67 protein-coding genes (2 of these 67 cut by a window edge) are annotated in these 55397 nt (G+C 40.3%); 51 read left to right on the top strand and 16 right to left on the bottom strand.

From position 1 onward, the window contains the following. From ACXYMT_RS14895 to ACXYMT_RS14880, 4 genes are all read left to right on the top strand, one after another. On the top strand, nt 1-653 hold the 3' portion of the coding sequence (locus ACXYMT_RS14895) for a YjjG family noncanonical pyrimidine nucleotidase (protein ID WP_459059874.1). 37 nt of this gene lie to the left of the window's left edge; 653 of the gene's 690 nt are visible here — the last part of the coding sequence; its start codon lies off the left edge, out of view; the stop codon is at nt 651-653. 77 nt (nt 654-730) lie between these two features. Continuing rightward, the gene (locus ACXYMT_RS14890; protein WP_459059873.1) at nt 731-1237 is read left to right on the top strand and encodes a hypothetical protein; all 507 of its coding nucleotides are present in this window, start codon (nt 731-733) and stop codon (nt 1235-1237) included. 2 nt (nt 1238-1239) lie between these two features. Further along, nucleotides 1240-2637 carry a DUF5723 family protein gene (locus tag ACXYMT_RS14885; RefSeq protein ID WP_459059872.1) on the top strand — a complete coding sequence of 466 codons (1398 nt, stop codon included), beginning with the start codon at nt 1240-1242 and terminating at the stop codon, nt 2635-2637. A gap of 107 nt (nt 2638-2744) precedes the next feature. Then, the gene (locus ACXYMT_RS14880; protein WP_459059871.1) at nt 2745-3482 is read left to right on the top strand and encodes a hypothetical protein; all 738 of its coding nucleotides are present in this window, start codon (nt 2745-2747) and stop codon (nt 3480-3482) included. On the opposite strand, the gene ACXYMT_RS14875 is transcribed toward ACXYMT_RS14880, so the two are convergent. Continuing rightward, nucleotides 3479-4756, bottom strand: a complete 1278-nt coding sequence (locus ACXYMT_RS14875; protein ID WP_459059870.1) for a replication-associated recombination protein A — start codon at nt 4754-4756, stop codon at nt 3479-3481. The two genes, ACXYMT_RS14880 and ACXYMT_RS14875, sit on opposite strands and share 4 nt — an antisense overlap. A gap of 165 nt (nt 4757-4921) precedes the next feature. On the opposite strand from ACXYMT_RS14875, the gene ACXYMT_RS14870 reads away from it, so the two are divergent. Further along, the gene (locus ACXYMT_RS14870; RefSeq protein WP_459059869.1) at nt 4922-5674 is read left to right on the top strand and encodes a rhomboid family intramembrane serine protease; all 753 of its coding nucleotides are present in this window, start codon (nt 4922-4924) and stop codon (nt 5672-5674) included. Nucleotides 5675-5690: 16 nt separating this feature from the next. Here ACXYMT_RS14870 and rlmB read toward each other — a convergent pair whose 3' ends face one another. From rlmB to ACXYMT_RS14850, 4 genes are all read right to left on the bottom strand, one after another. Further along, a complete protein-coding gene (gene rlmB, locus ACXYMT_RS14865) occupies nt 5691-6428 on the bottom strand; it encodes a 23S rRNA (guanosine(2251)-2'-O)-methyltransferase RlmB (protein WP_459059868.1) in 738 nt (245 codons plus the stop codon). Between the two features lie 68 nt (nt 6429-6496). Beyond that, nucleotides 6497-7177 carry a hypothetical protein gene (locus ACXYMT_RS14860; protein WP_459059867.1) on the bottom strand — a complete coding sequence of 227 codons (681 nt, stop codon included), beginning with the start codon at nt 7175-7177 and terminating at the stop codon, nt 6497-6499. A 145-nt stretch (nt 7178-7322) separates the two neighbouring features. Beyond that, on the bottom strand, nt 7323-8753 hold the full coding sequence (locus ACXYMT_RS14855; protein ID WP_459059866.1) for a SusD/RagB family nutrient-binding outer membrane lipoprotein: 1431 nt from the start codon (nt 8751-8753) through the stop codon (nt 7323-7325). Between the two features lie 12 nt (nt 8754-8765). After that, nucleotides 8766-12020, bottom strand: coding sequence for a SusC/RagA family TonB-linked outer membrane protein (locus tag ACXYMT_RS14850; RefSeq protein ID WP_459059865.1), 3255 nt, complete (start codon nt 12018-12020; stop codon nt 8766-8768). Between the two features lie 427 nt (nt 12021-12447). Between ACXYMT_RS14850 and rpsL the strand changes: the two genes are divergently transcribed. The 37 genes from rpsL (at nt 12448) to ctlX (ending at nt 35892) form a co-directional block, all read left to right on the top strand. Continuing rightward, nucleotides 12448-12822 carry a 30S ribosomal protein S12 gene (gene rpsL / locus ACXYMT_RS14845; RefSeq protein ID WP_029037125.1) on the top strand — a complete coding sequence of 125 codons (375 nt, stop codon included), beginning with the start codon at nt 12448-12450 and terminating at the stop codon, nt 12820-12822. 45 nt (nt 12823-12867) lie between these two features. Continuing rightward, nucleotides 12868-13344 carry a 30S ribosomal protein S7 gene (gene rpsG / locus ACXYMT_RS14840; RefSeq protein ID WP_265162643.1) on the top strand — a complete coding sequence of 159 codons (477 nt, stop codon included), beginning with the start codon at nt 12868-12870 and terminating at the stop codon, nt 13342-13344. Between the two features lie 3 nt (nt 13345-13347). Beyond that, on the top strand, nt 13348-15459 hold the full coding sequence (fusA, locus tag ACXYMT_RS14835; RefSeq protein ID WP_459059864.1) for an elongation factor G: 2112 nt from the start codon (nt 13348-13350) through the stop codon (nt 15457-15459). Nucleotides 15460-15470: 11 nt separating this feature from the next. Continuing rightward, complete coding sequence (gene rpsJ, locus ACXYMT_RS14830) at nt 15471-15776, top strand: 30S ribosomal protein S10 (RefSeq protein WP_010181931.1); 306 nt, start codon at nt 15471-15473, stop codon at nt 15774-15776. A 150-nt stretch (nt 15777-15926) separates the two neighbouring features. Next, complete coding sequence (gene rplC / locus ACXYMT_RS14825) at nt 15927-16538, top strand: 50S ribosomal protein L3 (protein WP_459059863.1); 612 nt, start codon at nt 15927-15929, stop codon at nt 16536-16538. Beyond that, a complete protein-coding gene (gene rplD, locus ACXYMT_RS14820) occupies nt 16538-17167 on the top strand; it encodes a 50S ribosomal protein L4 (RefSeq protein ID WP_459059862.1) in 630 nt (209 codons plus the stop codon). Before rplC ends, rplD begins: the two co-directional genes overlap by 1 nt. A gap of 5 nt (nt 17168-17172) precedes the next feature. Continuing rightward, the gene (rplW, locus tag ACXYMT_RS14815; protein WP_029037130.1) at nt 17173-17463 is read left to right on the top strand and encodes a 50S ribosomal protein L23; all 291 of its coding nucleotides are present in this window, start codon (nt 17173-17175) and stop codon (nt 17461-17463) included. Between the two features lie 9 nt (nt 17464-17472). Next, nucleotides 17473-18300, top strand: a complete 828-nt coding sequence (gene rplB, locus ACXYMT_RS14810) for a 50S ribosomal protein L2 (RefSeq protein ID WP_459059861.1) — start codon at nt 17473-17475, stop codon at nt 18298-18300. Between the two features lie 6 nt (nt 18301-18306). Continuing rightward, complete coding sequence (rpsS, locus tag ACXYMT_RS14805) at nt 18307-18585, top strand: 30S ribosomal protein S19 (RefSeq protein ID WP_029037132.1); 279 nt, start codon at nt 18307-18309, stop codon at nt 18583-18585. Nucleotides 18586-18593: 8 nt separating this feature from the next. Beyond that, nucleotides 18594-19001, top strand: coding sequence for a 50S ribosomal protein L22 (gene rplV, locus ACXYMT_RS14800; protein ID WP_324720672.1), 408 nt, complete (start codon nt 18594-18596; stop codon nt 18999-19001). An 8-nt stretch (nt 19002-19009) separates the two neighbouring features. Next, complete coding sequence (rpsC, locus tag ACXYMT_RS14795) at nt 19010-19732, top strand: 30S ribosomal protein S3 (RefSeq protein ID WP_459059860.1); 723 nt, start codon at nt 19010-19012, stop codon at nt 19730-19732. A gap of 19 nt (nt 19733-19751) precedes the next feature. Further along, nucleotides 19752-20171, top strand: a complete 420-nt coding sequence (rplP, locus tag ACXYMT_RS14790) for a 50S ribosomal protein L16 (RefSeq protein WP_029035471.1) — start codon at nt 19752-19754, stop codon at nt 20169-20171. 11 nt (nt 20172-20182) lie between these two features. Then, nucleotides 20183-20374: a 50S ribosomal protein L29 gene (gene rpmC / locus ACXYMT_RS14785; protein WP_097056535.1), complete on the top strand. Its 192-nt coding sequence runs from the start codon at nt 20183-20185 to the stop codon at nt 20372-20374. A 17-nt stretch (nt 20375-20391) separates the two neighbouring features. Continuing rightward, on the top strand, nt 20392-20649 hold the full coding sequence (gene rpsQ, locus ACXYMT_RS14780) for a 30S ribosomal protein S17 (RefSeq protein ID WP_093113468.1): 258 nt from the start codon (nt 20392-20394) through the stop codon (nt 20647-20649). 2 nt (nt 20650-20651) lie between these two features. Next, nucleotides 20652-21020, top strand: coding sequence for a 50S ribosomal protein L14 (rplN, locus tag ACXYMT_RS14775; protein ID WP_029037137.1), 369 nt, complete (start codon nt 20652-20654; stop codon nt 21018-21020). Between the two features lie 12 nt (nt 21021-21032). Then, nucleotides 21033-21344, top strand: coding sequence for a 50S ribosomal protein L24 (gene rplX / locus ACXYMT_RS14770; RefSeq protein ID WP_459059859.1), 312 nt, complete (start codon nt 21033-21035; stop codon nt 21342-21344). Between the two features lie 2 nt (nt 21345-21346). Beyond that, complete coding sequence (gene rplE, locus ACXYMT_RS14765) at nt 21347-21898, top strand: 50S ribosomal protein L5 (RefSeq protein ID WP_459059858.1); 552 nt, start codon at nt 21347-21349, stop codon at nt 21896-21898. Between the two features lie 2 nt (nt 21899-21900). Continuing rightward, nucleotides 21901-22170, top strand: coding sequence for a 30S ribosomal protein S14 (rpsN, locus tag ACXYMT_RS14760; protein WP_324720667.1), 270 nt, complete (start codon nt 21901-21903; stop codon nt 22168-22170). A gap of 67 nt (nt 22171-22237) precedes the next feature. Then, nucleotides 22238-22636: a 30S ribosomal protein S8 gene (gene rpsH / locus ACXYMT_RS14755; RefSeq protein WP_459059857.1), complete on the top strand. Its 399-nt coding sequence runs from the start codon at nt 22238-22240 to the stop codon at nt 22634-22636. Nucleotides 22637-22655: 19 nt separating this feature from the next. Further along, on the top strand, nt 22656-23198 hold the full coding sequence (rplF, locus tag ACXYMT_RS14750; RefSeq protein WP_459059856.1) for a 50S ribosomal protein L6: 543 nt from the start codon (nt 22656-22658) through the stop codon (nt 23196-23198). An 11-nt stretch (nt 23199-23209) separates the two neighbouring features. After that, nucleotides 23210-23569 (top strand): 50S ribosomal protein L18, encoded by a 360-nt coding sequence (gene rplR, locus ACXYMT_RS14745; protein ID WP_228915676.1) that lies wholly within the window; start codon nt 23210-23212, stop codon nt 23567-23569. Nucleotides 23570-23573: 4 nt separating this feature from the next. Continuing rightward, nucleotides 23574-24098, top strand: a complete 525-nt coding sequence (gene rpsE / locus ACXYMT_RS14740) for a 30S ribosomal protein S5 (protein ID WP_029037144.1) — start codon at nt 23574-23576, stop codon at nt 24096-24098. An 11-nt stretch (nt 24099-24109) separates the two neighbouring features. Beyond that, nucleotides 24110-24292 carry a 50S ribosomal protein L30 gene (gene rpmD, locus ACXYMT_RS14735; protein ID WP_029037145.1) on the top strand — a complete coding sequence of 61 codons (183 nt, stop codon included), beginning with the start codon at nt 24110-24112 and terminating at the stop codon, nt 24290-24292. Between the two features lie 9 nt (nt 24293-24301). Continuing rightward, nucleotides 24302-24754: a 50S ribosomal protein L15 gene (gene rplO, locus ACXYMT_RS14730; RefSeq protein ID WP_459059855.1), complete on the top strand. Its 453-nt coding sequence runs from the start codon at nt 24302-24304 to the stop codon at nt 24752-24754. A 9-nt stretch (nt 24755-24763) separates the two neighbouring features. Beyond that, a complete protein-coding gene (gene secY / locus ACXYMT_RS14725) occupies nt 24764-26101 on the top strand; it encodes a preprotein translocase subunit SecY (protein WP_324720662.1) in 1338 nt (445 codons plus the stop codon). Further along, nucleotides 26101-26316: a translation initiation factor IF-1 gene (gene infA / locus ACXYMT_RS14720; RefSeq protein WP_006988529.1), complete on the top strand. Its 216-nt coding sequence runs from the start codon at nt 26101-26103 to the stop codon at nt 26314-26316. Before secY ends, infA begins: the two co-directional genes overlap by 1 nt. Nucleotides 26317-26321: 5 nt before the next feature. Continuing rightward, nucleotides 26322-26438: a type B 50S ribosomal protein L36 gene (ykgO, locus tag ACXYMT_RS14715; RefSeq protein WP_037325435.1), complete on the top strand. Its 117-nt coding sequence runs from the start codon at nt 26322-26324 to the stop codon at nt 26436-26438. 2 nt (nt 26439-26440) lie between these two features. Further along, nucleotides 26441-26815, top strand: a complete 375-nt coding sequence (rpsM, locus tag ACXYMT_RS14710) for a 30S ribosomal protein S13 (RefSeq protein ID WP_459059854.1) — start codon at nt 26441-26443, stop codon at nt 26813-26815. Nucleotides 26816-26823: 8 nt separating this feature from the next. After that, entirely contained in the window at nt 26824-27213 is a 390-nt protein-coding gene (gene rpsK / locus ACXYMT_RS14705) for a 30S ribosomal protein S11 (RefSeq protein WP_459059853.1), read from the top strand. Nucleotides 27214-27302: 89 nt separating this feature from the next. After that, nucleotides 27303-27908, top strand: a complete 606-nt coding sequence (gene rpsD, locus ACXYMT_RS14700) for a 30S ribosomal protein S4 (protein ID WP_459059852.1) — start codon at nt 27303-27305, stop codon at nt 27906-27908. A gap of 20 nt (nt 27909-27928) precedes the next feature. After that, nucleotides 27929-28921 carry a DNA-directed RNA polymerase subunit alpha gene (locus tag ACXYMT_RS14695; RefSeq protein ID WP_324720658.1) on the top strand — a complete coding sequence of 331 codons (993 nt, stop codon included), beginning with the start codon at nt 27929-27931 and terminating at the stop codon, nt 28919-28921. A gap of 97 nt (nt 28922-29018) precedes the next feature. Further along, complete coding sequence (rplQ, locus tag ACXYMT_RS14690) at nt 29019-29513, top strand: 50S ribosomal protein L17 (RefSeq protein WP_459059851.1); 495 nt, start codon at nt 29019-29021, stop codon at nt 29511-29513. 179 nt (nt 29514-29692) lie between these two features. Beyond that, complete coding sequence (gene carA, locus ACXYMT_RS14685; RefSeq protein WP_459059850.1) at nt 29693-30805, top strand: glutamine-hydrolyzing carbamoyl-phosphate synthase small subunit; 1113 nt, start codon at nt 29693-29695, stop codon at nt 30803-30805. A gap of 162 nt (nt 30806-30967) precedes the next feature. Next, nucleotides 30968-32260 (top strand): phosphopyruvate hydratase, encoded by a 1293-nt coding sequence (gene eno / locus ACXYMT_RS14680; protein ID WP_459059849.1) that lies wholly within the window; start codon nt 30968-30970, stop codon nt 32258-32260. Between the two features lie 279 nt (nt 32261-32539). After that, the gene (locus ACXYMT_RS14675; protein WP_459059848.1) at nt 32540-33829 is read left to right on the top strand and encodes a citrate synthase; all 1290 of its coding nucleotides are present in this window, start codon (nt 32540-32542) and stop codon (nt 33827-33829) included. Between the two features lie 211 nt (nt 33830-34040). Further along, nucleotides 34041-34952 (top strand): dimethylarginine dimethylaminohydrolase family protein, encoded by a 912-nt coding sequence (locus ACXYMT_RS14670; RefSeq protein WP_459059847.1) that lies wholly within the window; start codon nt 34041-34043, stop codon nt 34950-34952. A gap of 7 nt (nt 34953-34959) precedes the next feature. After that, the gene (ctlX, locus tag ACXYMT_RS14665) at nt 34960-35892 is read left to right on the top strand and encodes a citrulline utilization hydrolase CtlX (protein ID WP_459059846.1); all 933 of its coding nucleotides are present in this window, start codon (nt 34960-34962) and stop codon (nt 35890-35892) included. Between the two features lie 39 nt (nt 35893-35931). On the opposite strand, the gene ACXYMT_RS14660 is transcribed toward ctlX, so the two are convergent. Continuing rightward, entirely contained in the window at nt 35932-36366 is a 435-nt protein-coding gene (locus ACXYMT_RS14660) for a hypothetical protein (protein WP_459059845.1), read from the bottom strand. Nucleotides 36367-36477: 111 nt separating this feature from the next. Here ACXYMT_RS14660 and argS point away from each other — a divergent pair, with 111 nt between their 5' ends. The 4 genes from argS (at nt 36478) to ACXYMT_RS14640 (ending at nt 41169) form a co-directional block, all read left to right on the top strand. Continuing rightward, entirely contained in the window at nt 36478-38247 is a 1770-nt protein-coding gene (argS, locus tag ACXYMT_RS14655; RefSeq protein ID WP_459059844.1) for an arginine--tRNA ligase, read from the top strand. Between the two features lie 231 nt (nt 38248-38478). Next, nucleotides 38479-39807, top strand: coding sequence for a signal recognition particle protein (gene ffh, locus ACXYMT_RS14650; RefSeq protein WP_459059843.1), 1329 nt, complete (start codon nt 38479-38481; stop codon nt 39805-39807). 64 nt (nt 39808-39871) lie between these two features. Beyond that, complete coding sequence (locus ACXYMT_RS14645; protein WP_459059842.1) at nt 39872-40243, top strand: four helix bundle protein; 372 nt, start codon at nt 39872-39874, stop codon at nt 40241-40243. A 26-nt stretch (nt 40244-40269) separates the two neighbouring features. Then, nucleotides 40270-41169, top strand: coding sequence for a bifunctional 5,10-methylenetetrahydrofolate dehydrogenase/5,10-methenyltetrahydrofolate cyclohydrolase (locus ACXYMT_RS14640; RefSeq protein ID WP_459059841.1), 900 nt, complete (start codon nt 40270-40272; stop codon nt 41167-41169). On the opposite strand, the gene ACXYMT_RS14635 is transcribed toward ACXYMT_RS14640, so the two are convergent. The 9 genes from ACXYMT_RS14635 to ACXYMT_RS14595 are packed head-to-tail and all read right to left on the bottom strand — an operon-like array spanning nt 41170 to nt 48755. Further along, nucleotides 41170-41577, bottom strand: coding sequence for a YkvA family protein (locus ACXYMT_RS14635; protein ID WP_459059840.1), 408 nt, complete (start codon nt 41575-41577; stop codon nt 41170-41172). It lies immediately after the preceding gene. A gap of 19 nt (nt 41578-41596) precedes the next feature. Beyond that, on the bottom strand, nt 41597-42616 hold the full coding sequence (locus ACXYMT_RS14630) for an AI-2E family transporter (protein WP_459059839.1): 1020 nt from the start codon (nt 42614-42616) through the stop codon (nt 41597-41599). Nucleotides 42617-42629: 13 nt separating this feature from the next. Continuing rightward, nucleotides 42630-43055, bottom strand: a complete 426-nt coding sequence (locus tag ACXYMT_RS14625; protein WP_459059838.1) for a VOC family protein — start codon at nt 43053-43055, stop codon at nt 42630-42632. Between the two features lie 3 nt (nt 43056-43058). Further along, nucleotides 43059-43298: a DUF7218 family protein gene (locus tag ACXYMT_RS14620; protein ID WP_459059837.1), complete on the bottom strand. Its 240-nt coding sequence runs from the start codon at nt 43296-43298 to the stop codon at nt 43059-43061. Nucleotides 43299-43351: 53 nt separating this feature from the next. Then, nucleotides 43352-44197 (bottom strand): 23S rRNA pseudouridine(2604) synthase RluF, encoded by an 846-nt coding sequence (rluF, locus tag ACXYMT_RS14615; RefSeq protein WP_459059836.1) that lies wholly within the window; start codon nt 44195-44197, stop codon nt 43352-43354. Nucleotides 44198-44215: 18 nt separating this feature from the next. Further along, the gene (locus tag ACXYMT_RS14610) at nt 44216-44773 is read right to left on the bottom strand and encodes a hypothetical protein (protein WP_459059835.1); all 558 of its coding nucleotides are present in this window, start codon (nt 44771-44773) and stop codon (nt 44216-44218) included. A 15-nt stretch (nt 44774-44788) separates the two neighbouring features. Continuing rightward, nucleotides 44789-46318, bottom strand: a complete 1530-nt coding sequence (locus ACXYMT_RS14605; RefSeq protein WP_459059834.1) for a helicase HerA-like domain-containing protein — start codon at nt 46316-46318, stop codon at nt 44789-44791. Nucleotides 46319-46378: 60 nt separating this feature from the next. Beyond that, on the bottom strand, nt 46379-47440 hold the full coding sequence (locus tag ACXYMT_RS14600; protein ID WP_459059833.1) for a S66 peptidase family protein: 1062 nt from the start codon (nt 47438-47440) through the stop codon (nt 46379-46381). Between the two features lies 1 nt (nt 47441). Further along, entirely contained in the window at nt 47442-48755 is a 1314-nt protein-coding gene (locus ACXYMT_RS14595; protein WP_459059832.1) for a D-alanyl-D-alanine carboxypeptidase/D-alanyl-D-alanine-endopeptidase, read from the bottom strand. Between the two features lie 156 nt (nt 48756-48911). On the opposite strand from ACXYMT_RS14595, the gene ACXYMT_RS14590 reads away from it, so the two are divergent. After that, complete coding sequence (locus ACXYMT_RS14590; protein ID WP_459059831.1) at nt 48912-49544, top strand: 7-carboxy-7-deazaguanine synthase QueE; 633 nt, start codon at nt 48912-48914, stop codon at nt 49542-49544. Nucleotides 49545-49596: 52 nt separating this feature from the next. On the opposite strand, the gene ACXYMT_RS14585 is transcribed toward ACXYMT_RS14590, so the two are convergent. Next, nucleotides 49597-50175, bottom strand: coding sequence for a DUF2911 domain-containing protein (locus tag ACXYMT_RS14585; RefSeq protein ID WP_459059830.1), 579 nt, complete (start codon nt 50173-50175; stop codon nt 49597-49599). Between the two features lie 406 nt (nt 50176-50581). Here ACXYMT_RS14585 and gyrB point away from each other — a divergent pair, with 406 nt between their 5' ends. The 4 genes from gyrB to secDF all read left to right on the top strand — a co-directional run. Then, nucleotides 50582-52522, top strand: coding sequence for a DNA topoisomerase (ATP-hydrolyzing) subunit B (gene gyrB, locus ACXYMT_RS14580; protein WP_459059829.1), 1941 nt, complete (start codon nt 50582-50584; stop codon nt 52520-52522). Between the two features lie 116 nt (nt 52523-52638). Continuing rightward, nucleotides 52639-53613: a DUF6588 family protein gene (locus ACXYMT_RS14575; protein WP_459059828.1), complete on the top strand. Its 975-nt coding sequence runs from the start codon at nt 52639-52641 to the stop codon at nt 53611-53613. Nucleotides 53614-53696: 83 nt separating this feature from the next. Beyond that, nucleotides 53697-54629 (top strand): malate dehydrogenase, encoded by a 933-nt coding sequence (mdh, locus tag ACXYMT_RS14570; protein WP_459059827.1) that lies wholly within the window; start codon nt 53697-53699, stop codon nt 54627-54629. A 230-nt stretch (nt 54630-54859) separates the two neighbouring features. Further along, nucleotides 54860-55397, top strand: partial view of a protein translocase subunit SecDF gene (gene secDF / locus ACXYMT_RS14565; RefSeq protein ID WP_459059826.1) — the start only. Its footprint extends 2450 nt past the window's final position; 538 of the gene's 2988 nt are visible here — the first part of the coding sequence; its start codon is at nt 54860-54862; the stop codon falls past the right edge of the window.

Genomic DNA, 55397 nt, shown 5'->3' with positions numbered 1-55397 from the left:
TTGACCATACACTATGGGATTTTGACAGGAATTCCGGTTTAGCTTTTGATTCAATTTTTGCCAAGCATAAGATCAAAGTAAGGCTTGAAGATTTTTTGGCTGTCTACGCTCCCATTAATGCTAATTACTGGAAGTTATACAGAGAAGATAAGGTAACTAAGGACGACTTGAGATATGGCCGTCTTAAAGATTCATTTGACGGAATGAAAGTCAACGTTACCGACTCCAAGATTAAACAATTGAGTATTGATTACATTGATCATCTCCCAAACCACAATCATCTGCTTGAGGGAACTGAAGAGATCCTGGATTACCTTTATCCGCAATATGAATTGCACATTATTACTAATGGATTTAAAGAAGTTCAGCATAAGAAACTGGAAAGCTCCGGAATTCTCAAGTACTTCAAAACGATCACAACTTCTGAAGATGTTGGAGTAAAAAAACCTAATAGGTTGATCTTTGAGGTGGCCCTTAATACGGCCAGAGCCAAGGTGAATGAGAGCATAATGATTGGAGATAACTTTGAAGCAGATATTATGGGTGCCAAGGACTTTGGAATGAAAGCTATTCTGTACAATTATTACAAGACTGAATTTTCGCCCGATCATCATCAGGTAATGGAAATGAAGGAATTGACCAGGTACTTGTAATAAGTTACCAGGGTTTTCGTTTGATATAGAACCACATGAGTACGTCGTTGAAAAAAAGTCTGTTCAGAATATCATTTTTGACACTCCTTCTACTTCACTATTCTTGTGTGAAGGATGTTGATCTCGATCAATATGAGGAAATCGTTCTTACGCCCGAGGCGGCATTAGATCTTATTTTTTTCACAATCACTAATAACGACTTCTCCAGTACCCCTGGTGGAGAAGTTTCTGCAAGTGATGAGACAAGACTTGATTTTCTTGATGATGATTATATACAGAACAATCTGGTACGGGCAGACTTTAATTTCCGCTTTACCAATACTTTCCAAAAACCTTTAAAAGCAACTATTAGATTATTATCACCTTCTAATTCGGTACAGCATACCGTAATAATTCCTATTCCTGCGGGAACTACAAGCACACCGGCAAGGGTGGATTATACCGAAACAATCAATGAAGGTCAAATTGCAAGAGTAAGAAGAAGTATAAAACTGTCGGTGGAGATTTCCAGTCCCGATCCTATCTTTAATGAAGGAACTTTACAGCTGGAGTCAAAGGGATTCTATTACTTTGAATTTGAATGATAATGATGAGATATACACTCAGCCTCTTCATATTCATTTTTTCCTTAGCTGTTTCGGCTCAAAACAAACAGCTACTGTATAATTTTGATGATCTTCCTCAAACTCTACTAAGCAATCCCGGAGCCGAAACCAATTTTGACATGCATATAGGTCTTCCGCTTTTGTCTCAGGTCCATCTTTCAGCAGGTTCTTCCGGAGTAAGTATGTATGATATTTTTAAAGATGATGAAGGGTCTATTAATGACAGGATAAGAGAAACTTTACATAAGCTAACCCGGAATGACTTTTTTGTGGTTAATCAACAACTTGAAATTTTTTCTATTGGCTGGCGGGATAATAAAAGAAGGTATTATACTGCCGGAATTTATCAGGAGTTAGATGCATTTATGTATTTTCCAAAAGATCCAGCCGTTTTGGCTTATGAGGGTAATAAGAACTACATTGGAGAAAACTTCAGTTTTTCAGATGCTGCTTTTACTGCAGATGCTCTTAATGTCTTTCATATTAGCTTTACAAATTACTATTCCGAAGATCTCAATTATGGTTTTAGAGGTAAAATTTACTCGGGAGTTTTTAACGCCTACAGTGTAAATAACCAGGGAACTTTTAGGACGGAGATCTCTCCTGAAGGCCCCAATCTTTATCGGCATTACATGTCGGGTGTGGATGTTTTGATTAATACTGCAGGTTATGCAGGTCTGGTTGATTCTGAAAATGCAACAGGAGTTGGTACCATGTCAAAACTGGGGAAAAGGGCATTTTTGGGAGGTAACTTAGGGCTGGGAATAGACGCAGGTTTTACCTGGTATCCTTCAGATCAATATCGGGTTACCGGTAGCATTTTGGACATAGGTTTCATGCGCCAAACAAAAAATGTGGAAAGCTACAGGTACTATGGGGACTACGAAACGAGCGGTATCGAACTCCTTTTTCCGGGGACACGTGAATATTGGGATGAATGGGAGGATGACCTGGACAGAAATCTCAGGGACGAGACCCTTACTAACTCATATACCACATGGCGTCCGGTAAAAATGAATGCTTCTTTGGATTTTGGTTTCTCAGAGAATGCCGAACCTTGTAATTGTTATAGACCCATGGGAAGAAGGAGGTATTATAACCACCTGGGTGCTCAATTTTTTGCAATGAAGCGTCCGCGTGGTTTGAATTATGCCACTACCCTGTACTACGACAGAACGTTTAGTGAGAATTTAAGAGGGAAGGTCACCTATACTGCAGATTCTTTCTCCTTTTCCAATATTGGTCTCATGGTTGCGGCCAGGTTATACAATTTTAATTTTTATCTTGCTGCAGATAACCTGCTGGATTATACCAACCTCGCAAAATCTCGAAATGCATCGGTACAAATTGGTTTTCAGCTTTTGTTTAGTAGAGAATGAGAACTTTTTTCCTCTTTTTAATTCTATATTCCATAGGCTTGGGAGAACTTTTTTCTCAGGATTTAGGGAAATATCAATATATCAAGGTTCCTGAAAAATTTGAATTTTTGAAACATGAAAATCAGTTTGAAGTGAATGCACTTACTGCTTTTCTTTTTGAGAAATACGGTTTTGAGGTGCTCTATAAGGAAAGAGTTCCTTCGGGTATAGATGCCTGTGATGTACTGCGAGCTAATGTTCATAGTAAATCGGGATTATTTAGATCACGGCTTTACGTGACATTGGAAGATTGTAATAATCACATAATTTTCACTTCCCAAACAGGAGCTAGTGGGGAAAAAGATTTTAGAAGATCATATCATGAGGCCCTAAGAGAAGCTTTTACATCTTTTGAAGAGCTACCGGAAGATCTTAGTGTCAAAAGTAAAACCGTCACGGGGGATAAGGTTTCAACAGATGAGTCTGTTCCTGCCGAAGTAATTATTGATCCTACACCATCACCTAATGAACCCGATGTTGTGCAAGAGGATCTTAAAGTTGTTATTGATCCGGTTGTTACTGCTGAAGAAATAGAAAAAGCCTCTGATGAAGATGTTGTACAGTTGGTAAATGGGAATATTTCATATCAACTAAAGCCTACACCTGAAGGCCACGTAATGTTTAGAGAAAAAGAGGAAGAAAAGTTCGCAACTTTGATAAAATCGGGTGGGGGAGATAACTTTTTATACTCCTCAAAAAATGTTTCCGGAAACGCCTTTTTTGACACCAATGGAAATTTGGTTGTGGAATATCTCGATCCACACACTCAGCAACTTGTAACAGTGATTTACAAGCCGAAAAATTAATATCCGTATTTTCCTTTCCACCTTTTTTGAAGGAAATCTCTTTGTGATTGCTCCCTTTGATTGTTACCCGGATGGAAAAAGGTAGTATTCTTTATTTCTTCCGGCAGAAATTCGGCAGCGGCAAAATTTCCTTCGTAGCTATGTGCATATTTATAATCCTGTCCATAACCCAGATCTTTCATCAGTTTGGTTGGGGCATTGCGAATAGCCAGAGGGACAGGTAAATTTCCGGTTTTCCTTACGGTAGATTGGGCTTCATTTATGGCCATATAGGAAGCATTGGATTTAGGTGAAGTTGCCAAATAGATACAGCACTGGCTCAAAATGATCCGTGACTCGGGATGTCCTATAGTCGAAACAGCCTGAAAGGTATTATTGGCGAGGATGAGAGCTGTAGGGTTGGCGTTCCCGATATCTTCGGCAGCAAGAATAAGCAGCCGCCTGGCGATAAACTTCACATCTTCTCCTCCTTCTATCATTCGCGCGAGCCAATAGAGGGCCGCGTTAGGGTCACTACCCCGAATAGACTTGATGAAAGCTGAAATTATATCATAATGCTGCTCTCCTGTTTTATCATAAAGAACAGTATTTTGCTGTACCTTTTCCATGACCATTTTATTGGTCACAACTACTTTTACGTCTTCTTCAGAAGTGACTACCAGTTCAAAAATATTCAGCAGTTTTCTTGCATCTCCTCCACTAAGCCTAAGAAGAGCTTCAGTTTCCTTTAGCTCAACACTTATTTTAGAAATAATCTCATCCTCCCTAATTGCCCGCTCAAGAAGAGCAATAAGATCATCTTTTGAAAAGGAATTGAGAATATACACCTGACTACGGGAGAGTAATGCGGGAATTACCTCGAAACTGGGATTTTCTGTAGTGGCACCTATGAGCGTGATCCATCCTTTTTCTACGGCCCCTAAGAGAGAATCCTGTTGTGATTTGCTAAAGCGATGGATCTCATCAATGAACAAGATCGGATTTTTGGTAGTGAATAAGCCATCACTTTTTTTAGCTTTTTCAATCACTTCTCTCACATCTTTTACTCCACTGCTAATAGCGCTAAGGGTAAAGAAGGGGCGACCAGATTCTGTAGCAATAATATTGGCAAGAGTAGTTTTGCCAACACCGGGAGGACCCCAGAAGATCATGCTGGGAATAATATCTCTTTTAATTTGCTTCCGCAGAGCAGCTTCGGGGCCAACAAGATGTTGCTGACTCAAATAATCATCTAAGGATTGTGGGCGTAATCTTTCTGCCAGTGGTTTATTCATGGAGTAAAAATAGTAAATTGGGAGACGGTGCAGAAATAGGAGGAAAATTTGTAAAGATCTTGTGACGAAGTGGCAGAGGGAAAAGAAGAGTAACCAAAAATGTCACTTTTAATAGGTAATTTTTTCCATTTTTTTTAGTGGCTAAATTATTGTGATTGCGACCATATGAAAGTTCGGAAACAAAAAGAGCATGAGCCATTTGTCTTTACCACAGGAGTAGTGGGCTATCCGCTACTATTTATTTTGCTCATTTGGATAGTGTACTGGATGGAAATAAGGTTTAGCTGGGATTTTACCTCTTTTGGTGTTTATCCACGGACATTGGAAGGGCTTAGAGGAATTCTTTTCTCTCCTTTCATTCATAGTGGTATTAAGCACCTGTTCCATAATACAGTTCCCCTTTTCGTGCTAAGCCTATCTCTATTCTATTTCTATAGGAAACTGAGCTGGAAAATCCTCTTTTTGGGACTACTGCTATCGGGATCTATTACCTGGCTTATTGGAAGACCTGCTTTTCACATAGGAGCTTCAGGTATGATTTATGTTTTGGCAGGTTTTCTGTTTTTCAAAGGAATTTTTTCTAAATATTACAGGCTTGTTGCCCTTTCATTGATCGTTGTTTTTCTCTACGGCGGTCTCTTATGGTATATCACGCCTATTGATCCCGAGATCTCATGGGAAGGACATTTGGCAGGGCTGCTTTCGGGATTATTCTTCGCCTTAATCTACCGGCAGAATATTGCCCGTGCGCCAAAATATGAATGGGAAAAGGAGACCTATAATGAAGATAATGATCCCTTCATGCGGCACTTTGATGAAAACGGGAATTTTGTTGAAAACCCTGACGGTGAGGAAGACCAGGAATACATTTACCATTACAAGAAGGCCCAAAGTGATGACAAATCCAAATTATTATAAGGATTTAGGCTTAATTCTAGTTTAATCTTTGTCTCACAACCTCGTATAAAAATGCACCACAAGCCACTGATACATTTAAGGAACCAATGGTTCCCTGCATAGGTAATTTCGCTTTTTGGTCTACAAGTTTTAGAACAGAGTCGGATATGCCTTTTCCTTCATTACCCATTACCAGAGCAGTTGGTTGCGTGAGGTCAACAGCATATAGCAATTCATCAGTTTTCTCTGTAGCTGCTACCACTCTTATTCCTGAAGCCTGCATGTAGTAAATAGCATCTTTTATATGGTCTACCTTAATTAAAGGGATCTTGAAGATTGCGCCGGCCGAGGTTTTTACGGTATCTGCAGTGACAGGAGCGGCTCCTTTTTTGGGAATAATGATTCCGTCCACACCAGTGCATTCGGCTGTCCGTATTATGGCTCCAAAGTTCCGTACGTCATCCACCTGGTCTAATAAGAGGAAGAGGGGAAAAGTTGATTTTTGAAGAGTTTTTTCGACTACCATTTCAAGATCGGCAAACTCTACAGGGGAAATTTTAGCAACGATTCCCTGGTGATTACCTTTTACCAACCGGTTGAGCTTTTCTACAGGCACATAAGAAATGTTGTAATCACCGCCTTTCATTTTGTGCTGTAGTTCTTGAAATAGTTGTCCGCTAAGGCCTTTTTGAATAAAAATCTTGTCAATGGTCTCGTCGTTTTGAATAGCTTCAATAACTGCTCGTATTCCAAAAATGGTAGTCGTGTCTTTCATACTGCAAATATAGATATAAAAAAACCACCCCGAAGGGTGGTTATTATACTCTGTCAAATGAAAAAAATCTAGCTGGCAAGTTGAACTGCCTGAATTAGATTTTCTGTACGTTTTATATTTCCGTGGATTTGTTTTCTTTCTTCTGAGTCCAGTTCAAGAATATTGTAAATCTTTCTTTTTGATCTGGGAACCTCAATAAGTTCTTTGCTCTCCTGATCTACAAAATATAATTTGTCCTTTGTCATTATCTTTTTCTCATACAGACCTAAAGATCTTTTCGACTGAACATCCTTTATTTTTAAATCGTACAATTTGACCAGATCAAATTTGTCACCTTCCCCCAGGACCTCCATGTAAGCAGTTGAATTCTCATCGCTGAAGTTGTGATTTGGAATGAAAGTCCTGTTTCCTTGCTGAATTTCAACAATAACATCATGTTGAAGAAAATAGATCTGGTTGTCCACCTTCATTTCGAACTGATCGGTTAACAAATTATAGTTGCACGGTACCGCAAAGTTGAGACCTTCTTCCTTAAGATTTGTTTTTATTATGCATTGTTGCCAATCTTCAAACAGATACATTTTTCCGCTTATATTATTTGAATATTCAGAGGTGTAGACCTTGTCTATTTTTTGAAGTGCAAAATCCCCCAGGTTATTTGCAAACATTGAACTGCTGGGACCCAAATCCCTGCTTTGAGAAAGGGTGACAAGTGGGGCAAAAAGCAGAAGTATTAAAATTTTTTTCATCTTTAAAGAAATTTAATTAATAAGACGTAGTAATAATGCAGGGAGATTTAAATGTACTCAAATAATGTAAAACTTGAGGCTAAATAATAAAAAAGCTGCCGGTTCACCGGCAGCTTTATCTTTTTCCTAATATTTAATGGAAAAGTTATTCCGTATCAAAGAATAGTCTTGTTGTCTTTGTATCTCCTCCAATAGCACTTGCTGCTGCCTGGTAACCCGATGGGTTTAAGGTAGCTTCAGAAACAGGGTAAAGGAAACGGGTTGGAATATCTGCCAAAGTCATATCTTCTGGTGCATTAAATGGTAATGCATCATCAAACAAACGGTAAACAGTCCATCCTTCAAATCCATTGTTGTAAAGGGCAATCCATTTTTGGTAGGCGATTTTAGCTAATTCATCACCTGGAGTTTCAGTCCACGCTCTTGCAGCATAGGCCTCAGCTTCGGTTTCACTAGCAGCATTCCATTCCAGAACAGAAGCAACAACTCCCTCTTCGAAGAATTCTTCAACAGTTCCACCTACATTGTATCCTCTAGCAGCAGCTTCTGCTAAGAGAAAATAAACTTCACTGGCAGTAATTACATTACCAGCTAACGTTGGATCGTGAAGCTGTTCACCCGGAAGTGAGAAACTTGAAGGAGAGTTTGCAGAACCATAAACCCCTCCCTTGTATTCTCCTCCAACAGGCTGGAAATACTCTTCAAGTCGTGGGTCGTCCAAATCCTTAAGTACATCGACAAACGTATTAGCACCTACAAAGTCTGTACGTCCACTTTGAACAAGTGATACCCACACAGGATTAGTATTTGGTGCTCCACCTAAATACTGAAGCCCAAAATTGTACTGATTACTGAGGATTAGGTTATTTAAATCTGAAGCGGCTTCTTCAGCTGCGGATTGCGAATTTACTCCGGCGATATCAACCTCAGCAAGACGCATGGCCATCCTTAGCTTTAAAGAATTAGCAGCTTTAAACCAACCTGTCATGTCTCCATTGTAAACAGGATCCTGCTCAGGCTCAAAGCCATCTCCAGAAACGTCCATCTGAGCAATCGCCGCATTCAGACGACTAAATAAGTCGGCATAGATCGTTTCAGCATCGTCATAAACAGGAGAAGGATTGGTTGGATCAAGAGCTTCTGTGTAAGGAACATTACCAAAAGTTTCTACAAGGAAAGCATAAGAGTAAACTTCCATAAACTCAATGATAGCGAGTTTATTATCCAAATTATCGGCTTCATTCTCAATTAGAGTCTCACGTGCACCTTTAAGATCCTGTAGTACATCTCTATATATGGTATTCCACATATTCTCGCCTATATTACGAGTAACCTGGTTGTACTGACTTTCATCAGGATACGTTGTCTGCGCCCAGTATTGGGAATACAATCTGAAAACATTGAAGTTAACACTGGCAGACTGCATGAGATCAAAAAAGTTACGCGTAGCGTTCGTGAAAAGTCCACTTCCCGGTACTTCGGTGGGATTTTTTTTGTCAATGTTTAAGCCTTCATCAACTTCACATGAAGCGAGGAGAATGCTAAAACAAAATATTGTTAAGAATATTTTTTTCATTTTTTTCTAAAATTAAAATTCAAAGTTTACACTTAAACCAACTGTACGTAATGTTGGGTAAGAACCTGATAGATATCCCTGAGCGTTACCTGCACCAAGTCCTGATTCAGGATCTGCAAAAGGTACATTTTTATCAATAATCCAAAGGTTTCTTCCTATTAAAGAAATAGTACCTGAATTCATTGAATCTCCAAACCACTCTTTCACAGGCATTCTATACGAAAGAGCTACTTCTCTCAGCTTAACATAAGAAGCATCATACACATTGATCTGGTTAGGGTTTCTGCTCGAGTTACCCCAGTAATAAGCACCACCAAAGTAATCTGCTCTTGCGCGGGTAGTGTTAGGTTGGCCGTCGGCAGTAACACCTTCATTCAAAACTCCACCACCTTCAGAAATAGGATCCCTTACAGGGTTACCCAGTTCGTTAAGTCCTGCCGTGTAATCTGGAAGACCAGTTCCTTGTCCGTAGTGTAAGTCGAGAGAGAAAACATCTCCACCTTGCTGTACATCCACAAGGAAACTTAAAGCAACATTCTTGTAAGAGATCTTATTGGATACCCCTCCATTCCAGTCAGGGTTTGCGTCTCCAATTACCTGATCGGCTACAGCGACGTAATATCCACTGGAATTAACAACTCTTTGTCCATCAAGATACTGGTATCCTGTACCTCTTAGAGTGTTGTATGGTTGTCCTACAGTTGCGTTAAGAGAAACACCACCTTGGTAACTAGCAAGAACCAGGTTTTCCTGATCTCCGTAAAGATCTACCACAAGGTTTTCATTCTTCGACCAGTTAATATCCATAGTCCAGTTCCAATCATCTGTAGTAACAGGAACTAAGTGTAATCTGGCTTCAACTCCTTTGTTTTGAAGCTCTCCCGCATTGACCCATCTGTTAGAGAAACCTGTTGCAGTAGAAAGAGATACTGGCATCAACTGGTTTTCAGTGTTTTTCTTGTACCAGGTAAGGTCTAGTCCTACGCGGTTCTGCCACATACGGGTTTCTATACCAACTTCGATCTCTTTTGTTCTTTCTGGTACTAATTCTTCATTTTGCTTTGTTCCCGGGAAAGAGAACAGCGCTGCCTGGCCAAAATTGTTTAGGATATTATAGGTGTCGTAAACGTTGTTAGCAGGAAGGTCATTACCAACTTCGGCATAACCAGCTCTGAACTTTCCAAAACTGAACCAATCTGAATCAAAAAGGTTAGAGAAAATCAAACTTGTACTTACTGCGAAATATCCATATCCATTTTCATCTGGAGGAAGTGCGGAAGATATATCATAACGATATGTTCCATCTAAGTAAGCTGTGTTCTGATAACCCACAGAAGCTTGACCATAATATCCAAGTACTTCTTTTTCCTGAAGGATCTCAACCGGTTTTGGGTTTGTGTTCACAGAGTTGCTTAAGGCAAAGATGCCTGGTGCAATTAAACCTCCGGCCGTTGCCTGGTGATAGAAGCTATAAGTTTCCCTTCTAAGGTTAATACCGGCAACACCGGCAAGACTTACGTCGTCACCAAAGTCTTTATTGATATTGGCCATAAGGTCATAATTGTATTCTGTAAAATCCACATCTTTACGATCATAACCAGAAGTTTCATCATCTCTTAGTACTCCAAATGGAGCAGCAACAGATCCTATTGCTCGTCTTTCTTCTCTTAGTTCAGAATAAGTATCAACAGCTCCTTTTGCTGTAATGTCTAGCCAATCAGTAACGTTATAGGAGGCAAAGAGATTTCCGTAGAAACGATTTCTTCTATCTGTTTGGTAGTTTCTATAACGTGTCCAATATGGGTTGTCCCAATAGTGAGGTTGTAGGTAAGATCCGCCTAAAGCACCTTCGTGGTTCCAGGAGATGTTCTTTCCTGTTTGCTCAAAGATCTCTCTCTGAGAATCCATATCCACGTTCACCTGCCACCATTGACGGAATTGAGACATAAGGTTGTCGCTATATCCTGTAGAGTTTCTACCTGTAGTTCTTTGAACAATAAAGTTGGCTGATGCTCCTGCGCTGAGGTTGTCTGTGACCTGAATATCTCCATTTAAGTTAAAAGAGTTCTTATTCAGATTAGAGTTGGGGAGCATTCCCGTTTGATCGAAATTGGTATAACCTAATCTATATGTCATTTTTTCGGTACCTCCTGAAACAGCAACAGAGTTGTTAAACTGGAGTGATGTTTCAAAGAAATCTACCGGAGTAGTAGCACCTGCAACATAAGGTCTTGGTTGTAGATAATTTTGATGTTCAGGAACAAAAGCATCCCACTGGAAAACAACCTGCCCATCTAAAGGAGCACCGTATGAAGCGTCATCATATGTTGGTACAACCCGATCTGTGGTTCCATTTCCATCTACATCAAATAATTCGAAGTATCCATCGAAATCCGGAGCACCATAGTATGGACCATATCCAGCTCCATATTCATCTTGATAATCAATAAAGGTGGATTTGTCTATCTCACCAACAGTTACACTTGAGCTAACGCTCACTTTCATTCTACCTTCTTGTCCTGATTTAGTAGTAATGATCACTACACCGTTAGCACCTCGAGATCCATAGATCGCAGATGCAGCAGCTCCTTTTAGAACGTTAATAGAGGCAACATCCTCTGGGTTAATATCGGAAGCCGCGTTACCATAATCATAACCAGTACTTCCTGCTCTTTGTGCAGCAGTGTTATTAATATTGTTCGAAATCGGAATTCCGTCAATAACAAATAAAGGCTGGTTGTTTCCGGTTAAGGAGCTAACACCACGAATAAGGAAGTTAGCCGATCCACCGAAGTTGTTGTTGGCCTTAATTTGAACCCCACTCACTTTACCGGAAAGGTTATTGATCACGTTGTCTGTCTTAACAGTTGAAACTTCCTCACCGGAAACTTCCTGAGTTGCGTAACCAATAGACCTCTTCTCACGAGAAATACCTAAAGCTGTTACTACAACTTCTTCCAATTGAGCAGCATCGGGCTGGAGTACAACATCAATAGTGTTTACATTGGCAACGGTGTATTCTCTAGTTTGCATTCCCAAAAAGGAAAACACGAGGACTTCTCCCGGGCTCGCTTCAATAGAATAATCTCCATCGAAACCTGTTTGCACCCCACGGGTGGTGCCTTTTACCAGAACGTTAACTCCGGGGAGAGGCATACCGCTGTCATCGGTCACCGTCCCGGTGATTGTTCGCTGTTCTTGTGCAAACGTAATTTGCACAACTAACGCCAGTAATAGCGTTAGAATTCCACTAAACTTTGTTTTCATTTTATAAGATTTGTTTGAATTAGCCAAGGCCAAATTTGATGATTAATTGTCATCCAAGCAACTTTTTTTCTTATAAACTTCATTTTGTTCTTTATTATCTCGTAAGATTTAAGTTTTTGTTAACTAAATTTAAGAAACTGTGAATTTAATGTAGTTTGCTAAAAATCAAGATGAAAGGTGAAATGTGGCCGTTATTGCATTTTTTATAAGTTTTTTTGATAAAAAGCTGTCCTTAAGCCTTAGTTAAACGTTTAAAAGCGAGAAGAGATTAATTAGATATATAGACAGAGACACGAAAACTGCAGATAATATTAATTCTCCTGAAAATTAATTTATTAAGATTTGAATTATTGGGTTTTATTTCTACCTTTGCAGACCTTTTTAAAAAAGGGGTTATATCAAATAAATAATTAGTGTAAAAGAAATTATGCCAACAATTTCACAATTAGTACGAAAAGGAAGAGCCACAATTACCAAGAAGAGTAAATCGGCTGCTTTGGATTCGTGCCCTCAAAGACGGGGAGTATGTACTCGTGTTTACACCACTACACCTAAGAAACCAAACTCTGCTATGAGAAAAGTAGCGAGGGTAAGGTTGACCAATGGTAAAGAGGTGAACGCTTACATTCCCGGTGAAGGTCACAACCTCCAGGAGCACTCGATAGTATTGGTTAGAGGCGGAAGAGTTAAAGATTTGCCTGGAGTTAGGTATCATATTGTACGTGGTGCTCTGGATACTGCCGGTGTTGCAGGAAGAACCCAGAGACGTTCCAAGTATGGTGCTAAAAAGCCTAAGAAATAGTAGTATTTCCACGGCAAGTAACAATTAACTTATTACAAAGAAGAAATGAGAAAAAGACAGGCTAAAAAAAGGCCACTTTTACCAGATCCAAAGTTTAACGATCAGTTAGTAACGCGTTTTGTTAACATGATGATGTGGGATGGTAAAAAATCTGTTGCCTTTAAAGTTTTTTACGATGCAATTGCCATTGTAGAGGAGAAAAAACAAGATGAAGAAAAAACTGCTTTAGAGCTGTGGAAAGATGCTCTTTCTAACGTTATGCCTCACGTGGAAGTGCGTAGTCGTAGGGTTGGGGGTGCTACTTTTCAAATTCCAATGCAGATTAGACCAGACCGTAAGGTTTCAACTGCAATGAAGTGGTTGATCTCTTACTCGAGAAAGCGTAACGAGAAATCTATGGCGCAAAGACTTGCGGCTGAAATCCTCGCTGCGGCTAAGGAAGAAGGTGCGGCTGTTAAGAAGAGGGTGGATACCCATAAGATGGCTGAGGCTAACAAAGCATTCTCTCACTTTAGATTCTAAAACATGGCACAAAGAGATTTAAAATTCACACGAAATATTGGTATTGCGGCGCATATTGATGCAGGTAAGACCACAACTACAGAGCGTATTCTTTTCTATACCGGTATTAGTCATAAGATCGGTGAGGTGCATGATGGTGCAGCTACAATGGACTGGATGGAGCAGGAGCAGGAGCGTGGGATTACCATTACTTCGGCTGCTACCCACTGTAAGTGGAATTACCGCGATCAGGAATACACTGTAAATATTATTGATACACCGGGACACGTTGACTTTACTGTTGAAGTAGAGCGTTCGCTACGTGTTCTTGATGGAATGGTTGCTCTTTTCAGTGCGGTTGATGGTGTTGAGCCTCAATCTGAAACTGTTTGGAGGCAAGCTGATAAATATCGCGTACCAAGACTTGGATTTGTTAATAAGATGGACCGTCAGGGTGCAGACTTTTTTAACGTGATCAAGCAGGTAAAAGAAATGTTGGGAGGAAATCCTGTCCCGCTTCAAATTCCTATTGGTGATGAAATCGACTTCAAAGGAGTGGTTGATCTTATTTCCAAAAAGGCTATTGTTTGGAATGAAGAGGACTTCGGAATGACTTACGAGACTATTGATATTCCTGCTGAACTTGAAGGAGATGTAAACAAATACAGAGCCGAGCTTGTTGAGGCAGTAGCTGAATATGATGAGGCGTTGATGGAGAAGTTCTTCGAAGATGAGAATTCTATTACTGAAGACGAAATTATTGCTGCTTTAAGAGCTGCAACAATCGATATGTCCATTATTCCAATGATGTGTGGATCTGCCTTTAAGAATAAGGGGGTTCAAGCTATGTTGGATGCTGTAATGCGTTATCTTCCTTCACCGGTTGATGTTGAGGCTATCGTTGGTGTCAATCCAGATACAGAAAAAGAAGAAAGTCGTAAGCCGCACGTTGATTCTCCTTTTTCAGCTTTAGCTTTTAAGATTGCTACAGATCCTTTTGTTGGTCGTTTGGCGTTCTTTAGAGTATATTCAGGTGCGTTAGATGCAGGTTCTTATGTTCAGAACAACCGTTCCGGAAAAAAAGAGCGTATCTCACGTATCTATCAGATGCATGCAAACAAACAGCAGCCAATTGACAGAATTGAAGCTGGAGATATTGGTGCTGCTGTTGGATTTAAAGATATTAAGACTGGGGATACCCTAACAGACGAGAAGCATCCAATTGTGTTGGAATCTATGTCTTTCCCTGATCCTGTTATTGGTATTTCTGTTGAGCCTAAAACAAAGGCAGACGTTGATAAGATGGGTATGGCTTTGGCTAAACTAGCTGAAGAGGATCCAACTTTTCAGGTTAAGACTGATGAGGTCTCCGGACAAACGATAATTTCAGGAATGGGTGAACTTCACCTTGAAATTCTTGTAGACCGTTTGAAAAGAGAGTTTAAGGTTGAGGTAAATGAAGGACAACCGCGTGTTGAATACAAAGAAACTGTTACTAAAACAGCAGATCACAGAGAGGTTTATAAAAAGCAATCTGGTGGTCGTGGTAAATTTGGAGACATTGTATTTACATTAGGACCTGCAGACGAAGATTTCAAGGGGCCTGGACTTCAATTCGTTGATGAGATCAAAGGTGGTCGTATTCCAAAAGAATTTATTCCTTCTGTAGAAAAAGGATTTAAAGAGGCTATGAAGACCGGGCCTATGGCTGGTTTTACAATGGATACTTTAAAGGTAGTTCTTAAGGATGGATCTTTCCACCCTGTGGATTCGGATCAACTTTCGTTCGAATTGGCTGCGAAAATGGGATATAAAGTTGCTGCTAAGAAAGCTGGAGCTGTGATCCTTGAGCCAATTATGAAAGTAGAGGTGGTTACACCTGAAGAAAACATGGGTGATATAGTAGGGGATTTGAACAGACGTCGTGGACAAGTGAATAACATGTCTGACAGATCTGGTGCAAAAGTTATTAAAGCTGAAGTGCCGTTATCTGAGATGTTTGGATATGTTACTACATTGCGTACCCTTTCTTCGGGACGTGCAACTTCTACTATGGAATTCTCTCATTATGCTGAAACTCCTTCTAATATTTCAGAAGCGATCATGAAGGCAGAAAAGGGTACCTCTAACGAATAATTATCAGGAAAATGAGTCAGAAAATCAGAATAAAACTAAAATCTTACGATCACAACCTGGTAGACAAATCTGCCGAAAAGATCGTGAAAACCGTAAAAAGTACGGGAGCTGTGGTAACAGGACCTATTCCATTGCCAACTCACAAGAAGATATTTACTGTATTACGTTCTCCGCACGTTAACAAGAAGTCCAGAGAGCAGTTCCAATTAAGTTCTTATAAAAGACTTTTGGATATCTACAGTTCTTCTTCCAAAACTATCGATGCCTTAATGAAACTTGAATTGCCAAGTGGAGTAGAGGTGGAGATTAAAGTGTGATAACACTCACGGCTTCGAACAGGTTTCGTGGCCATACATGTCCCGAGCTTTAAGCAAGGGAAAAACGGTGAAAAATACATTCAGGATTGGAAGTGTTTTTCAATCCTGAATATTTTTAGATAAATAAATATTAATAACTAATAATTAATTATGTCTGGGTTAATAGGAAAAAAGATTGGCATGACCAGCATTTTTGACGAGAACGGGAAGAATGTCCCTTGTACCGTGATTGAAGCAGGACCATGCGTAATTACCCAAGTCAGAACCAAAGAGGTTGACGGGTATGAAGCTCTTCAACTTGGTTTCGATGACAAAAAGACTGCTAATAAGGCTGCTGAAGGGCATGCTAAAAAAGCCGGAGCCGCAGCAATGCGCAAAGTCGTTGAATTCAAGGGATTTGAAGGAGAGCACAAACTAGGTGATACTATCACTGTAGAGCATTTTGTTGAAGGTGAATTTGTTGACGTTTCCGGTGTTTCAAAAGGGAAAGGTTTTCAGGGAGTTGTAAAACGTCACGGATTTGGTGGAGTTGGACAGGCTACTCACGGTCAGCATAACAGATTAAGAGCTCCAGGTTCTATTGGTGCTGCTTCTTATCCTGCGAGAGTATTCAAAGGGATGAGAATGGCCGGTAGAATGGGTGGCGATAAAGTAAAAGTAGAAAACCTTAGAGTTTTAAAAGTAGTGGCCGATAAGAACTTGCTTGTTGTAAAAGGAGCTGTTCCTGGTCATAAGAACTCTTACGTAATCATTCATAAGTAATGGAAGTAGCAGTTTTAGATATAAAAGGAAAAGAAACAGGAAGAAAGGCAAACCTTTCTGATGCTGTTTTTGCAGTTGAGCCTAACAACCATGCTGTTTATCTTGATGTGAAGCAATACCTGGCAAATCAACGCCAAGGTACTCACAAGGCAAAAGAGCGTGCAGAGATCTCAGGTTCTACTCGTAAGATCAAAAAGCAAAAAGGAACAGGTACTGCCCGTGCGGGAAGTATTAAGTCTCCTATCTTTAAAGGTGGAGGTAGAGTTTTTGGTCCAAGACCACGAAACTACTCTTTTAAGTTGAACAAAAACCTTAAGAGACTGGCAAGAAAATCTGCCCTGTCTATGAAGGCAAATGACAACTCCATAATAGTTGTAGAAGATTTTTCATTTGACACTCCAAAAACTAAAAATTTCATTGATGTTTTGAAGGCTTTAGGACTGGAAAGTAAAAAATCTTTGATAGTGTTGGGTGACTCGAATAAAAACGTATATTTGTCGTCACGCAATTTAAAGGCCTCTGAGGTTGTAAGTGCTTCAGAATTAAGTACTTACAAAATTTTAAACGCAAATAATCTTGTGTTTTTAGAGGGGTCTCTAGAAGGAATTGAGTCGAATTTAAGTAAATAAGCATTATGAGTATCTTAATAAAACCTATTATTACAGAGAAAGCTACAGCAGATAGCGAGCTTAACAATAAGTACGCTTTTGTAGTTGATAATAAGGCGAATAAGATTGAAATAAAAGACGCAGTTGAGTCTGCTTATGGTGTTTCAGTTACTAAAGTTCGTACCATTAACGTCCGCCCAGACAGAAAAACACGTTATACTAAAACGGGTGTTGTCACTGGTAAAACCAGCGCTTATAAAAAAGCACTAGTACAGGTGGCGGAAGGTGAAACTATTGATTTGTATAGTAATCTCTAAGATTAAAAAATGTCAGTTAGAAAATTAAAACCAATTACCCCTGGTCAGCGTTTTAGAGTAGTGAATGGATTTGACGCAATCACTACTGATAAGCCGGAGAAGAGTTTATTAGCTCCGAACAAAAGATCTGGTGGTAGAAACAGTCAAGGAAAGATGACCATGCGCTACATTGGTGGTGGTCACAAAAAACGTTACAGGATTATAGACTTTAAAAGAGACAAGCAGGGAATTCCTGCTACTGTTGCTTCTATTGAGTATGATCCAAACAGAACGGCTTTTATCGCACTATTGAATTATCAGGATGGTGAGAAACGATATATTATTGCTCAAAATGGACTTCAGGTTGGGCAGAACATAGTATCTGGAATGGAAGAGGTAGCGCCGGAAATTGGAAATGCTATGCCTTTGTCAAATATTCCTTTGGGTACTATTATCTCTTGTATCGAGCTTAGGCCAGGACAAGGAGCGGTTATGGCTCGAAGTGCTGGAGCCTTTGCTCAGCTAATGGCCAGGGAAGGAAAATACGCAACCATTAAATTACCTTCAGGAGAGATCCGAAGAGTATTGGCCAGCTGTGTGGCAACTATTGGTGCTGTTTCAAACAGTGACCACCAGTTGTTAGTATCAGGTAAGGCTGGTAGGAACAGATGGTTGGGTAGAAGACCGAGAACAAGACCGGTTGTAATGAACCCGGTAGATCACCCAATGGGTGGTGGTGAAGGTCGTGCTTCCGGAGGTCACCCACGTTCTAGAAAAGGTATTCCTGCTAAAGGATTTAGAACCCGTTCTAAAACGAAGTCGAGTAATAAATATATTGTAGAACGTAGAAAGAAATAATAAGATATGGCACGTTCATTAAAAAAAGGACCTTACGTTCACTATAAACTGGAGCAAAAAGTAGCTCAAAATACAGAGTCAGGAAAGAAAGCGGTTATTAAGACCTGGTCAAGGGCTTCTATGATCACTCCGGATTTTGTTGGGCAAACTATTGCTGTGCACAACGGACGTCAATTCGTTCCTGTGTACATTACCGAGAACATGGTAGGTCACAAATTAGGTGAATTTTCACCAACAAGATCTTTTAGAGGTCATGCTGGTGCTAAGAATAAAGGTAAAAAATAATTGAAGCTATGGGAGTTCGTAAAAGAGAAAGAGCAGAGCAAATTAAAGAGGCTAACAAGCAGATAGCTTTTGCAAAACTGAATAACTGCCCTACTTCGCCAAGAAAAATGCGTCTGGTTGCAGACCTGGTTCGTGGTGAAAAAGTAGAAAGAGCGCTTCATATTTTGAAATTCAATTCTAAAGATGCGTCTAAGAGTCTTGAGAAGCTGTTATTGTCGGCAATTGCTAACTGGCAGTCTAAGAACGAAGATGCGAGCATTGAAGATGCAGAGTTGTTTGTAAAAGAGATTCGTGTAGATGGAGGGAGTATGCTAAAGAGGCTACGTCCTGCACCACAGGGTCGCGCACATAGAATTAGAAAACGTTCCAACCATGTGACATTGGTTCTAGGAGCAAACAATAATACACAAAGCTAGTTAAGAGTATGGGACAGAAAACAAATCCAATCGGGAATCGTCTTGGTATCATTAGAGGATGGGAATCCAACTGGTACGGAGGAAATGACTACGGCGACAAATTAGCCGAAGACGATAAGATTAGAAAATATATCCATGCTCGTCTTTCTAAAGCGAGTGTATCCAGAGTAATTATTGAGCGTACTCTAAAGCTTGTAACCGTTACTATCACCACAGCCCGTCCTGGTATCATTATTGGTAAAGGCGGTCAGGAGGTAGACAAGCTTAAGGAAGAGCTTAAAAAAATTACCGACAAGGAAGTTCAAATCAACATCTTTGAAATTAAAAGGCCAGAACTTGATGCTCACTTAGTGGCTTCTAGTGTTGCAAGGCAGATCGAGAATCGTATCTCTTACCGTCGTGCAATTAAAATGGCTATTGCGGCTGCAATGAGGATGAATGCTGAAGGGATCAAAATTGAGATCTCCGGGCGTTTGAATGGGGCAGAAATGGCTCGTTCAGAATCATACAAGGATGGTAGAATTCCATTGTCAACATTTAGAGCCGATATTGATTATGCTTTGGTTGAAGCTCACACTACTTATGGTAGATTGGGTATCAAAGTATGGATCATGAAAGGTGAGGTATACGGTAAAAGAGAACTTTCTCCACTTGTTGGCATGGCCAAAAAACAAGGAGGAAAAACCGGAACCGGACGAAGTGGTGCACCAAAATCACGTCGTAGAAAGTAATTTTTTAAAGTAAAGAAAAATGTTACAGCCTAAAAGAACAAAATATCGCAAAATGCAAAAGGGCCGTATGAAAGGTGTTTCTCAGAGAGGACACAGACTTTCAAACGGAACTTTTGGGATCAAGTCATTAGACTCAAATTTTGTGACTGCCAGACAAATTGAAGCTGCGCGTATTGCTGCTACACGTTATATGAAGAGGGAAGGTTCACTGTGGATTAAAATATTTCCAGATAAGCCTATTACAAAAAAGCCTCTTGAAGTGCGTATGGGTAAAGGTAAGGGTGCCGTTGAATATTGGGCTGCAGTTGTAAAACCCGGAAGAATACTTTTTGAAGTAGGAGGTGTGCCTTTTGATGTTGCTAAAGAGGCTTTACGCCTGGCGGCTCAAAAACTTCCTGTAAAAACTAAGTTCATTGTAGCTAGAGATTATCAAGCTTAATAAGAAACGTTATGAAACAATCAGAAGTTAGAGAATTGTCTGTAGCAGAATTACAGGAAGAACTTGGTAAGTCAAGGAAAGCATATTCCGATCTTAAAATGGCTCACGCAGTATCGCCATTAGAGAACCCAATACAGTTGAGAACTGTAAGAAGATCTATAGCGCGTATTGCTACAGAGTTAACTAAAAGAGAACAACAATAAGTGTTATTCTGCTGAAAATGGAAAAAAGAAACTTAAGAAAAGAACGTATAGGTGTTGTTACCAGTAATAAGATGATGAAGTCTATTGTGGTTTCTGAAACTAAGAAAGTAAAACACCCCATGTATGGAAAGTTCGTTTTGAAAACGAAGAAATACGTGGCACACGATGAAACAAACGACTGCAACATTGGAGATACTGTAAGGATCATGGAAACTCGTCCTTTGAGTAAATCTAAATGCTGGAGATTAGTAGAAATAATTGAAAGAGCGAAGTAATTATGGTACAACAAGAGTCTAGATTAAGAGTTGCAGACAATACCGGAGCTAAAGAAGTTTTAGTTATTCGCGTATTGGGCGGTACAAATAGAAGATACGCTTCTGTTGGAGACAAGATCGTTGTCAGTGTTAAAGAAGCTACACCTAATGGAAACGTAAAGAAAGGTGCAGTTTCAACAGCAGTTGTTGTTCGTACCAAAAAAGAAGTGCGCAGACCAGATGGATCTTATATCCGTTTTGATGATAACGCGTGTGTTCTTCTAAACCCTGCTGGGGAGATGAGAGGAACACGTGTGTTTGGACCTGTAGCACGTGAACTTCGTGATAAGCAATTCATGAAGATTGTATCATTAGCACCAGAAGTGCTTTAATACAGAAATAAGATGAAAAAGCTTAAAATAAAAACCGGAGATACTGTTCGCGTAATTGCCGGAGACCACAAGGGTCAGGAAGGGAAAGTACAGCAGGTATTTTTGGATAAGAACAAAGCTATTGTGGAAGGTGTAAATATGGTTTCCAAACATGAGAAACCAAGTGCATCAAATCCACAAGGTGGAATTAAGAAGAAGGAAGCACCTGTTCATATTTCCAATCTTTCTTTGATAGACAAAAATGGTGATACTACCAGGGTTGGATATAGAACAGAGGATGATAAGAAAGTAAGGTTTTCCAAAAAATCCAATGAAGTAATTTAGTTATGGCGTACGAACCAAGACTTAAGAAAGAGTATAAAGAGAGAGTGATCTCTTCTCTTACAGAAGAATTCAGCTACTCCAATGTTATGGAGGTTCCAAAACTACAAAAGATAGTTGTGAGCCGTGGAGTTGGAGCTGCTGTTGCAGATAAGAAACTTATTGACCATGCTGTAGATGAGCTTACAGCTATTACCGGTCAAAAAGCGGTTGCTACCATATCTAAAAAGGATGTTGCTTCTTTTAAGCTTCGTAAAGGAATGCCAATTGGGGCGAAAGTTACCTTGCGCGGAGAAAGAATGTATGAATTCCTGGATCGTTTGATCACTTCGGCACTACCACGTGTTCGTGATTTTAACGGGATAAAGGCTACAGGTTTTGATGGTAGAGGTAATTACAACCTTGGTGTGACCGAGCAAATTATCTTTCCTGAGATAGATATCGATAAAGTAAACAGGATCAATGGTATGGATATTACCTTTGTGACCAGTGCCAACACCGATAAAGAAGCAAAATCATTGTTAACCGAACTGGGATTACCTTTTAAAAAGAATTAATTATGGCTAAAGAATCAATGAAAGCCCGTGAGGTGAAGAGACAAAAATTGGTTGAAAAGTATGCTGAAAAACGTAAGGCTTTAAAAGAAGCCGGAGATTATGAAGCATTACAAAAACTTCCAAAAAACTCATCTCCTGTACGTTTGCACAATCGTTGCAAATTAACCGGAAGGCCAAGAGGGTACATGAGACAATTCGGAATTAACCGTGTTACTTTTAGAGAAATGGCTAATAGCGGTTTGATCCCAGGTGTTAAAAAGGCGAGTTGGTAAGAATATAAATTGGGAGAAGGTTCCCCTGTTAGTAACAAGGGAAAACCACTTTCGCAAATTGAAATAGATGAATACAGATCCTATTGCAGATTATTTGACAAGAATTAGAAATGCGGTTGCTGCAAACCACAGAGTGGTGGAGATCCCTGCTTCTAATCTTAAAAAGGAAATTACTAAGATTCTTTTTGATCAGGGTTATATCCTTAGTTACAAATTTGATGACTCTACCGCTCAAGGTACTATCAAAATTGCACTAAAATATGATAAGGTTACAAAAGAGCCTGTTATCAAGAAAATTCAGCGCATAAGTAAACCCGGTTTACGTAAATATGCCGGTGCCAATGAACTTCCTCGTATCCTTAACGGCCTTGGAATTGCTATTGTTTCTACTTCTCATGGTGTTATGACCGGAAAGCAGGCACAACAGGAAAAAGTTGGTGGTGAGGTATTGTGCTACGTTTACTAATATTTAAAGACGAAAAGAAATGTCCAGAATAGGTAAAAGTCCAATCACAATTCCACAAGGTGTTACAGTAGACATTAAAGACGGAATTGTTACGGTAAAAGGAAAATTAGGGGAACTTACTCAGGAGTACTCGGAGATCGATATTAAAATCGAGGATGGAGTAATTACTTTTGAGCGCCCTTCAGATAAGAAAGAGCACAAGGCAAAACACGGTCTTTACCGTGCTTTGATCAATAACATGATCGAAGGTGTTTCTAATGGATTTACACATGAGCTTGAATTGGTTGGTGTGGGATATAGAGCGTCCAATCAGGGTCAAAAATTGGATCTGGCAGTTGGGTACTCTCATAACATTATCTTAGATTTGGCTCCCGAAGTAAAAGTGGAGACAATTTCAGATAAAGGTAAGAACCCTATTGTGAAATTGACTTCACATGATAAACAACTAGTAGGCCAGGTAGCTGCAAAGATCAGATCTTTCCGTGCACCGGAACCTTACAAAGGTAAAGGTATCAAGTTCAAAGGTGAACAGTTAAGAAGAAAAGCAGGTAAATCAGCTTAATAAGTAAGATTATGGCAGTTTCAAAACAAGATAGAAGAACAAAGATCAAGAAAAGGATCAGAAGAGATATTAGCGGTACTCAAGGCCGTCCAAGACTTTCCATTTTCAGAAGCAATAAAGAAATTTATGCTCAAATTGTGAATGATGTTGACGGGAAGACCTTGGTAGCTGCATCTTCGAGAGATAAAGAAGTTGCATCTGCGACTGTAGAGAATAAAATAGAGCAGGCGGCATTGGTTGGAAAAGCTATTGCTGAAAAAGCTTTAAAGGCCGGGATAGAGACGATTTCTTTTGACAGAGGAGGTTACCTTTATCACGGAAGAGTAAAATCATTAGCAGAAGGTGCTCGCGAAGGAGGACTAAAATTCTAAAAGTATGTATCAGGATTATAAAAACGTAGAACTTGTAAAGCCAGGAGGACTTGAATTAAAAGACCGTTTGGTTGGTGTGCAACGTGTTACTAAAGTTACTAAGGGTGGTAGAGCATTCGGCTTTTCTGCAATTGTAGTTGTAGGTGATGAAAATGGTGTTGTAGGCCACGGGTTAGGAAAATCAAAGGAAGTAGCCGATGCTATTTCTAAAGCAGTAGAAGACGCAAAGAAAAACCTGGTGCGTATCCCGCTTAATAAGGGTACCCTGCCTCACGAGCAAAAAGGTAAATACGGTGGAGCAAGAGTAATGCTATTGCCTGCTGCACCCGGTACCGGAGTTATTGCTGGTGGTGCAATTCGTGCAGTGCTTGAATCTGTTGGAGTTCACGATGTGCTTTCTAAGAACCAGGGTTCTTCTAACCCTCACAACGTGGTGAAAGCAACTTTTGATGCATTGCTTCAATTGAGAAGTGCAGAGACTGTCGCTAAGCAACGTGGAATCTCACTTGAAAAGGTTTTTAAAGGATAATACAAGGAAAAATGGGAAAGATTAAAGTTACACAGGTAAAAAGTGCTATCAAACGCACTCAAAACCAAAAACGTACTTTGGAAGCACTTGGACTAAGAAAGCTTGGTCAGGTTGTGGAGCATGAGAATACGCCAAACATCCTTGGTATGGTAAATAAAGTAAATCACTTGGTTTCCGTTGAGGAAACAAAATAAGAAATTCACATGGATTTAAGTAACTTAAAACCTGCGAAAGGTTCAGTTCAAAGTAACAACAAGCGTGTTGGGCGTGGTGAAGGATCAGGTAAAGGTGGTACAGCCACCCGTGGTCATAAAGGTGCCAAGTCACGTTCTGGTTACTCAAGGAAAATTGGATTTGAAGGAGGGCAAATGCCTCTTCAAAGACGTGTTCCTAAATTCGGATTCAACAACATCAACCGTAAGGATTATCAGGGGATCAATCTTGATACTCTGCAATCTTTGGTAGATGAAGGTAGAATTACCGATACGGTTGACATGAATGTTCTTGTAGAGAATGGATTGGCCGGAAAAAACGAATTGGTAAAGATATTAGGTAGAGGTGAATTAAAAGCTAAGTTGAAAATATCTGTTCATAAATTTACTGCATCCGCAAAGCAAGCTATTGAAGCTGCTGGTGGTGAAGCCGTTACCTTATAATAGATAACAATGAAATTCATCAATACATTAAAGAATATCTGGAAAATCGAGGAGCTAAAAAATAGAATTTTAGTAACCCTTGGTTTGTTGTTGGTGTATCGTTTTGGGGCACAGGTAGTGCTTCCGGGCATTGATGCGTCTCAATTAGCTAACCTCGCCACTCAAACAGATGGTGGACTGCTTGGTTTACTAAACGCTTTCACAGGAGGTGCGTTTTCAAATGCATCTGTGTTTGCATTAGGTATTATGCCCTACATTTCTGCATCTATTGTGGTGCAGTTGATGGGTATTGCAGTTCCTTATCTTCAGAAGTTACAGAAGGAAGGAGAAAGTGGTCGTAGAAGGATCAATCAAATTACTCGTTGGTTAACTATTGCTATCACACTTGTACAGGGACCAGGCTACATTTATAACCTCTTTGCTACTCTGCCTTCAAGTGCCTTTCTACTTGGAAGCACGGTAACGTTTGTGGCATCATCTGTTATCATTCTTGCGACAGGTACCATATTTGCAATGTGGTTAGGTGAGAAAATTACCGATAAAGGTATTGGTAACGGTATCTCGCTTTTAATTATGGTTGGTATTATTGCCACCCTACCACAAGCATTCATTCAGGAATTTGCCTCAAGAGTATTTGAATCAAATGGTGGATTGATCATGATCCTTATTGAACTTGTGATCTGGTTTGCTATCATCCTGGCATCTGTAATGTTGGTTATGGCTGTACGACAGATACCTGTACAATATGCAAGAAGAACTGCTACCGGAGGATATGAAAAGAATGTATTTGGGTCAAGACAATATATTCCATTGAAGCTAAACGCTTCTGGAGTTATGCCGATCATTTTTGCCCAGGCAATTATGTTTATTCCGGCTGCAGTTGCAGGACTGTCACAGTCTGAAACTGCACAAGGAGTGACTGCTGCCTTTAGTGATATCTTCGGCTTTTGGTACAATCTGGTGTTCGCGTTGTTAATTATTATTTTTACGTACTTTTACACCGCGATTACTGTGCCTACCAATAAAATGGCAGATGATCTTAAGAGAAGCGGTGGTTTTATCCCGGGAATTAGACCTGGAACTGAAACTGCTGAGTTTTTGGATCGCATCATGTCGCAAATCACCCTGCCGGGTTCTGTTTTCTTAGCGCTTATCGCAGTGTTCCCTGCTATTATCGTTTCCCTTTTGGGAGTACAGGCCGGATGGGCTTTGTTCTTTGGAGGAACATCATTGTTAATTATGGTAGGAGTTGCAATCGATACCATGCAGCAGGTTAATTCTTACCTGTTGAACAGACACTATGATGGTCTTATGAAAACCGGTAAAAACAGAAAAGCAGTAGCATAATGGCAAAACAATCGGCAATAGAACAAGACGGAACGATCATTGAAGCATTGTCAAATGCGATGTTCCGGGTGGAATTAGAGAATGGTCATGTTGTGACCGCGCATATTTCAGGTAAAATGCGAATGCATTACATTAAGTTATTGCCTGGGGACAAAGTGAAATTAGAAATGAGCCCGTACGATTTATCTAAGGCTCGAATAACTTACAGATACTAATAACTATGAAAGTTAGAGCATCAATTAAAAAAAGAAGTGCCGAGTGCAAAATTGTGCGAAGAAAAGGCAGACTGTACGTGATTAACAAAAAGAATCCAAAATTTAAACAAAGACAAGGGTAGTTATGGCTAGAATTGCAGGTGTTGATATACCAAAACAAAAGCGAGGCGTTATAGCATTGACCTATATCTTCGGAATTGGAAAGAGCAGAGCTCAGGAAATTCTTAAAGAGGCCAACGTTGAAGAAGGAAAGAAAGTTTCAGACTGGAACGATGATGAGATCGGAAAGATCCGTGAAGCTGTTGGCTCCTTTAAAATTGAAGGGGAATTACGTTCAGAGATCCAATTGAGCATCAAGCGCTTAATGGATATTGGAAGTTACAGAGGTATTCGTCACAGAGCGGGGCTTCCGTTAAGAGGACAACGTACCAAGAATAACTCCAGAACCAGAAAAGGAAGAAGAAAAACAGTTGCAAACAAAAAGAAAGCAACTAAATAATAAGTAGGATGGCAAAAGCTAAAGTAACTCAAAAGAAACGCAAGGTAAATGTTGAGTCAATTGGAGAAGCGCATGTTACTGCTTCTTTCAACAACATTATCATTTCGTTGACCAATAAAAAAGGAGACGTTATCTCCTGGTCTTCTGCCGGTAAAATGGGCTTTAGAGGATCAAAGAAAAACACTCCTTATGCAGCACAGTTGGCTGCAGAAGACGCATCAAAAGTAGCTCACGAAGCTGGTCTTCGTAAAGTGAAAGTTTATGTGAAAGGACCAGGAAACGGTAGAGAATCTGCAATTCGTTCCCTTCACAATGCAGGAATTGAAGTAACTGAGATTATCGATGTTACTCCACTTCCACACAATGGATGTCGTCCTCCAAAAAGACGTAGAGTTTAATTAAATAAGTATAATAAAAGTAAGCAAAGAGATCTGCGAAGGACAGTGACCTTAATTCCACGATCGCTTGCTTTATAACAAATTTTTCAATGGCAAGATATACTGGTCCAAAGACTAAAATCGCCCGTAAATTCGGGGAAGCTATTTTCGGAGATGACAAATCATTCGAAAAAAGAAACTATCCTCCGGGACAACACGGTAACAACCGTCGTCGCGGTAAAAAATCTGAATATGCTATCCAGTTAATGGAGAAGCAAAAAGCTAAGTATACTTACGGTATCCTTGAGCGTCAATTCAGAAACATGTTTGAAAAAGCAACCCGTGCACAGGGAATTACCGGTGAGGTTCTTTTACAATTATGTGAGTCTCGTTTAGATAACGTTGTTTATAGAATGGGAATCGCCCCTTCAAGACGTGCTGCAAGACAATTAGTTTCTCACAGGCATATCACTGTAAACGGTGAATTGGTTAATATTCCTTCTTACCAGCTAAAGGCAGGAGATGTTGTAGGAGTAAGAGAGAAATCAAAATCCTTAACTGCCATCCTGGATTCATTGGCTAATTCCAGCAGTGTTTACGAATGGATCACATTCAACAATGAGACCAAGCAGGGAACATATGTTTCTGTACCCGGAAGAGTACAAATTCCGGAAAATATAAATGAACAATTCATCGTCGAATTATATTCGAAATAATAATTCACAGAAGTCGTAATATGGCAATATTAAATTTTCAGAAGCCCGATAAAGTTATAATGATTGATTCAACCGATTTCGAAGGGAAATTTGAATTTCGCCCTTTGGAGCCAGGTTATGGATTGACTGTTGGTAACGCTCTAAGAAGAGTACTTTTATCTTCACTTGAAGGGTTCGCTATCACCTCTGTTCGCATGGAAGGTGTAGAGCATGAATTCTCAACTATCCCGGGGGTAGTAGAAGACGTAACCGAAATTATCTTGAATCTAAAGCAGATCAGGTTTAAAAGGCAAATTGATGAAATAGACAATGAAGCCGTTACCATTTCTGTATCTGGTCAAGAGCAACTAACTGCAGGACACTTCCAGAAGTTCATTTCAGGTTTCCAGATCCTTAATCCAGATCTTGTGATCTGTAACATGGATAAGAAGGTAAACCTTAATATGGAAGTTACTGTAGAAAAGGGTAGAGGATACGTTCCTGCTGAAGAAAATAAGAAGCCTAATGCACCTATCGGTACGATCTATACAGATTCTATTTACACTCCTGTAAAGAATGTAAAGTACAGCATCGAAAACTATAGGGTTGAACAAAAAACCGACTATGAAAAGCTGGTTTTTGAGATCTCAACAGATGGTTCTATTCATCCTAAGGAAGCCCTTACTGAAGCTGCCAAGACTTTGATCCACCACTTTATGTTGTTCTCTGATGAACGCATTACTTTGGAGGCCGATGAGATTGCACAGACTGAAACTTACGATGAAGAGTCCCTTCACATGCGTCAGTTACTTAAGACTAAACTGGTAGATATGGATCTTTCAGTTAGAGCTTTGAACTGTCTTAAGGCTGCTGAAGTTGATACTCTTGGTGATCTGGTATCTTACAACAAGAACGATCTTATGAAGTTTAGAAACTTTGGAAAGAAATCTCTTACTGAGCTTGAAGAGCTGGTAAACAATAAGGGATTGAACTTTGGAATGGATCTTTCAAAATATAAACTTGATAAAGACTAGTCGCGATTAACACGCAACTGGTAAATAATATTAATTTCAACCATCATAGTCTGCTCCTCAAAAAGGGTCGTAGCAAGATGATGAAACAAAAAATGTCATGAGACACGGAAAAAAAACAAACCACTTAGGTAGACAAACAGCGCATCGCAAGGCGATGTTGGCAAACATGGCTTGTTCTTTAATTGAACATAAAAGAATAAACACCACTGTTGCAAAAGCAAAAGCTTTGAAGCAGTTTGTTGAGCCCTTGGTTACGAAGTCTAAAGAAGACACAACTCACAACAGAAGATTGGTATTTTCAAAATTGCGTGACAAAAATGCAATTTCTGAATTGTTCCGCGAAGTAGCTCCTAAAGTGGGTGATCGTCCGGGTGGATATACTCGTATCATTAAACTGGGTAACAGGTTAGGTGATAATGCAGATATGGCACTTATCGAACTTGTGGATTACAATGAGATCTACAATGTAAACAAGCCGGAGAAGAAAAAATCTACTCGTAGAGCAGGAAGAAGTAAGAAATCTACCGATGCACCTCAGCCGAAGCCGGAAGCTTCTACTGAAGAAAAGAAAACCGAAGGAAACGAGGAATAGCAATGAATCTTTCATCATAAATTTTAAAAAGGATAAGCCATTAAAGCTTATCCTTTTTTTATACCCTATAACCTAGGTCTTCAAAAAAGGTAATTTTAAAGAACATTTTTAAAAGTTAAACCCGCAAAATTATCTCTGTCAAATATGGTAGTTTTGTAAATGATTAATAGGAAGTAATTATGAAATACCAAGCACGCAAAAAAGCCATTCTACTCCTTGAAGACGGCACAATTTTTCACGGAAAAGCTGTTGGCGACAAGGACGGAAAAGCATTTGGGGAAGTTTGTTTCAACACCGGCATGACCGGATACCAGGAAATTTTTACAGATCCTTCTTACTTTGGGCAGATTATTGTTACTACCAATGCTCATATTGGTAACTATGGTGCCAATGAGGAGGAAAAGGAGGCAGAAACTGCCCAGATCTCCGGACTCATTTGTAAGAATTTTAGTTATTATCAAACTCGTCCGGCGGCAGATGAGACTTTGAGACAATTTCTCGACCGCAGTGATCTTTTTGCTATTTCCGATGTGGATACCAGAGCCCTGGTCACCTATATTAGAGAAAATGGAGCTATGAACGCTGTGATTACGACAGAGATTGAGGATCTTGAGGCTCTTAAAAAAGAACTATCTGCAGTACCAGACATGAATGGTCTTGAATTAGCTTCAAAAGTTTCAACAAAGGAGCCGTACTTCTTTGGAGATGAGTCTGCGAGATTTAAAGTGGCAGTTCTTGATATAGGTGTCAAAAAGAGCATTTTAAAGCATCTTTCCAAGAGAGATGTATATTGTAAGGTCTATCCTTATAATACTTCTTATGTCGAAATGAAAGAGTGGGGTGCACAGGGATATTTGTTATCCAATGGTCCCGGAGATCCTCAACCATTAGAGAGCGCAGTCCAGGTTGCAAAAGATATAATTGCAGATGATAAGCCTCTCTTCGGGATTTGTCTTGGTCACCAGGTAATTGCATTAGCTAATGGAATATCTACCTATAAAATGCATCATGGCCACAGGGGGATTAACCATCCCATAATGAATTTGGAGACCGGCAAGGGGGAAATCACCTCACAGAACCATGGATTTTCAGTTAATAAAGAGGAAACAGAAGCCCACCCTGAAGTTGTGGTAACGCACACCCATCTCAATGACGGTACAGTGGCCGGGATCAGACTTAAGAACAAAAACTGTTTTTCGGTCCAGTATCATCCCGAGGCTAGTCCGGGACCAAATGATGCCCACTATCTCTTCGATGAATTCATTCACAATCTAATAAAAGAGAAGCAATAATTTAAATCCCCGCAATAGCGGGGATTTCTTTTTCTGCTATAACGTATTCGTTAATAAATTTCTCCTAATTCCTATGAACTAAAGGCTTAGCCTTTTACTATTTTTTTGAAGTATTCGTATCTTGCAGTACCAAAAAAAGAAAATTAATTAAAAATAGACCATATGAGCATAATTATAAATATTCATGCACGTCAAATTTTTGATTCCCGAGGGAATCCGACAGTAGAAGTTGACGTAGAAACAGAGAACGGAATTGTAGGAAGAGCGGCAGTGCCTTCGGGGGCATCAACAGGAGAACATGAAGCAGTAGAGCTTCGTGACGGTGGTGATGCTTACATGGGTAAAGGAGTGTCTAAAGCAGTAAAAAATGTGAACGAGATTATTGCTGAAGAACTGCTGGGTTATTCTGTCTTTGATCAAAATATCATTGATCAAGCAATGATAGAATTAGATGGAACTTCAAATAAATCAAAGCTTGGAGCTAATGCCATTCTCGGCGTTTCTCTTGCAGTGGCAAAAGCAGCAGCAAATGAGCTGAATATGCCTCTTTACCGATACGTTGGTGGGGTAAGTGCCAATACACTTCCTGTTCCAATGATGAATATTATTAATGGGGGATCTCACAGTGATGCTCCTATTGCATTTCAGGAGTTCATGGTAATGCCGGTAAAGGCAAATAATTTTTCCGAAGCATTGAAAATGGGTACAGAGATCTTTCATAATTTAAAGAAAGTACTCCACGAAAGAGGATTAAGTACAGCTGTTGGAGATGAAGGTGGATTTGCGCCCACTCTGGACGGGACGGAAGATGCCTTGGATACGATTTTGCAGTCTATCAAGAATGCAGGTTATAAACCGGGTGAAGAAGTTATGATCGCTCTGGACTGTGCTGCCGCCGAATTCTATGTAAATGGAAAATATGATTATACCAAATTCGAGGGAGAGTCAGGAAAAGTAAGAAGCAGTGAAGAGCAGGCGGAATATCTTGCAGAATTAGCTTCTAAATATCCTATTATCTCTATTGAGGACGGGATGGATGAAAATGACTGGGATGGCTGGAAAGCCCTTACCGAAAAGGTAGGTGATAAGGTGCAGTTGGTTGGAGATGACCTCTTTGTAACAAATGTTGAACGTCTTTCCCGTGGAATTGAGAATAAAATAGCTAATTCTATTCTTATTAAAGTTAACCAGATTGGAACATTGACCGAAACTATCTCGGCTGTGAATATGGCGCACAATGCCGGCTATACTTCTGTAATGTCACACCGTTCCGGAGAAACGGAAGATAACACTATTGCCGATCTTGCAGTAGCTCTTAACACCGGACAAATCAAAACAGGATCTGCTTCCCGAAGTGATCGTATGGCAAAATATAATCAGCTACTTCGTATTGAGGAGGAGTTAGGAAGTGTTGCATATTTTCCGCAGGAAAAAGCTTTTAAGATCCAGAAATAACAACTTTTCCATCTTTCAATTGAAGCCCTTCACCGTCGTGAGGGGCTTTTCTTATAAAGATATGATCCTCGTCATTTTTTTAAAAGTATTGGCTAGTTAATTTTAAAAGGTTCATTATTAGAGGACAAGAGTCAAGAAGTCCTGCTGTTACTAAACTTTTCTGTGCAATTTCCTATTCTTTTGAAGTCCAGGAAAAGGAATTTCAGTCCCCAAAAATCTGGACAGAATTTTGTAAATTAGCAATCCTTAAAATAAATCATAAGCAAATCCATAAAAAATATGTCAAAAGTAGCTACACTAAAGATAGATGGAAAGACCTATGACCTGCCCTTGGTTGTTGGCACAGAGAAAGAAGTTGCCCTGGATATTACTTCATTAAGGGGCCAGAGCGGGGCTGTCACCCTGGATCCCGGATATAAAAATACCGGCTCTTGCGAGAGTGCAATAACTTTTTTGGATGGAGAAGAAGGCATCTTGAGGTACCGCGGATATTCCATCGAGGAATTAGCTGAAAAAGCTGATTTCCTGGAAGTAGCTTACCTGTTAATCTTTGGAGAACTCCCAACAGAAATTCAACTTCAAAAGTTCAATACCGATATTCTTGATCAAAGTATTGTAAATGAGGATATGAAAACTGTTTTAAAAGGTTTTCCTAATTCAGCTCACCCTATGGGAGTTCTATCATCTCTTACGAGTGCCCTTACTGCATTTAATCCAAAATCGGTCAATGTAGAATCTGAAGAGGATATGTACAAGGCCATTGTAAAGATCCTTGCAAAGTTTCCTGTATTGGCTGCCTGGACTTTGCGTAAGAAGAATGATCAGGTGCTTTATAATAAAGATACAAACATCGGCTACGTAGAAAGTTTGCTTAAAATGATGTTTCAGGATGACAATCCTAAGAAGAACTACAAGCAGAACAAAGTTGTAGTCAATGCATTAGATAAGTTACTCATTCTTCATGCAGATCACGAACAGAACTGTTCTACTTCAACGGTTAGAATAGTTGGTTCATCGCATGCAGGTTTATTTGCTTCCATTTCTGCAGGGGTTTCTGCGCTTTGGGGACCACTTCACGGTGGCGCAAACCAGGCTGTGATCGAAATGCTTGAGGAAATAAAAGCAGATGGAGGAGATACCTCTAAATTTATAGCTAAAGCAAAAGATAAAGATGATCCCTTTAGATTGATGGGCTTTGGTCACAGGGTTTATAAGAACTTTGATCCAAGAGCCAGAATTATTAAAAAGGCTGCCGATGAAGTTCTTGGACAATTAGGAGTTGAGGATCCAATCCTTGAAATTGCTAAAGGGCTTGAAAAAGCTGCATTGGAAGATCAATATTTTATTGACAGAAAACTTTATCCAAATGTTGATTTCTATTCTGGAATCATTTATCGTGCAATGGGAATACCGACAGAAATGTTTACTGTAATGTTTGCTGTAGGACGTCTGCCGGGTTGGATTGCTCAATGGAGAGAAATGAGACTTAGAAAAGAGCCCATTGGTCGTCCAAGACAGATCTACATTGGAGAAACTAAAAGATCTTTTAAAGAGATCGAGAATAGGTAATATCTGCAAAAGGTTTAGTTTAAAAGCTCCGCAATATGCGGAGCTTTTTGGTTAGTGGCAATTTCTACTTTTTTAAAAAATATTTTTCTTATTATCTGCCGACAAAAATTAAAAGGACAAAAGAACTTCTGAAGATGTGCTTTAAACAAAGCCTTTTTACCTCCTTTTAGGCATGATTCCTTTTACTATATTTGCAGCAAATTTAGGGGATATGAAACTGAAAATAAAAAACGAAACTTCACGGTTGAGAGCAGTAGTACTCGGAACAGCCGTAAGTCCTGGACCTACACCCGATTACGAGAATGCTTACGATCCAAAATCGGCTGAACATATCAAAGCCGGTACTTATCCTGTAGAAGAGGATGTGGTCAAGGAAATGGAAGCTGTACGGGAAGTTCTTGAGAAGTACGATGTTACCGTTTACAGGCCCAAGCTGGTAAAGGATCTGAACCAGATCTTTACTCGTGATATCGCCTTTGTAATTGATGATAAATTTATCAAAGCCAATATTCTACCCGACAGGGAGGAGGAAATTGAAGCTATTTCGTATGTTATTGATAAAATAAATAAGGACAAAGTATTTTCTCTGCCCGAGGATGCTCACGTTGAAGGAGGAGATGTGATGCTGTATGATGATTATCTTTTTGTAGGTGCTTATTATGGTGAAGATTACCCTCAATTCATTACGGCGCGAACTAACTTAAAAGGAGTAGAGCATCTCCGGGAAATGTTTCCTAATAAAAAGGTGAAATCTTTTAATCTAAGAAAATCTAATACCGAAGCTCGTGATAACGCTCTACACCTGGATTGCTGTTTCCAGCCGGTAGGGAAAGGTAAAGCTATAATTTATAAAGATGGTTTTCTTGATCAGGAAGAATATCAATGGCTTGTTGATCTTTTCGGAAAAGAGAACATCTTTGAAATCACTCGTCAGGAAATGTATGATATGAATTCCAACGTCTTCTCAATTTCTGAAGACGTAGTGATCTCCGAAAGAAATTTCACCCGACTCAATACCTGGCTTAGAGAGAATGGCATGATAGTGGAAGAGGTACCATACGCCGAAATTGCCAAACAAGAAGGATTGTTGAGATGTTCAACTTTACCTCTAATAAGAGATTAAAATTTTAATGAGACAGATCACAGATACAGTTTTAATGGTGCGGCCGGTTGCTTTTAGAATGAATGAGCAAACGGCTGTAAATAATTATTTCCAGGAAGGTCTGCACCTGGACAATGAGCAGATCAATAGAAAAGCTCAGGAGGAATTTGATGCCTTTGTAGAAAAGCTTAGAGGTGTAGGAGTAAACGTTATCACAGTGGATGATGATGAAAAACTTGATACCCCCGATTCCATTTTCCCAAACAATTGGGTTACCTTTCATGAAGATGCTACAGCTGCGCTCTATCCTCTCTTTGCAGAAAATCGCAGAAGGGAGCGTCGTGCAGAGGTCTTTGAAAAGATCGAAGCTGAAGGTTACTTAATCAAAGATGTAATTGACTACACCAGTGCCGAGGAGGAGGAGCTTTTCCTCGAATCCACCGGGGTTTTAATTCTGGATCGAATACATGAAAAAGCATATTGTGCCCTTTCTCCAAGAGCTAATGAAGAATTGCTCATAGAGTTTTGTGAAGATTTTGAGCTTACTCCTGTAATTTTTAATGCTTATCAGGATGTAGATGGGCGCAGGATGCCGATTTACCATACCAACGTGATGATGTGCCTGGCAGAAAATTTTGCGGTGATCTGTTTAGACAGTATAGATGATCCCAAAGAGCGAAAGAATGTGGTGAAGCATTTGAAAACAGATGGCAAAGAGATCATACAGATATCAGAAGCTCAACTGCATCATTATGCAGGAAATATGCTGCAGGTGCAGGGTGCTGAAGGAAAGAAATATTTGGTGATGAGTGAAGCTGCAAGAAAAAGCCTACTTCCGGTTCAAATAGCTGCTATTGAAAAACATTGCGAGATCTTAAGTAGTGATCTCACCACAATTGAAACTTGTGGAGGAGGTAGTGCCCGCTGTATGTTAGCCGAAGTTTTCCTTCCAAAAAAATAAAAATAAGAGCCCTTTCAAAAAGGGCTTTTTTCATACCCTTTATTCCTGGTCCTCAATTCTCGGCAGGGCTTGATCTGCTTTAAAATGACGTAGCTTTTTTATAAAGCTGTGGACTTCCGGCTGGTTAGCACCGGCATGGATCTTTATGAAGTAATTGTCCTTGTAGAATGAGTATTCTTCTGCGCGGCCTTTATAGATCTTCAGTTTGTAGAAAGGTACCACGAGCGAGTAGGTCTCCCCGGCGGCTCTAAAGCTAATTAGGATTCCCTTTGGTCGCATCTCCAAATTGCAGTTGCTCTGTCCTTCGTTAAGAACAAGCAAATTATAGATCTCAATGCTCGCTGCGGTGATGGGAAGGTCGCTTAGGCTTGTACTTTCTAATTCCTGTCTTTTGGAAAGATCAAAAGGCTTGCCTACCAGCTCATTAATTTCTTCTCTATTATCGCTAAAGTCACGGGAAATATTCAGTAGCATGTTCTTTTTTCTAAAGGTAAGCATTTGCGATTAAACGCTTTAACCAAGCTTAAAATTCTGTTATCTTTGCAGCTTCCTGTAGTTACCTGCAGGGCTTATAATTCGAGAAAAATGAATGTTCAAGAGACACTTTCGGTTCAGGTAAAAGAAGCGGTAAAGAATATATATCAGGTAGAGATCGAATCGGTAGAATTCCAGCCTACGAGAAAGGATTTTGAGGGTGATATTACCCTCGTAACTTTCCCCATGCTAAGGCAGGTGAGGACAAATCCGGTACAGTTAGGGGAGGCTATTGGAAACTATCTTGTGGAAAACAACAGGGAGATTAAGAAATTTAATGTGGTTCAGGGCTTTCTAAATATTGTGCTTGATGATCAGTATTACCTTAATTTCTTCGGAAAAATTAAGGATGATCCTAACTTCGGAAGAACTGCAGCAGGAGAGGATTCTTTAATGGTGGAATATTCTTCTCCCAATACCAATAAGCCGTTGCATTTAGGTCACATCAGAAATAACCTTTTAGGGTACTCTGTTTCTGAAATTTTAAAGGCTTCAGGAAAGAAGGTTTATAAGACCCAGATTATCAATGATCGCGGAATCCATATCTGTAAGTCCATGCTCGCCTGGCAGCGTTTTGGTCATGATGAGACACCTGAAACTTCAGGCTTGAAAGGGGATAAGCTGGTTGGGAACTACTATGTGAAGTTCGACAAGGCCTATAAGGAAGAGGTTTCTTACCTCGTAGCCCAGGGGAAATCTGAAGAAGAGGCAAAGGCTGAAGCTCCTATTTTAAAAGACGCTCAGAATATGCTTCGCCAATGGGAAGCGGGAGACAAAGAGGTGGTGGAGCTGTGGAAAACCATGAATCAATGGGTCTATGATGGTTTCGAGGAAACTTATAAAAAACTCGGAGTTGATTTCGATAAGAATTACTACGAAAGTAATACCTATCTTCTGGGAAAAGATGTAGTGAGCGAAGGTCTTGAAAAAGGGGTTTTTTACCGCAAGGACGATGGCAGCATTTGGATAGATCTTACAGATGAAGGTCTTGACGAGAAGATAGTTCTTCGAAGTGATGGAACTGCCGTTTACATGACTCAGGATATAGGAACTGCTATTCAGCGAGTGCAGGATTTTCATATCAATGGGATGGTCTACACGGTAGGAAATGAACAGGATTACCACTTCAAAGTCCTCTTTTTGATCCTGAAGAAGCTTGGTTATGAATGGGCCGAAAACCTTTACCACCTTAGTTATGGAATGGTGGATCTTCCTTCCGGAAAAATGAAAAGTCGGGAGGGAACAGTTGTCGATGCCGATGATCTCATTGAAGAGATGACCGCTACCGCTCAAAAGATCTCTGAGGAACTTGGGAAACTTGACGGCTATTCTGAAGAGGAAAAGGAAGAGCTATACCGAATTATCGGACTCGGAGCTTTAAAATATTATATCCTGAAAGTAGATCCCCGAAAGCGTATCCTTTTTAATCCTGAAGAATCTGTAGATTTTCAAGGGAACACAGGTCCTTTTATTCAGTACACCTATGCGAGGATACAGTCTATCCTTAGAAAAGCTGATTTTGACTACAGTGAATCTATTTATGCATATGAGCTCAATGAAAAGGAAAAACAGCTGATCAAGCAACTGCAACTCTATCCTGTAACAGTTCAATTGGCAGCAGAAAATTTCAGTCCGGCATTAATCGCCAATTATACATATGAATTGGTGAAGGAATTCAATAGCTTCTATCAAAATGTCACTATTTTAGGTACCGAAGATGAGAAAGAGAAGCAGTTCAGAGTTCAGTTGTCTAAAGCTGTTGGAAATGTGATCAAATCTTCTTTTGCGCTACTTGGAATTCAGGTACCCGAGAGAATGTAAATCGATTTACCAAGGTAGAAGTACGAAATTAGGAGTAATGAAATATAAGAGGTGTCAAAAATGTCACTTTTGACACCTCTTTCGGAAAATTTTTTTCAGAAGAAAATTCCGGAAAAAATAAAGAATTTTTGGAGCAGATGTGAAGTTGAAAAAGTTTTCACTTCAGCCTCAAATCATTAAATTTGCAACGATCGGTGAAAACCGGCAGCTCATAAAATTGGAGAAAAGATTATGTTCGAAAGTTTAAGCGATAAATTAGATAATGCCTTACACGTCTTAAAGGGACATGGGCAAATCACTGAAGTTAACGTAGCCGAAACTCTTAAGGAAGTTAGGCGTGCTCTTGTAGATGCCGATGTTAACTATAAAATTGCCAAGGAATTTACTACTACGGTAAAGGAAAAGGCGCTGGGGCAGAACGTGCTTACCGCTTTAAAGCCAGGGCAAATGATGGTTAAGCTCGTAAAAGACGAGCTTACCCAATTGATGGGTGGTGATGCCGAAGGAATTAATCTCTCAGGTAATCCTTCTGTGATTTTGATGTCGGGTCTGCAGGGTAGTGGTAAAACTACTTTTTCGGGAAAACTGGCAAATTATCTTAAAACCAAGAAATCAAAAAATCCTCTTTTAGTAGCTTGTGACGTTTACCGTCCTGCAGCGATCAATCAGTTGCACGTAGTTGGAGATCAGGTTGGAGTTGAGGTATTCAGTGATGAAGGTAATAAGGATCCGGTTGCGATTTCCAAAGCTGCTATTGCTCATGCAAAAGCTAACGGGCACAATGTAGTGATCATCGATACCGCGGGTCGTCTTGCTGTTGATGAGGCGATGATGACCGAGATAGCAAATATTCATAGCGCGATTCAGCCGCAGGAAACTTTGTTTGTTGTGGATTCCATGACAGGGCAGGATGCCGTGAATACAGCAAAAGCCTTTAACGACCGACTTAATTTTGACGGAGTAATCCTAACGAAACTTGATGGTGATACTCGCGGTGGTGCGGCCATTTCGATTAAATCGGTAGTAAATAAACCAATCAAATTTATTGGTACGGGTGAAAAAATGGACGCTATTGATGTGTTCTATCCTTCCCGTATGGCCGATCGAATTCTGGGAATGGGAGACGTTGTTTCCCTTGTAGAAAGAGCACAGGAGCAATACGATGAGGAGGAAGCCAGAAAGCTTCAGAAGAAGATTGCCAAAAATGAATTTGGATTTGATGATTTCCTGAATCAGCTTCAGCAGATCAAGAAGATGGGATCCATGAAAGACCTGATGGGCATGATTCCCGGTGCCGGTAAAATGCTTAAGGATGTGGAGATCGATGATGATGCCTTTAAGCCTATCGAAGCTATTATTCATTCCATGACTCCGGCAGAGCGCTCCAAGCCATCAATCATAAATGCATCGCGTAAGAAGAGAATAGGTAAAGGCTCAGGTACTTCGGTTCAACAGGTAAACCAGTTGCTGAAGCAGTTCAACCAAATGAGTAAAATGATGAAGATGATGCAAGGCGGCGGTGGCCGTAAGATGATGCAGATGATGAAAGGAATGAAGTAGTTGAAATTTTTCAGTAGCAGTGCGCAGTGTTTAGTGGGCAGTAATGATTAAGCAAAATTGATAGATGAGTTTTAAAAGTTTACTGGCCTATCAAAAAGCTTTTGCCCTCGCCATGGAGATTTTTAAACTGTCAAAATCTTTTCCTGTCGAAGAAAGATTTGCATTGACTACTCAGATTGTAAGATCCTCCAGAAGTGTTTGTGCTACAATTTCAGAAGCCTATAGGAAAAGAGAATACGTAAAGCACTATAAAAGTAAACTAACAGATGCCGATAGTGAGAATTCAGAAACACAGCTTTGGCTGGATTTTGCTCTTGCTTGTCGATATATTTCTGAAGAAAAATATCATGGCTTGCAGGATCAAAGCCTGCAGGTTGGAAGATTAATACATTTCATGATCAATAATCCAGGAAAGTTTGGAGTCCAAGACTGCTAACTGCCCACTAATAACTGCGTACTAAGATGACTCTCCTCGACGGTAAGAAATTAAGCAACGAAATTCAGGAAGAAATTGCCCTGGAAGTTCAAAAAATGAAAGAACGTGGGGAGAAGGTCCCACATCTTGCAGCGATAATTGTTGGAAATGACGGTGCCAGTCTCACTTATGTTAACAGTAAAGTACAGGCCTGTAAACGTGTGGGTTTTGAATCTTCTGAATATCGCATGTCTTCCAATACCAGCGAACTGGAACTGTTAGCGAAGATCGAAGAGCTCAATGCCAATGATGATATTGATGGATTCATCGTGCAATTGCCACTTCCTCCACAAATTAACACTCAAAAAGTGCTTTTAGCAGTAAGTCCAGATAAGGATGTTGATGGATTCCATCCTACAAATTTTGGAAAAATGTCATTGGACATGACTTCTTTCATACCGGCAACACCTTTTGGAATTCTTGAAATGTTGGAGCGTTATGAGATCCCGACCAAAGGCAAACATACTTGTGTAATAGGACGGAGCTATATTGTGGGGAGACCTATGAGTATTTTGATGGGAAGACAAGGTTTTCCCGGCAATTCTACTGTTACTCTTACTCACGAATTCACCAAAAACATCACTCAAATAACTTCCCAGGCTGACATTATCATTATCGCTGTTGGCATTCCAAACTTCCTGAAAGCTGAAATGGTCAAGGACGACGCTGTGGTAATCGATGTGGGCATCACCAGAGTTCCCGATGATTCTAAGCCAAAAGGTTACAGGATAACCGGTGACGTAGATTTCGAAAATGTATCCAAGAAAGCAAGCTATATTACACCGGTGCCTGGTGGAGTAGGTCCCATGACTATAGCCATGCTTCTCAAAAATACTTTACTGGCAAGGGAAACCCACCGGACAAGGGAGAAAGAATTAAAGAGTTAATTAAGAATTCAACATCTTAGCTTCGTCTATTTTCCAGTCAAGATAGGCATGTAGATCGGATTCTATAAACCGTATAGCTACCGTGAAAAGTGCGAAATCATCTACATATCCAACTCCGGGGAGAAAATCGGGTAACATATCCATTGGATTAAAGACGTAAAGTAAAGTCAAACCTATTGCTGCAATGGTGAACCACGGTGGAGATGTATATTCTCCTTTCCGGTAATCCTGGAGCATACCAAACATCAGCTTTCCAAGCTCTGCGTATTTTTTCATACCGGAGCCTTTTAATTTCTTGTCTATTGCTTTTTTGTTCTTCATGACCATATCAAGGTCTCCGTCATCAACATTAGAGATTTCCGTTTGAAGGTAATCTTTGTTGATTTTCTTTTTTACATTTTCGAGCATAGCAAAGTTTTTTAGAGGGTTACAATTTGTTTTCCGTTTTTCCGTATTCGTGCTTGTATATCTTTAAGATAAGCAAAAACAGTGATACGAGCAAAGGGCCGAATATAAGTCCTATGAAACCAAAGAGCGGAACTCCTACCACTACACCAAAAAGTGTTATTAAAGGATGAACACTTGCCAGTCGGTTGAGGATATAAAGCCGCAGAATGTTATCTGTAATTCCCACTATCACAAATCCATAAATGATAATAAAAATAGCCTGCCACTCCATTCCCATGGAATAGAGCAAGATCGTTACCGGAACGATTCCAATTGCAGTTCCTATGAACGGCACCATGGCTCCAATTGCTGTGATCACGAACCAAAAGAGGGGATCGGGGACACCTACAATGAGATAACCAATTAAAGCTACAACTCCCTGAAAAAAAGCAACTAAAGGAATTCCCAGAGCATTTGACTTCACCATTTCATCACCTTCATTTCCAATAACTTCCAGGTTATCCTCTCCCAGTGGGATATAAGAAACCACCATTTTCTTGAGATCATTCCTGTTCATCAACATGTAGTACAACAGAAAGTACATGATACTAATTGCAATGAAGGCATTAAAAGTGCCGGCCCCCAGGCTTTGCAAATTGTTGGATAACCAATCTGCAACACGGGCAGAATCAATACTCTTACTTATGTCGTAGCCTATATAGACCTCAGCTTCGTTGATCTGATCCTTGATTGCCTGTATAACCATTTCAGAATTAGCAACGGCTTTACCAATTTTTGAAGTCAGCATAATTACCGTGAGGGTAATAGGTACAAGAATCCCTACAAAGGAGAGGAACATGAGGAAAGAGGCTGCCAATACAGGTTGCCAATTTCTGGAAATCAGCCAACCCATTGGTTTTCTCATGACCACGTAAAGGGTAATTGCTCCTAATATTCCTGAGAGGTACGGTAGAACCTCCCGAAAGATCAAAACCAGAAGAAATATTATGAGAAGTAGTACGAACAATTGCCGTACTAAAGACGGCTTTAATCTATTCATTTAGTTGAGGTAGTTATTTCGCGAATAATTGGTCTATGTTTTTAAAAGCCTTGAATTCAAGTGCGTTGCCGCAGGGATCTTTAAAAAACATTGTTGCCTGCTCTCCCACCTGTCCTTCAAAGCGTATATATGGTTCAATAACAAAATCAATTTCTTTACTTCTAAGCTTCCCGGAAAAATCCTGAAAGGTATCCCAGTCCAGTACCACTCCAAAATGAGGAATAGGTACGTCTTTCCCGTCTACGGGATTACTTCCGGTATTTCTTTCTTCAGAAGCGGCTTTGTAATGGATGACCACTTGATGGCCAAAGAAGTTGAAGTCGACCCAATGGTCACTGCTTCTGCCTTCTTCACAGCCTAAAACTTCTCTATAAAATACTCTGGCCTTCTCCAGGTTGTCTACCGGGATGGCTAAATGAAATGGTTGTATCTTTTGCATTTTCTAATGATTACGTAAGGCGCTGATCAATTCTTTTTTACTCATTTTTGATCGACCTTCAATACCTACTTCCTTAGCTTTTTTGTAGAGTTCATCTTTGCTGCGATCTTCATATTTTCCGGCCTTACCACCTTTCTTACCTGAATCTGAAGAATTGGCGATCCTGGCTGCTTTTTCCTTGCTCGCGCCTTTGTCTCTTAAAGCTTCGTACTGGTCTTCGTTCTTAATTCGATTGTCTGGCATAACTTTTTTCTTAAAATTAAGCAGATATGCCAGATCATTTGCTTAATTCTCTGTTAAGATTCCTTTTTCCTTCTGTTTTGGGAGAATTTCTCTTTGGGAATACTTTTCCTGGAGGAAGAGGTTTCTATTTCTTTTTCCGGCTTCTTTGCGCCCGGCTTCAAGTCAATCGATGCTTCTTCAGTCTTTGTGGATTGTCCTGTAAGCCGCTCGAGTTCCCTTAATTCTTCGGAAGTGACATGCCTATATTTTCCTACCGGAACATCCAGCTCAATATTCATAATTCTTATTCGCTTCAGTTTTACCACTTCATATCCCAGGTATTCACACATGCGGCGAATTTGCCTGTTGAGACCCTGGGTAAGTACGATCCTAAAGACGAACTTACTCAACTGCTCAACTTCGCACTCCCGGGTCACGGTGTCTAAAATTGGAATTCCAGATGACATTCTTTCGATGAAGTCGTCGGTTATCAAACGATCTACAGTAACTATGTATTCTTTTTCGTGGTTGTTACGGGCTCTAAGGATCTTATTGACAATGTCTCCGTCATCAGTGAGAAGGATCAGCCCTTCGCTGGGTTTATCTAGTCTACCTATTGGAAAAATTCGGGTAGGGAAATTGATGTAATCAACAATGTTCTTCTTTTCGGCGGGATTGGTGGTGCAGACTATACCAATTGGTTTATTGAAAGCCAGATAAACATTTTCCTTTTTGGGAGGAACTATTAGTTCGCCGTTGACCCGAATTTCATCCCCCGGGCTTACTTTAGTTCCCATTTCGGGAACCTCTCCGTTAATGGTCACCCGTCCCTGTTCAATAAGTGTATCTGCTTTCCTCCTTGAGCAGTAGCCTACTTCGCTGAGGTATTTGTTTAAACGGGTGAGATTATCTGCAGTCATTTAAGAATTTTAAAATAATTAATCCCAATCGATCATAAAGTACTTGATCTTGGCATCATCAGGGATCTGGGATGCCTGTATGCGACTTTGGGTGTCATATCTTAATTCCACCGGCAGTTGCTTCTTATCAATTGTTACATATACATTTAACTCATCGATAAATATGACTGCAGCACTTAGCGTGTTTTCTATTCTGGATATAGTGTAATTTTCGATAATATCCTTAAAAGTACTTTCTTTTCCTAAACCTTTAGCTGTTTGATATCTGGGATCAAGTACCTGAACAAAACCTATGGTGCTTGTAGAGTCGAACGCCTGGACGGGTTCTATGAGTAGCAGCTTCTTTCCTTCAGTATCGTACACTTCGATTTCATTGCTTTTGCGGTACAATTCACTGTTGCTAACTTGCTTCACGATAGAATCTTCAGCAAAAATTGAGTCAAGTTGGTTTATTCTGATATCCTTGGTTAGACGGCCTATGCTGTTGGCGCTAATTAAAAAAGGATCCTGTTCTTTTTCACAGGAAATAAAAAGTCCGGTGGTAATACAAAGTGAGAATAAGAGACTTCTTCGCATGGGGAATTTAATTAATTATTTTAAAAGTTTATTGAGAACTCCCATTACACCTCTAATAAAGGTCGCACTGGTGAGTACTTTTATTACAGCTTTTTGAGATCCAGAGCCTGATGTGCGCTTTCTCCCTGAGCTTGCTTTTTCAATCTTTTTTCTTTCCTCCTCGGCCTGTTTTCGGGATTTCTCGTTATCGGCTCTTTCAATCTTTCCGGTGAGGATCTCGTATGCACTTTCCCTGTCAATAGTCTCATTATATTTCTTTGCCAGAGAGGAAGTGGCTGTAAGTTCCCTGAGTTCCTCGGGAGTTAAAATATTCATTCGGCTCATCGGTGCCCTTAACATAGTTGCCGCCAGCGGGGTTGGCCTTCCTTTCTCATCCAGTGCCGTTACCAAAGCTTCCCCAATTCCTAACGTGGTTAGTTCGGTTTTGGTATCGTAAAATTCTGAGATCGGATAATTTTCTGCAGCCAGTTTAATGGCTTTCCGGTCCTTTGCGGTAAACGCTCTTAGAGCATGCTGGATCTTTAAACCAAGCTGCCCAAGAACATCAGCTGGAACGTCGGCAGGATTTTGAGTAACAAAGAAGATGCCTACACCTTTAGACCTTATCAGTTTCACAATGCTCTCAATTTGATTGAGTAAAGCTCCCGAAGCTTCTTCAAAAATGAGATGTGCTTCATCAATAAAAAGTACAAGCTTAGGTTTGTCACTGTCGCCCTGCTCAGGAAATGTATTGTAGATCTCCGCAAGTAGGCTCAGCATAAAGGTGCTAAAGAGTTTGGGGCGATCCTGAATATCTGTAAGACGCAGAATACTAATATAACCGTGGCCATCGGTATTTGTTCTCACAAGATCTTCGACTTCAAATGACCTTTCTCCAAAAAAGAGGTCTGCACCTTGTTGCTCAAGGGTAACTATTTTTCTAAGAATAGCTCCTGTGGATGCAGAAGAGATCCTACCGTAGGATTTTTCAAAATCTTCTTTTCCTTCTTTTGTGGAGTACTGGAGGATTTTCTTTAAATCCTTTAAATCGAGAAGCGGTAAATGATTGTCATCACAGTATTTAAAAATGATCGAAATTATACCACTTTGAGCAGGAGATAATTCCAGGATGCGACTTAGCAAAACGGGTCCAAATTCGCTTACAGTAGCTCTCAATCTCACTCCTTCTTCTTCGGAAAGTGTCAGGATCTCCACCGGTGAAGCAGATGCTTCAAACTTATACTGAAGCTTCTCATGACGGGCGTAAATAAAATCCTCCCCGGCTGAAGGTTTTGCTACTCCGCTCAAATCTCCTTTGACATCCATAAGCAAAACGGGAACTCCCTTTTTTGAAAGGTTTTCGGCGAGGATCTGCAAAGTTTTGGATTTGCCTGTTCCTGTAGCTCCTGCAATAAGGCCGTGCCTGTTAAGGGTCTTCAGGGGAATTTTAACTGCAGCATCAGCAAACACTTCTCCCTCATACATGGCAGCCCCAAGGTAAATGGAATCACCTTTTGGCTGATAACCTGATGAAATATGAGAAATAAATTGTTGTTTGTCGACCACTTTAAAATTTTTATAAAAATAAGAATTGTGAGGGATTCGGGAGCTCTCTATTCACGCTAATTACCTCACAGCAGGATTTAGCAACTTAAAAGTTCCCTTTTCGGAATCCATTTCTGCACTTATTCCGTTGGGTATGGTGGCATTATCGCTAATATGGCCGATCATTGCTCCTTCGAAAGCAGGGATCTCCAGAGGTTTAAAATAATGGTCCAGTACTTCCTCAAGAGTTAAAGAACCGTATCCGCCGGCGCCGCCGGGTTCGCAATCAGTGCATTTCCCGAAGATAACTCCACTTACTTGTTCCAGAACACCTCCCAGGTGTAACTGTGAGAGCATGCGATCTACAGCATAGATCTGTTCTCCTACATCTTCCAGGTAAAGTATTTTTCCGGTCCAATCGCTGGGAAAGAGAGGTGTTCCCATGAGTCCGGTAAGGACAGAGAGATTTCCGCCTAAAAGTTCACCTGTCGCAGTACCGGGCGTGATAGTCCTTATTCTGTTTTTTGTTTGCGTGAGCAGCCCTCCTTTTTCAGAGGGATTTGAATATTGAACGGCTTCAGCTTCAAAAAGCAGCTTTTTTAGGTGCTCTACGGCAAACGAATTCCAGGTGGATGTAGCGAGGGGGCCGTGAAAAGTTACCAGTCCTGTCTTTTGATGGATCGCGAGATGTAAAGCGGTTATATCACTATACCCAATGAACACCTTCGGATTTTTCTTTATGGCATCATAATCCAGTAAATTCAGGAGTCTGGCCGCTCCGGAACCACCTCTCAGGCATATGATCGCATCAACATCGGGATCCCTGAACATATCATTAAGTTCCTGTGCCCGCTGTTCATCAGTTCCGGCTAGATGCCCATGTCGGGCTTTCACATGCTCTCCAAGTTTCACTTTTAATCCCAAAGCCTGCATGGATTCAACTGCGATCTCATAAGACTGAGACTCATAAATAGCTCCGGCGGGACTTACTATTCCAATAGTGTCTCCCGCTTTTAGGCGCGGTGGAAGAAGAGGCTGACCTGCTTTAACCGTATCATTTAGTAATCCCGGAGTTATACAACTTAAAAAAGGTACAGCCATGCTGCTAAGGCCAATATTCTGTAAAAACTTCCTTCTTTCCATACTAGTAGTTCAAATATAAAGTTCGCAATACATGGTCCATTCTTGCCTTTATTTCGGCAGTTGGTACAAGATAATTGCTGTTCATAAAGCTGAAGATAAGAACTTTGCCCGATGCAGTCACTAAATACCCGCTCAAGCTGTGATTATTCTTCATTGTACCTGTTTTTGCAAAAATAAAAGGAGGTTTTGCCGCGGGAGCTGGATAATCACTTTTTATAGTCCCCGATACTCCTCCTGCAGGCAACAGGTGAAACAGCCGTTCCTGTTCAACTTCCTCATAAATTCTTTCCAGTAGCCACACCATGTTCCCCGGAGTGGTAAGATTATATCTTGAAAGGCCCGAGCCATCTACCCACTGGAGATCATCAGGCATCTCCTGAAGAAATTCCTGTTTCATATGATCAATGACAATTTCGGTTTTAAGTGTATCTGAAATTTCTCCTGCCGCCATTAGAAGTAGTTGCTCGGCGAACAGATTGTCGCTGTTTTGCAGCACTTTTTTGTAAATACTGTCTGTTGGCTGACTCATGATCTGCTGATTCAATTTTAGATCCTTCGGAAGTTTTTTTGCTAAAATCACTTTCCTTTGTAAGGTATCAGAGAGTAGCTCTGCAGTCAATTCGGGGGAAGTCATAAACGGAACATTCTGCTGAAATGCTGAGGTTCCAAAAAGGGGAATTTCAAAGCTGTTTATCTTTTGATTTCTTCGGATTCTCTTTAGAGTTCCTGTAGTGTCGGGTTGTAGTCGATTACCAAAGTTTGCAGGCACTACGGTTAAAGATTCAGGAGAGATTTCAAAAGAAACTACATTTCCGTAGATCGGAAAAGTAGAGCGTTCAGCCGAAAATCCATAGTTGTAATCATCCCACGCCCATCCCGGTCCAAAAGCTTCTTCTGATGCTTCAGGAGATACAAAAACAATAGTTTCAGGAGCAGATTTTAGGAAGCTAAGGATATTGGAGGAGTCAAAATCTTTGTGCAGAAAAGTAGGATCTCCTGTTCCGCTGAAGTAGAGGGTGTCCTTTGAAATAGCGTATTTAAGTCCGGGAATGGAATCCTTCAGGAGTTTTATTCCCGTATAAAAACTATAGAGTTTTATGGTCGAGGCAGGAGTGAAATACTTATGGGAATTGTGCTCAAAAATGACCTTTTTAGTGGCCGGTTCGTAGACCATCATCCCTTTGAACCATGGGAGGGAATTTTCGGTTTGTGAAAAGCTTTTTTCAAGCTCCCTTTCCAGGTCTTTTCCTGTAGCGCAGGAAAGCAGTAGCAGCAGGGAAAGAAAAATTGAGGATCTTCTTAGGATTTGGTACAACTCTACAACAATTAAATAATTGGTTAAAGTAAGAAAACTTTGACAGGAGAACGAAAATAATTCTCATGAAGGGGTCTCAAAAAGGGCATTTTTGAGAGGTGTGCTTTTGTGAGCTCAAGGGAGAAGGCTTCAGGTTTTTGTTTACCTTTGCCGCTTATGAATGAGAAGGAAATGAACGAGTTGGTAGAGCAGGGAAAGATGCTGCCGCTAATGGAAGAATTTTATACTATACAGGGTGAAGGTTTCCACAAGGGAACTGCCGCCTATTTTATTCGTGTTGGGGGTTGTGATGTTGGTTGCCACTGGTGTGATGTGAAGGAAAGTTGGAACCCTGCTTTACATCCTGCAACTGCAGTAGATAAAATTGTAGAAAGTGCTGTAAAAAGCAGTAAAACGGTCGTGGTCACAGGTGGGGAGCCGCTCACCTGGAACATGGAACCTCTTACTACAGGATTAAAGGAAAAAGGAGCTAAAATCCATATCGAGACTTCGGGGGCTTATCCTTTAACGGGGATATGGGACTGGATCTGCCTTTCTCCTAAAAAGATTAAACTTCCTACCGAGGAAATATATAAGGTAGCTCATGAATTAAAGGTGATCGTCTTTAATAAGCATGACTTTAAGTTCGCTGAGGAACAAGCTGCCAAAGTAAATGAAAACTGCATATTATATTTACAGCCTGAGTGGAGTAATAGAGATAAAATGATGCCCTTGATCGTGGATTATGTAATGGAAAACCCAAAGTGGAAGGTTTCCCTACAAACCCATAAGTATCTAAATATCCCATAAAAAAACGCCCTTTTTAAGAAGGGCGTTTTTTATTTCTTCTTTTCTTGTGAGGTTACATAGTCTCTCTAAACGGAACTTTTACATACCGATCATCCCATCCAATAAAAAGATTCGCGCCGTCATTGCTCTTTGCAAAGCTCATTGAAAGTGCATCAATAGGAACAGGGGATTTTCTTACCGGGACTGTGATACGCGCCACATCCTTTTCCACATGATAATCATAAGCACCCCAAATATTTGTGCTGTTGTTAAGGATGATTGTCCATTCATTTTCCTTTGGAATAGTAAATAGAGTATAAGTTCCCTTTTTAATAGTTTTATCACCAACCATTAGATCCTGGTATAGAGTGATCTCAGTAGCTTCGTTAGCTCCTGTTCTCCATACTTCACCATAAGGAATTAGTTTACCAAAGATCTCTCTATCGCGGGTTTGAGGCCGGCTGTAAAGTACTCTGGCCACCGGTTCATTGTTTTCACCTCTAAATAAAGCAACATCCATAGGGCTAACGTCCAATTTAGAAAAATTAGGGCCGTCATTATCTTTTGTAGTTTCCGGAGTGTTCTGAGCATACATTTGAGGTGTGAATAATGAACCTGCAAAAACTGCCAGCATTATAAATAGTTTCTTCATTTCTTCTGTTTTTTAATTAATGGTTTAAATATAAATCATGTAGAGGAAACTTAAGTTAAGGTTTTCTTTAAATGCCGTTAAAAAGATGAAAAATTTGACTTTGAGAAGTATGGTGTGATATTACTCTCCTTCAGGATGAAATTCAAAAGGAAAGAATTTGTGGAAAAACATCTACAGGAGAATTTTCACAGGGTTTCATGAAAAATGTGAATCTGCAGATTTAATCAGACTCCAGCTTTGCTGGCTGTTTTTATATGAGGTCTTTACAAAGGGCTACAAGCGAGGGTTTTTCCACAGAAATTGTTGATAACTTCAAGGCTTTAACAGGGGTGGAAGTGGTTTTACAGGCATGATTTTGGTATATTTGTTTGTTATAGAAATTGATAAAATTTTAACGAATTTAAGTATGAGCGAAGAGGTTAAAAGAAGCAGTTATTCGGCTGACAGTATCCAGGCACTGGAGGGGATGGAGCACGTGCGCATGCGCCCTTCAATGTACATTGGTGATACTGGAGTGAGAGGCTTGCATCATCTTGTTTACGAGGTGGTAGACAACTCCATTGATGAAGCGCTGGCGGGACACTGCGATACCATAAGTGTAACCATAAACGAAGACAATTCTATTACTACAGAGGATAATGGACGAGGTATTCCTGTAGATCTGCATAAAAAAGAAGGGGTTTCTGCACTCGAGGTGGTAATGACCAAGATTGGGGCAGGAGGAAAATTCGATAAGGATTCATATAAAGTTTCCGGTGGACTTCACGGGGTTGGGGTAAGTTGTGTGAACGCGCTTTCCGATCATCTTAAGGCTACTGTTTACCGGGATGGAATTATCTGGGAGCAGGAGTACGAAAGAGGTAAACCAATGTATCCGGTGAAATCTGTAGGTACTACAGATCTTAACGGTACTATTGTAACCTTTAAGCCGGATCAGAGTATTTTTCAGCAAACTACTGAATACAGCTATGATACTCTCGCCAGTAGAATGCGGGAACTGGCTTTCCTGAACAAAGGGATCACTATTACTCTTACAGATCGCAGGGAGAAGGACGATAAAGGTGAGTTCGTTTCTGAAGTTTTTCATTCTGAGGAAGGACTAAAAGAATTTATTAAGTTTCTTGATGGAACCAGGGAGCCTATCATCAGTGAGGTAATTGCAATTGAAGGGGAGAAGAATGACATTCCTGTTGAGGTGGCGATGGTTTACAACACATCTTTTAACGAAAACCTTCACTCATACGTTAATAATATCAACACCCACGAAGGAGGTACTCACCTGGCAGGTTTCAGAAGAGGTTTAACTACCACCTTAAAGAAATATGCAGACTCTTCGGGCTTACTTGATAAGCTGAAGTTTGAGATTTCCGGAGACGATTTCCGTGAAGGATTGACAGCTATTGTTTCGGTTAAAGTTTCTGAACCTCAGTTTGAGGGGCAGACAAAAACCAAGCTGGGAAACAGAGAGGTGACTGCTGCTGTTTCGCAAGCGGTTTCCGAGATGCTGGAAAATTACCTGGAAGAAAATCCTAATGATGCCAAAACCATCGTGCAAAAGGTGATCTTGGCCGCGCAGGCCCGTCATGCAGCCAAAAAGGCTCGTGAAATGGTACAGCGTAAAACTGTGATGAGCGGTGGTGGATTGCCCGGTAAGTTGTCTGACTGTGCTTCTCAGGATCCACACGAGAGTGAAGTTTTTCTTGTTGAGGGAGACTCGGCAGGTGGAACGGCTAAACAAGGTCGTGACCGTCATTTTCAAGCTATTCTTCCACTAAGAGGTAAGATCCTGAACGTTGAAAAGGCTATGAGTCACAAGGTCTTTGAGAACGAAGAGATAAAAAATATTTACACTGCTTTAGGTGTGACCATTGGTACAGAGGAGGACAGTAAAGCGCTGAACCTTTCCAAGCTTAGATATCACAAGATCGTCATCATGTGTGATGCCGACGTTGATGGTAGTCACATTGCAACTTTGATCCTTACTTTCTTCTTTAGGTATATGAAGGAGTTGATCGAAGCCGGTCACGTTTACATTGCAACTCCACCTCTTTACTTGATCAAGAAAGGTAGTAAAAAGCGTTACGCCTGGAACGACAAGGAGCGGGATGAAATCGCTGCTTCTTACAATGGAGGGGTGAGCGTACAGCGATATAAGGGTCTTGGAGAGATGAACGCAGAACAGCTTTGGGATACAACCATGAATCCTGAATTCCGTACTCTGCGTCAGGTAACAATTGACAATACAGGAGAGGCCGACAGGATCTTTTCTATGTTAATGGGAGATGAGGTGCCGCCTCGTAGGGAGTTCATCGAGAAGAATGCAGTCTACGCAAATATTGATGCGTAAACTCCAGAATAAAAATTTAAAGCCCTGCAGAAATGCGGGGCTTTTCTGTTTGTAGGAAACTCCTGAAGGAGCTATGCTTTTTTTATTATTTTTACTCAACTTCAAAATCAACCATTGTGAAAAAACTACTGATTTCCTTTTTTGTCTTTCTTGCATTTCATGTAAATGTTCTTGCTCAAGATGATGTTGCTGATTTTATTGATGATATTCTTGTCTTAGGAGGAAATTTTTCTGAGCCCGCTGCCGAGGGTGCAGGATATCAGGCCAGTGCTGGTTGGTTTAGTTCTGCCATCCCGCTTGAAAAATGGAAATTTCGGGTATCCTTACATGGAAATGCTCTATTTGTCTCCTCAGATAAAAAGAATTTTAATCTATCAAATTCAGACCTTAGGCTTTTAAACATAGACGGTGCGGAGAATGTTACTCTACCTACAGCTTTTGGCGGTGGGAGTCCTGTGACTTTTAGCGGAGAAATAAATTTTAATGGTGAAGTTATTCCTGTGAATGGACTGGAAGCTATTGAAGGGATAGGAAGAAATTATGTTCCACATGCTTTTTTGCAGGCAGCTGTAGGTGTTTCGGCGGGAACTGAAGTGACTGTGAGAGTTATGCCAGAATTAACCATAGATGGAGTTACTGCCAGTACATACGGTTTGGGGGCTAAGCATAATTTGAATCAGTACTTTGGATACGTTTATCCTGAAGACTTTCAAGTAGCCTTTGGTGCTTCTTATTCCAAACTAATTGTGGGATATGAATTTGAACCTAAGGGGGCTGAAGGCCTCGTCGTACTGGATGAAATTGATGTTGATGCCAATCTTTTTATGGCTGAAATCATCGGCTCGAAAAAATGGGGACTTTTTGAAGTCTTTGCGGCAGCCGGTGCTATGAATTCACAGTTCAGCTACACTTTTGGGGGAACCGGTCAGGTAGATCTTGTTAATGCTGAGGTCGATAGTTTGGAGGATTCTAAAATACAATTCAAGGGAGATTTTGGATTTAATCTTTATTACGACCGTTTTAGGTTAAGCGCTATGGGGACAGTTGGAGAATTTTTCAATGCAAATTTAGGTCTCCACGTAAGCATTTGATCTCCTGTTTTTGCCAAGATATGTGAGGGAGAAATCCTTGAAAATTCGTATTTTCGCTGGACTATTAATCAAACTAATTCACAATGAAAGTTACCATAGTAGGTGCCGGAGCTGTAGGAGCCAGCTGTGCGGAATATATCGCCATTAAAAATTTTGCTTCAGAAGTAGTTTTAGTAGATATCAAAGAAGATTATGCTGAAGGAAAGGCAATGGACCTGATGCAAACCGCTTCTCTTTTGGGATTTGACACTAAAATAACAGGAAGTACAAATGATTATTCAAAAACTGCAAATTCAGACATTGCTGTTATTACCAGTGGAATTCCGCGAAAACCGGGAATGACCCGGGAAGAGTTGATCGGGATAAACGCAGATATCGTAAAATCGGTTTCTCAGAGCCTTCTGGAGCACTCTCCCAATGCTACTTTGATCGTGGTAAGTAATCCTATGGATACCATGACTTACCTTGTCCATAAAACCACTAATCTTCCAAAGAACAAGATCATAGGAATGGGAGGAGCTCTTGATAGCGCCCGTTTTAAATATAGAATTAGCGAAGCTCTGGATTGTCCTGCGTCAGATGTTGACGGGATGGTCATAGGAGGGCATAGCGATACCGGGATGGTGCCGTTAACACGTCTTGCTACCCGCAACTCTGTACCTGTTTCGAAATTCCTTTCTGAAGAGCGTATAGAGCAGATCAAAGAAGACACCAAAGTAGGGGGAGCTACTCTTACAAAGATGCTTGGCACCAGTGCGTGGTATGCCCCTGGAGCGGCTGTATCTTCACTTGTACAGGCAATTGCCAATGATCAAAAGAAAATGTTTCCATGTTCTGCCCTTTTAGAGGGGGAATACGGGCTGAACGATCTTTGCATTGGTGTGCCGGTGATCCTCGGGAAAAACGGGATTGAAGAGATCGTGGAAATAGAACTCGATGAAGCCGAAAAAGCTAAACTAAAGGAGAGTTCTGAAGGAGTTTCCAAAACAAATGATCTTCTTGATTTGAAGAAATAATTTTAGTGAGAAATAGCTTTTAAGAAGCTTCTCAAAAATGTCATTTTTGATGAGTATTTTCCTTCCTGAGAAATGCCGGGAAGGTCGATGAATAGCAAATTTGGCAGCGGTTTTGAGGAGCTTCTTTTTTTATATCCAAAAGTTAATTTTTTCAAAAAATATAATTGGGATTTCTATCTTGAAAACCTATATTTGTCCGTTTTTAAAAATTGAACATAAATTAAAGAATAATGCAGAACAAGGGAATAATCAAGGTATTCGCGATATTGTTTGCTCTGGTATGTATTTACCAGTTGTCTTTCACATTTATTGCTGGTAATATTGAGGGCGATGCCGAAGAATTTGCGCAGCAAGAGATCCCCGAAGGTGTTGACAATTATGTAAGCCTTAGGGAGAGAGCCGAACAGAGGTATCTTGATTCTATTGGTAATGAGGAGGTATTTCTTGGAATCACCTACAACTCGGCTAAGGAAAAAGAGCTCAACAAGGGGCTGGATCTTAAGGGAGGTATTAATGTGATCCTCCAGATCTCTGTCAAAGACATCTTGAGGGAATTAGCGAACAACAGTAAAGATCCTGCTTTTAACCAGGCTCTTGCAAGAGCAGATGAGGCTCAAAGAACAAGTCAGGAGAACTACCTTGACCTTTTCTTTGAAGCTTTCGAAGAAATTCCTGATGCACGCCTTGCTTCTCCCGATATTTTTGCTAACAGAAACTTGAGTGAGGAGATCAATTTCGAAATGTCCAATGAGGAGGTGAAGCCGATCA

Source organism: Salinimicrobium sp. CAU 1759 (genome assembly GCF_054482715.1).
The sequence above is the reverse complement of the archived record's forward strand: the minus strand, read 5'-3'. Positions and strand labels throughout refer to the sequence as shown.

What these genes read in the sequence shown, in the direction of transcription:
- rluF (WP_459059836.1), bottom strand. Translation starts at nt 44,197, where the DNA reads ATGACTGCAGATAATCTCACCCGTTTAAACAAATACCTCAGCGAAGTA.
- ctlX (WP_459059846.1), top strand. Translation starts at nt 34,960, where the DNA reads ATGAGACAGATCACAGATACAGTTTTAATGGTGCGGCCGGTTGCTTTT.
- ACXYMT_RS14585 (WP_459059830.1), bottom strand. Translation starts at nt 50,175, where the DNA reads ATGAAGAAACTATTTATAATGCTGGCAGTTTTTGCAGGTTCATTATTC.
- ACXYMT_RS14855 (WP_459059866.1), bottom strand. Translation starts at nt 8,753, where the DNA reads ATGAAAAAAATATTCTTAACAATATTTTGTTTTAGCATTCTCCTCGCT.
- ACXYMT_RS14645 (WP_459059842.1), top strand. Translation starts at nt 39,872, where the DNA reads ATGAGTTTTAAAAGTTTACTGGCCTATCAAAAAGCTTTTGCCCTCGCC.
- rplV (WP_324720672.1), top strand. Translation starts at nt 18,594, where the DNA reads ATGGGAGTTCGTAAAAGAGAAAGAGCAGAGCAAATTAAAGAGGCTAAC.
- ACXYMT_RS14875 (WP_459059870.1), bottom strand. Translation starts at nt 4,756, where the DNA reads ATGAATAAACCACTGGCAGAAAGATTACGCCCACAATCCTTAGATGAT.
- ACXYMT_RS14695 (WP_324720658.1), top strand. Translation starts at nt 27,929, where the DNA reads ATGGCAATATTAAATTTTCAGAAGCCCGATAAAGTTATAATGATTGAT.
- rpsH (WP_459059857.1), top strand. Translation starts at nt 22,238, where the DNA reads ATGAATACAGATCCTATTGCAGATTATTTGACAAGAATTAGAAATGCG.
- rplE (WP_459059858.1), top strand. Translation starts at nt 21,347, where the DNA reads ATGGCGTACGAACCAAGACTTAAGAAAGAGTATAAAGAGAGAGTGATC.
- rpsM (WP_459059854.1), top strand. Translation starts at nt 26,441, where the DNA reads ATGGCTAGAATTGCAGGTGTTGATATACCAAAACAAAAGCGAGGCGTT.
- rplP (WP_029035471.1), top strand. Translation starts at nt 19,752, where the DNA reads ATGTTACAGCCTAAAAGAACAAAATATCGCAAAATGCAAAAGGGCCGT.
- rplC (WP_459059863.1), top strand. Translation starts at nt 15,927, where the DNA reads ATGTCTGGGTTAATAGGAAAAAAGATTGGCATGACCAGCATTTTTGAC.
- rpsL (WP_029037125.1), top strand. Translation starts at nt 12,448, where the DNA reads ATGCCAACAATTTCACAATTAGTACGAAAAGGAAGAGCCACAATTACC.
- ACXYMT_RS14670 (WP_459059847.1), top strand. Translation starts at nt 34,041, where the DNA reads ATGAAACTGAAAATAAAAAACGAAACTTCACGGTTGAGAGCAGTAGTA.
- rpsC (WP_459059860.1), top strand. Translation starts at nt 19,010, where the DNA reads ATGGGACAGAAAACAAATCCAATCGGGAATCGTCTTGGTATCATTAGA.
- gyrB (WP_459059829.1), top strand. Translation starts at nt 50,582, where the DNA reads ATGAGCGAAGAGGTTAAAAGAAGCAGTTATTCGGCTGACAGTATCCAG.
- rpsG (WP_265162643.1), top strand. Translation starts at nt 12,868, where the DNA reads ATGAGAAAAAGACAGGCTAAAAAAAGGCCACTTTTACCAGATCCAAAG.
- ACXYMT_RS14885 (WP_459059872.1), top strand. Translation starts at nt 1,240, where the DNA reads ATGATGAGATATACACTCAGCCTCTTCATATTCATTTTTTCCTTAGCT.
- ACXYMT_RS14860 (WP_459059867.1), bottom strand. Translation starts at nt 7,177, where the DNA reads ATGAAAAAAATTTTAATACTTCTGCTTTTTGCCCCACTTGTCACCCTT.
- rpsQ (WP_093113468.1), top strand. Translation starts at nt 20,392, where the DNA reads ATGGAAAAAAGAAACTTAAGAAAAGAACGTATAGGTGTTGTTACCAGT.
- rplN (WP_029037137.1), top strand. Translation starts at nt 20,652, where the DNA reads ATGGTACAACAAGAGTCTAGATTAAGAGTTGCAGACAATACCGGAGCT.
- ACXYMT_RS14610 (WP_459059835.1), bottom strand. Translation starts at nt 44,773, where the DNA reads ATGCGAAGAAGTCTCTTATTCTCACTTTGTATTACCACCGGACTTTTT.
- carA (WP_459059850.1), top strand. Translation starts at nt 29,693, where the DNA reads ATGAAATACCAAGCACGCAAAAAAGCCATTCTACTCCTTGAAGACGGC.
- secY (WP_324720662.1), top strand. Translation starts at nt 24,764, where the DNA reads ATGAAATTCATCAATACATTAAAGAATATCTGGAAAATCGAGGAGCTA.
- rplD (WP_459059862.1), top strand. Translation starts at nt 16,538, where the DNA reads ATGGAAGTAGCAGTTTTAGATATAAAAGGAAAAGAAACAGGAAGAAAG.
- rpsN (WP_324720667.1), top strand. Translation starts at nt 21,901, where the DNA reads ATGGCTAAAGAATCAATGAAAGCCCGTGAGGTGAAGAGACAAAAATTG.
- ACXYMT_RS14620 (WP_459059837.1), bottom strand. Translation starts at nt 43,298, where the DNA reads ATGCCAGACAATCGAATTAAGAACGAAGACCAGTACGAAGCTTTAAGA.
- ACXYMT_RS14590 (WP_459059831.1), top strand. Translation starts at nt 48,912, where the DNA reads ATGAATGAGAAGGAAATGAACGAGTTGGTAGAGCAGGGAAAGATGCTG.
- ACXYMT_RS14870 (WP_459059869.1), top strand. Translation starts at nt 4,922, where the DNA reads ATGAAAGTTCGGAAACAAAAAGAGCATGAGCCATTTGTCTTTACCACA.
- rpmD (WP_029037145.1), top strand. Translation starts at nt 24,110, where the DNA reads ATGGGAAAGATTAAAGTTACACAGGTAAAAAGTGCTATCAAACGCACT.
- rplW (WP_029037130.1), top strand. Translation starts at nt 17,173, where the DNA reads ATGAGTATCTTAATAAAACCTATTATTACAGAGAAAGCTACAGCAGAT.
- fusA (WP_459059864.1), top strand. Translation starts at nt 13,348, where the DNA reads ATGGCACAAAGAGATTTAAAATTCACACGAAATATTGGTATTGCGGCG.
- eno (WP_459059849.1), top strand. Translation starts at nt 30,968, where the DNA reads ATGAGCATAATTATAAATATTCATGCACGTCAAATTTTTGATTCCCGA.
- rlmB (WP_459059868.1), bottom strand. Translation starts at nt 6,428, where the DNA reads ATGAAAGACACGACTACCATTTTTGGAATACGAGCAGTTATTGAAGCT.
- ACXYMT_RS14675 (WP_459059848.1), top strand. Translation starts at nt 32,540, where the DNA reads ATGTCAAAAGTAGCTACACTAAAGATAGATGGAAAGACCTATGACCTG.
- rpsJ (WP_010181931.1), top strand. Translation starts at nt 15,471, where the DNA reads ATGAGTCAGAAAATCAGAATAAAACTAAAATCTTACGATCACAACCTG.
- ACXYMT_RS14635 (WP_459059840.1), bottom strand. Translation starts at nt 41,577, where the DNA reads ATGCTCGAAAATGTAAAAAAGAAAATCAACAAAGATTACCTTCAAACG.
- mdh (WP_459059827.1), top strand. Translation starts at nt 53,697, where the DNA reads ATGAAAGTTACCATAGTAGGTGCCGGAGCTGTAGGAGCCAGCTGTGCG.
- rplQ (WP_459059851.1), top strand. Translation starts at nt 29,019, where the DNA reads ATGAGACACGGAAAAAAAACAAACCACTTAGGTAGACAAACAGCGCAT.
- ykgO (WP_037325435.1), top strand. Translation starts at nt 26,322, where the DNA reads ATGAAAGTTAGAGCATCAATTAAAAAAAGAAGTGCCGAGTGCAAAATT.
- rplB (WP_459059861.1), top strand. Translation starts at nt 17,473, where the DNA reads ATGTCAGTTAGAAAATTAAAACCAATTACCCCTGGTCAGCGTTTTAGA.
- rplF (WP_459059856.1), top strand. Translation starts at nt 22,656, where the DNA reads ATGTCCAGAATAGGTAAAAGTCCAATCACAATTCCACAAGGTGTTACA.
- argS (WP_459059844.1), top strand. Translation starts at nt 36,478, where the DNA reads ATGAATGTTCAAGAGACACTTTCGGTTCAGGTAAAAGAAGCGGTAAAG.
- infA (WP_006988529.1), top strand. Translation starts at nt 26,101, where the DNA reads ATGGCAAAACAATCGGCAATAGAACAAGACGGAACGATCATTGAAGCA.
- rpmC (WP_097056535.1), top strand. Translation starts at nt 20,183, where the DNA reads ATGAAACAATCAGAAGTTAGAGAATTGTCTGTAGCAGAATTACAGGAA.
- rplO (WP_459059855.1), top strand. Translation starts at nt 24,302, where the DNA reads ATGGATTTAAGTAACTTAAAACCTGCGAAAGGTTCAGTTCAAAGTAAC.
- ACXYMT_RS14640 (WP_459059841.1), top strand. Translation starts at nt 40,270, where the DNA reads ATGACTCTCCTCGACGGTAAGAAATTAAGCAACGAAATTCAGGAAGAA.
- ACXYMT_RS14625 (WP_459059838.1), bottom strand. Translation starts at nt 43,055, where the DNA reads ATGCAAAAGATACAACCATTTCATTTAGCCATCCCGGTAGACAACCTG.
- ACXYMT_RS14630 (WP_459059839.1), bottom strand. Translation starts at nt 42,616, where the DNA reads ATGAATAGATTAAAGCCGTCTTTAGTACGGCAATTGTTCGTACTACTT.
- ACXYMT_RS14600 (WP_459059833.1), bottom strand. Translation starts at nt 47,440, where the DNA reads ATGGAAAGAAGGAAGTTTTTACAGAATATTGGCCTTAGCAGCATGGCT.
- rplR (WP_228915676.1), top strand. Translation starts at nt 23,210, where the DNA reads ATGGCAGTTTCAAAACAAGATAGAAGAACAAAGATCAAGAAAAGGATC.
- ACXYMT_RS14660 (WP_459059845.1), bottom strand. Translation starts at nt 36,366, where the DNA reads ATGCTACTGAATATTTCCCGTGACTTTAGCGATAATAGAGAAGAAATT.
- rpsE (WP_029037144.1), top strand. Translation starts at nt 23,574, where the DNA reads ATGTATCAGGATTATAAAAACGTAGAACTTGTAAAGCCAGGAGGACTT.
- rpsD (WP_459059852.1), top strand. Translation starts at nt 27,303, where the DNA reads ATGGCAAGATATACTGGTCCAAAGACTAAAATCGCCCGTAAATTCGGG.
- rplX (WP_459059859.1), top strand. Translation starts at nt 21,033, where the DNA reads ATGAAAAAGCTTAAAATAAAAACCGGAGATACTGTTCGCGTAATTGCC.
- ffh (WP_459059843.1), top strand. Translation starts at nt 38,479, where the DNA reads ATGTTCGAAAGTTTAAGCGATAAATTAGATAATGCCTTACACGTCTTA.
- rpsK (WP_459059853.1), top strand. Translation starts at nt 26,824, where the DNA reads ATGGCAAAAGCTAAAGTAACTCAAAAGAAACGCAAGGTAAATGTTGAG.
- ACXYMT_RS14850 (WP_459059865.1), bottom strand. Translation starts at nt 12,020, where the DNA reads ATGAAAACAAAGTTTAGTGGAATTCTAACGCTATTACTGGCGTTAGTT.
- rpsS (WP_029037132.1), top strand. Translation starts at nt 18,307, where the DNA reads ATGGCACGTTCATTAAAAAAAGGACCTTACGTTCACTATAAACTGGAG.